This window comes from Paenibacillus sp. FSL P4-0127, assembly GCF_038007325.1.
Classification (GTDB): domain Bacteria; phylum Bacillota; class Bacilli; order Paenibacillales; family Paenibacillaceae; genus Fontibacillus; species Fontibacillus macerans.
Genome location: NZ_JBBOWY010000001.1, coordinates 749,730 through 806,792 on the forward strand (window position 1 = coordinate 749,730; position 57,063 = coordinate 806,792).

A 57,063-nucleotide genomic window follows, 5' to 3' on the forward strand; every position below is an offset into this window, starting at 1 on the left:
CTTTTGCGAGATCATATCGGTATACGGCACGGAAGACTGGTCTTCTTTCTCCATCCGCACGCGCAGCTCCAGCGATTTGCGGAAATTCGGGTCATCCAGATTGGAAGAGCCGTCCGCTTTCAGAAAATCGGCATTTTTCGGCTGATTCATCATTAGCAGCTTGACGTATTCCATCCATCCGCCGGCTTGCGGCCCGTGGAAATACGTTCCATAGCGTTTGTTTGCACCTTCCCCTTGGGTCAGCTTTTTCGCATAGTCGGCATATTCGTCCCAGGTCCAGTCGGCAGGCACCGGAAGTCCCGCCGCTTCAAGATGATCTTTGTTCAACAGCACGTACCATGGATTAAACTTCCCTGGAAGCGCATACACTTTACCGTCCAAATGAGTGTCCACTTTGTAATCCTCTTCCACGGTGTACCCGTCTTTGGTGATGTAATCGTCGAGCGGCTCGGCCATGCCCAACGCCACACGCTGTGCGTATCCGGCGGCATCGCTGAACATCAGGATGTCCATTTGCGCCGATGAGGCCGCTTCCAGGTCCAGCTTTTTGAACGCCTCCTGGGTGTCTCCTTTTTCGCTTAGCTGCACCAGTTCGACCGTCACGCCCGGATTAGCCTGCTCATAGGCCTCCAGCGTGTGCTTCCAGTTGTACGCTTCCTCGGTCCCGTAGGTGTACAAGCGAAGATTCACCTTGCCGCCGCCATCACCGGATTTCCCTCCTTCTGCAGCTTGAGAGCCCCCAACGTTGCCTCCGTCTCCCTGATTGGCACTGCCGCCCCCACAGCCCGCCAGCAGCCCGATCAGCAGCATCATGGCCAGCACGGCCGACCATAACTTTACCTGCTTTGCCCCCGTTTTCCGTTTGTTCATGTGTTACCCCTCCTTGGTCAGGATATATATGGATTCCCCCGGACGGTTCGTATGTCTTTTCTTATGCCTTTAACCTTTCACCCCGCCGAGAGCAATTCCTTCAATCACGCTTTTTTGCCCGATGATGAAAATAATCAGGAGCGGAAAGATCGCGGACACCGCCCCGGCCATAATCAGCGAATAAAACTCCCCGCTCATGGACGTGAACTTCTGCATCGCCAGCGGCAGCGTAAACCATTTATCGGTCCGTAGAAAAATCAACGGATTCTGATAATCGTTCCATGTCCAGATAAAACGCAAGATCGCATAAGTCGCCACGGCCGGCTTCACCAGCGGCAGACCGATCGAACGGAAAATCCGGAAATGCCCGGCCCCGTCGATTTTCGCCGACTCGATGAAATCCTGGTGTACGCCCATAAAAAACTGCCGCAGCATAAACGTCCCCAGCACGCTGAAGCTGCTGATGATGATCAGGCCGAGATGGCTGTCGAACAGCCCGATGTTGCGGTACAAAATAAACTGCGGCACCAAAATCGCCTGGCTCGGAATCATATAGGTGGCCAGCACGATCAAGAACAGCCCCTGGCTGGCGGCGAACTTGATCTTGGAGAAGCCGTAGGCCGCCAGGCTGGAGACAAGGCTGGAAATAAACGTCGTCGCCACAGCGACCTTAATCGAATTCCAGTAATACACGTAAAACGGATAGTCGCCGAACCACACCTCTTTGTAATTTTCCACCGCGTTCCAGGTCCGGGGAATCCATTCAATCGGGTAAACGAAAACCTCCGTTTCGATTTTGAACGACGTCATCAGCATCCAGAAGAAAGGGAGCAGAAACAGGATGCTTGCGGCAAACATCAGCAGGGTCAGAACGGCCCTCGGCCACTCGATACGGCGGCTCGTCATCATCTAAGCCCACTCCTTTCCTCAGTAGTTGACCCATTTTTTCTGGGCGATCCATTGGATGAACGTAATCAGCATAACCAGCCCGAACAGCACCGTGGCGATGGAGGAGGCGTAGCCCACTTTCAAATTCACGAAGGCCGTATCGTACAGATACCACACCATCATCGTCGTCGAACCGATCGGTCCTCCCTGGGTTAATACAGCGATGATATCAAACACTTTAAACGTGGAAATGATCCCGGTGACCATCAGGAAAAAAGACGTCGGCGACAGCAGCGGAAACGTAATGCGGCGGAATTTCACCCACCCGTTGGCGCCGTCGATATCGGCGGCTTCGTACAGGTCCTTGGGGATCGATTGAAGCCCGGCGATGTAAATGATCATGTTGAAGCCGATGGAGATCCAGACCGTGATCATCATGATCGAGATGAGCGCATAATTCGGATCGGCGATCCATTTTGGCGGATTGGCGAAGCCGACCGTTTTCAGCAGCTCGTTGATCGGACCGTAGGAAGGCTGAAACAGCACCTGCCAGACGACAGCCACGGCGACGATGTTGGAGATGTAAGGCATGAAGTAAGCCACCTTGAAATAGCCCTTCATGTACACGTAGCGGTCGATCAAAATGGCCAGCACCATCGAAATCAGCATATAGGCCGGGACGGTCAGCAGAAAAATCAAATTGTTGCGGAGCGAACGAATAAACATCGAATCTTCCATCAGGTTGCGGAAATTTTCCAAGCCGACAAAGCGGATGCCGTCCCAGCCCTGCACGAAATTCCAGTCCGCAAACCCGAGCACCAGCGTGGCGAGAATCGGCATCAGTACCAGCACGGACACGCCCAACAGCATCGGGCTGACGAACAATAATCCGGCGATCGTTTCGCCGCGCTGCAACGATTTCATCATAGAAATCACCTCGGAAAGGAGTAGTAAGCTCTTGCGTACCTCCATATTAAAAAAAATACCGCCACCACAGTGACGGTATTTTGATCAATTTCACGCTGATTTTTACTTTTTCGCCCACCCGCCCCCGTGAAGTCCCCCCTGATACTTTATATCCGCCGCCGCCGAATTTCCCCCTGGCATGCAGCACGGTCATAACGACTTCGAGCGTCGATTTCTGCAGCTTCTCATTCAGCGGATCACCGTGCAACACATGCTGTATAAATTCGGTGTCCACCCACACCGATTGAGACATACGTTCTGCCGTGAACTCGTCAGCACCCCCGGTATAGATATCGCCACGGCCGCGGAGCTGGCCGGACACGCCGACATTAACGTAACCCGGCGATACGCGAAACCGACAGAGACAGAAATCATAAAGGCAGTTGATCAAGCTTTTACGTAAGCCCTGCCTACAGTGAAAAGACGAGTAAAGGTGGTATCCTTTACTCGTCTTTTTCTATTTATCCCAAAACCATAACTTGAATATTCAATTCTACCTATTAGTTGTTTGGACCCCAATCATAGGCCGAAATATCTCCATTCGCCTTGCCAACAACTTTAAAATGCAAATCTTTACCAACCGGCAAATTTGTAAAGTAGTCGGTTTTTGAACTGCTGCCTAAATTCATCGTGGCAATAACATAATCGTCACCAAGCCAATTTGTTTGCACTACTTGCAATTTAAAGTTGTTACTTCCACTATTCGGTGACCAAACCACTTTAACAGAGTTATTATTCAATGTGAAATACCCAAAATCATAACTACTAGAAACTTTGAGACTCCCATTTACAATAAGTCTCTCATTACCCATGTAAGGCACAATCACACTTTGCCCACTAAGAGAATTATTGTCACGTGGGATGAAGGAGTCATTGGCAGATGCAGATATAGGTCCAGCCAATGAAGATACCACTAAAGCAGATGCAATTGTAGCTACTACTCTTCTTTTAAATCCTTTCATGAGCAACTCCCCCAATACAGGAATATTATGGTACAATATTAATTATAAAATATATTTACCAGGATAGCAATAAGAAAGGATAAATTTTCAAAATGGTGAAGATTTTAAGAAAAAGAAACCTAATGATTTTAGGTTTCATAATTCTTCTATTTGGAGTGTACACGATTGATTGGAGCGGGACGCCACAACCTGTAAAAGTAGTTAATCACTATCTAATGTTAGTTCAAAAGAAAGATGCTCAGGACGCCTATCAAATGTTGTATCTCCAAAATAAGAACAGTAAATTATATTTTGAGACGTACAAAAAGAGTATATACAGTGATCCATTGATCGAATACAAAATTAAAGGCTCTTCAAAAATAAACAAAAAGACTTATTACGTATCGACATATATAAATATGGATGGTTGGAAAACAGATTATACCTTCGAAGTAAGGAAAATCGATGGTAAATGGAAGATTGTATACTAAAGCAGCTGTTGTGGGCTAAGAAAATAGTAAGACCGCCGGCGTGGATTGCCACATCACGGATTGGGCCGGACACGCCGACATTAACATAACCAGGCGATACGCCAAGCCAACGGGGGCTGATCAAGCATTTATGTAACCTCTTCTTGCGGTATAATGTGCTTGTTAATTCCGGTCAGAATCCCGACCAGCTTCGGCACCCCGTCCAACAGCTTCAAGCACAATTCAAGAATGGACACGGCCTCACCCCCTTTAGGGCTGGCTTCGCCGCGTCCACCCACCGGTGCACCTCGTCCATTGTATTATACCAATTCCTTGAAAATGATCGAAGCTAATTCAAAGGGCTGATACTCTCCGCACTCCCGGGCCACGTCGCTGCATGTGTCTGTATACATAATCTGATTAAGCCGGCGAACTGCAGCTTGAAAAATGTATACAGAATTAGACCCCAGGCGCAACTCGCTGAAGATCCGGATTCGTTTCTGTATACAAAAAAATCTCTGGCCAGCCACTCCGAAGCGATCCGGCCAACAAAAAAGCACTCGAATGGGGAAACCCATTCGAGTGCTTCAGCCAATTACGACCCCAGAAAGTATTTGATAAGCTCCTTATTTTTTTCTGAAAAAATACTCTATTAACAACAAAACAAATGCAAACAACGAAACTACCAATGAAAAATAGAACGGAAGTAGTAAATGATTATCACTAATGAGTGTCCATAGTTTCCCATAGCTTTCACGCCATACTGTTAAGTTTTGGGAGTATTTAAATCCATACCCTAATATAGTCAAACATACAATAACCCCGCAATACAATAAAGCGATGCTAATAATTGTTCTCTTCATTTTTTAGCGCCCTTCCGTTGATGAATATTCGCTTCCATTCCAGCCGGTTACATAGCATACGTTCGTATTCAAACATACATTTTCTATTAGCTCTCTACTGATTTCATAGCACGAAGTAGTTGACTGACTCTCGACGGCGAAACGCCGATCCTGTTCGCCCACTTGGATTGATTTTCAGACGGGTAGGTAGCCATCACTTCATTGAGCTTTCGGATTAATTCACTCGTCTTTTGCCGGTGTCGCCGTGCAGCTCCTGCGTCGGGATCGTTTCGATTTTCCAACGCCACCGCAATTTCCATGTTGGCCGATTGTTGACTCCCAACTTGCTGTGTAGGGGACAGTTCCTGTAAGCATGCCGTGCAAATGAAGCGTTCCCGGAAGTATATAAGCTGCTCCATCGATTGGCAGAACAGGCACTCTTGCGTCCGGTACGGGCGCATCATGATTCTTTGGGATTCATTGTCAACAAAAAACTCTATGGTATCGCCATGGCCTATCCCAATAAAACGGCGCAATTCAATAGGAATAACGATTCTCCCAAGCTCATCAAGTGCCCTGACAATCCCGATGCTTCTTATCATTCCTGATTCCCCCGCTCCTAGTAGAAAAACCACCGGGACCTTATGTGGAATCCGGTGGTTTTAGCTGATATGTAAATTATAGCGACTTGCCTGATAGAGACTCGAATTAACCTCCATAATGGAAGCCGAACGTCCCCATAAGCGGTCCTGTACTTACTCCTACACTTACCACCAATACGGATAGAAAATTAATGGCGTACAACAGAGTATTTTTTTTCATGGCCATCCCCCATTTCCACTAATTGATGATACTCTACTTTCGATTCAGCCGACGCAACGTTTCTAAAACGTTCAAACAATCTCATACACCGAAGCATAGAGCTTTCGTCATTTATCATAGTAGATTTTTTTAGGCCATCTATCAAGAATTTAAATCCTTGTTTGTGATCCCCTTTAATTAAATAATAATCAGCTAATTCATACAGCAAACCAACGAGCTGATCGTCGGTATTTTGTTGGTTGTATATTTCGTTTTCTTCATACTCCAGGACGTTAGACAATACGGTTTCAAACTTCATGAGAATATGATCGACGTTAATCTTGTATCGGTTAGCTACTATCATGATATTCCATAAACCCGTGAGTACTTCATTTTCCTTCTTTTCAAAGTAATTCACGTATTCCGGAAGTAACTCTATATTGCCAGCCATTAACTTGGTTAGCAAAATATTCGCTTGAGTCCATTCCTGGAACAAGTTCTTCCAGTGTAGTGTTTCTTTATCCGTCTCCTTGACCCATTCTAAATCAGTAGCTTCACTGAGAATTTGCAGAGCCAATTCATAATCCTCTTGTTCATAATACGCATGGCTTATTAGCATATTACTAAAGGCAATATAAAAAAATACTGGCCTGGGCAGTTTCTTAACAAGGCCTTGATCACTCTTTTTCCGGGAGTGGGACAAAGAGTACTGAATTTTAGCCAACTGCTTTAACTTTTCACCAATTTTATAGAGCTTATCCCAGCGACGCAAGGAACGATAAGCATCAGCCAAATCCTTCAACGCATTCAGTTGATCGATTTCATCAAGCCGCTCTGCGAAAGGCTCAAACTGGATCGCCGCCCGGTAATTTTGTTCCTGATCGGGGCCAAGTCTAGTTAGGAACAACTTGTACTGGCAATAAGCTAACCGTTCTGAATGCTGACTTTTTTCGCTTAGAGCTACACTCTCGTAAAGAATCGCTGCTGCCATCCGTTTTCCTTGCGCAATTAAATCTTCTGCTACCTCAAACAGGGGAGATGAATATAAAGGGTTATCCAGCAATAGATTTACGATTTGCTTAATGCAATCCAACTTTTCCAGCTCTGCGCACCGGTAAAAAAAAGGTTTGATTCTGCGCCAATTCGGCGCCACTTCATTCAAGTACTCCTGGATGTACTGCTCATAAAAATGCCCATCGGGTAAATTCATCATTGCAGTAATCTGGTCCAGTTGATGAACGGAAAGCACTCTCTGACTGTTTAAAATAGCACTCATCGTTCCCGTATTCAATCCAGTCAGCCTGGATAGTTGACTAATATTTAACCCATGCTGTTTTGAAAATTGCTCCAGCGCTCCGAGAATCGTGGTTGTATTATTCAAACTAACCACCTCTGATAAATTTTGGGAATATATTATAAATATAACCATATTTTGAACAATGGTCAATACAATTTACGCAGATTGTACGAATGCTTACGCTTTTGCCTCACCAGTTACAAAGCTTTCATTATCTGTTAAAATAAAAGGGCGAGCAACCCAGCAAAGTTTCTCGCCCCTAAGTCGATTGTTCACGCAATCGGCTTTTTTATGTTACGTCTATGAAGCTGGTAATACTGATTAATGAGTTCATCAAGGATCATAGATTGATGAATCACGCGCGGATGTCCAAACTGTCCATTGTATTTTTCCGTCAATACATGCAATTTGTTTCGCTCTCGCTCAATCCTTGCCTGAATACCATTTTCATTCATTGGCGTGTACCTCCCTAGTGTAATATCCTAGGGAAATATGCCTTTTTTTGAAATTTTTTATAGGAGACAAACCTCCCCCTCTTTACTATCCGGCAAAAGGTGCTTTCAAGCCAGAGGTGATCTGGCTTTTTTTATTATACAACTAAAAATAGTTGACGCAATATTTTTCATGAAAAATTTACCGTGATTAAAAAATTTCAACTCCTCTATCATAAAAAGAAGAGACGGAATAAAAATGAGGAGCTGTAGCATTTGAGGATCAAGGAAGCAAGGGAAGCCGCAGGGTTTACCCAAGAATCACTCGTACAACACATCAACAACACCATGAAATGCACATTGCGAAACTATCAGAATATTGAGTACGGTATTGTGATTCCGAACGCCACCTTAGCGCTGTTGATCGCCCATGTGCTGCATGTGGACCCGCGAGATATCGACGAATGGAAGTTTAAAACCCCAAACACTGATTTGTAGATATGTAACGCTGGATGTGTTATACTAAGGACAAATTATGAAGGAACAACCCCTATGTCATATCTTCATCTGCACATGGGTAAAATCGAGTAGGAGAGGGTGACTAACCCCCGTCCTCTCACACCACCGTACATGCGGGTCCGCATACGGCGGTTCCAAAAGGTTAACAAAGCTCCAGGTAACGAGAAAGCAAACTCTTCAGCCCTTTCACTTCCCAGTAGGAAGTCGGAAGGGCGTTATTTGTGTTTCGAGACATTTCCCATGCACCCCGGCGGGAGTTTGCCATAACATAGCAGGCCCATTCTGGGACTCCGAGTGCCCGAAGTTCACGAATTCGGGTGCGTACCCGCTTCCATTGTTTCCATAGGCACATTCGAAGTCTTCTTCGAATCCACTGGTCGAATCTTTCACAGTGGCTCTTCGCCGATGCGATTCGGAAATATCCAATCCATCCCATGAGGTAACGGTTCAGTCTAGATATACGTTCCTCCATGGAGACTGATTGGGTACGGTTTGTCAACTCCCGGATCTTCTCTTTAAATCGAGAGATTGTCTTGGGAGCCAATCGAATCGTCGCCTGTTTATTCGACAGGAAACTAAAGCCAAGAAACTTCCGGTTCCATGGCCTGTCCACTGCACTTTTGTCCCGATTCACTTTCAGTTTCAACTTTCCTTCCACAAATCGTGTGACCGATTCCATGACTCGTTCACCTGCTCGCCTGCTCGCTACAAAGATGTTGCAGTCGTCCGCGTAACGAACAAACCGCAGCCCCCTCTTTGTCAGTTCTTTATCCAAATCATCGAGTAAGATGTTTGCCAGAAGCGGACTTAGCGGACCGCCTTGCGGAGTTCCCTCGTCCGTCTTCTGGCAGATGCCACCTTCCATCATTCCGGCTTCCAAGTAGGCCCGAATCAGCTTCAAGACTCGCTTGTCTGTCACTCTCCTTGCCACTCTTGCCATGAGAATGTCGTGGTTCACCCGGTCAAAGAACTTTTCCAAATCCATATCTACGACCCATCGCAGACCGCTTTGGATATATCGCTGGGCTTGCTTCACGGCATCGTGTGCTCTCTTCCCCGGTCTAAAGCCGTAGCTGTACCAAGAGAAGGGGGCATCGAAAATCGGGTTCATCACTTGCAGAAGTGCTTGTTGGAGGAAGCGGTCCATCACGGTCGGGATACCGAGCAGCCTTACACCGCCTCCGGGTTTGGGGATTTTCACCCGTCTGACAGGTATCGGTCTGTACGTTCCCGTTAGGAGTTCATCTTTCACCGTTTCCCAGCGTGTGTTCAGGTAAGCCTGTAGCCCCGCTACCGTTACTCGGTCTACACCGGGGGCACCTCCGTTTTGTACCACTCGCTTATAGGCGAGCCTGAGGTTCTCCCCTTCGAGCATTCGCTCCAACAAGTCGTTACTTGCCTCGTGAGAGGAAGGATCGATTTGTGCCGATGAAGAACTCGGCGCTCCAACATACCCTGACGGCTTCACCGCTTCTCTTTGTTGGCAGCTCCCTTTTGGGATATTCGGCTGTCTTTGCTCTTCACGCGAACGCATCGGTTTCCTCTCTCCTTTCGGTTCGGCCCTTCCGCTTTCCGGCGTCCCGTACTTGCGTACTATGGCCTCTGCTGACTCCTGCGGGTTCAGCGCAGCCTCTCGGTTGCGGTTACGAAGTGACTTCGCATTTTTTTTTTTTCTCCCGCAGGCCTCCCCAGATAAGAACGTCATCTTTCCGCCCACGACCACTGGAGTTTACAGGAGTGATCCTTGGCGGCTTTGGATTTCGCTGTGTTATGGCAGCTCATCCGGTTCATCCTGCCTCAAATCCAGTTTGTGTACCTTGGCCCGTGCTTTTGCCTCCGGCTTCCTTCAGATTCCACCTCGCGATGGACACCCTTGCCCTTGGCTAGCGGCAGGCGCTCGCCAGCCCCCGCTCGGGACTTTCACCCTATAGATGACGCCCATGCTGGGCGTACATAAAAATAGTCGTGATGTTGGTAGCATCACGACTATTCCGACAAAGCTCCAGTGGGCAACCACGGCGAGATTTTCATTCAAAGAGAAGAAAAACCACCGGTCAAGGGCCCAACCTATCGCCGGTGGTTTTTCTTGTCTCTACGTGCTTTCTTCTGTTTTTTGCCGCAAAACAAAGTCTGAAGGCCAGCAAAAATGCCAACCACTTTAAGCAGCAAGTCCAGAATCTTCACGAACAAGTCAAGTGATACAGCGTCACCCCCTTTCGGGTAGTCACCATGTCATTCCCACCGGTTTACTCCGTCTATGACTGATTATAGCAAGTTTCAGACAAGCCGAATTTAAGTAACCTTCCTCGTCGTCTTCCCTCTTGCGTACCTCCATATTAAAAAAATACCGCCACCACAGTGACGGTATTTTGATCAATTTCACGCTGATTTTTACTTTTTCATCTGATTAGATATCGAGGTTCTTGACGTATCTGGCATGCTCGTGAATGAAATCGCGGCGCGGCTCGACGTTGTCGCCCATCAGCGTATCAAAAATCGCATCCGCCTGAATGGCGTCGGCAATCGATACCTGCTGCATCGTCCGGCTTTCCGGATCCATCGTCGTCTCCCACAGCTGCTCCGGGTTCATCTCGCCCAAACCTTTGTAGCGCTGAACGTTGACTTTTACCCCTTCGCCGAATTCGGCGATGATTTCATCGCGTTCTTTCTCGGACTGGGCGTAGCGCACCGTTTTGTTGCGTTCGATTTTGAACAGCGGCGGCATCGCGATATAAACGTAACCGGCTTCGATGATCTTCCGCATGTAGCGGAAGAAAAACGTCAGCAGCAGCGTCCGGATATGGGCGCCGTCAACGTCGGCGTCGGTCATGATGATGACCTTGTGATACCGCGCCTTCGCAATATCGAACTCCTCGCCGATCCCGGTGCCCAGCGCCGTGATGATCGCGCGGATTTCGGCGTTGCCGAGGATGCGGTCCAGACGCGCTTTCTCCACGTTCAAAATTTTACCGCGCAGCGGCAAAATCGCCTGGAAGTGGCGGTCCCGCCCTTGCTTCGCCGAGCCGCCGGCCGAGTCGCCTTCGACGATGTACAGTTCGCTGATCGAGGCGTCCTTGGAGGAGCAATCCGCCAGCTTGCCCGGCAGGGCGCTGACCTCCAGGGCGCTCTTGCGGCGCGTCAGCTCGCGCGCTTTACGGGCCGCTTCCCGCGCCCGCGAAGCCTGCAGCGATTTCTCCAGGACGCGCCGGGATACGGCCGGGTTTTCCTCCAAAAATTCCTGCAGCTTCTCCGCAAACAGCGATTCCACGATTCCCCGCACTTCGCTGTTGCCGAGCTTCGTTTTCGTTTGCCCTTCGAATTGGGGTTCGGGAATTTTCACGGAAATAATCGCCGTCAATCCTTCGCGCACGTCGTCCCCGGTCAAATTGTTGTCATTGTCCTTGATCATCCCGGCCTTGCGGGCATAATCGTTGATGATGCGCGTCAGCGCGCTCTTAAAGCCGGATTCGTGGGTGCCGCCCTCGTGCGTATGAATGTTGTTGGCAAACGAATAAATATTTTCGGTATACCCTTCGTTGTATTGCAGGGCAATTTCCACCTGAATCATTTCGCGTTGGCCTTCCACATAAATCGGCTCTTCATGCAGCACTTCTTTGTTATGATTCAGGAAAATCACATATTCCTTGATGCCGCCTTCGTAATGGAACGAATCGCTGGCTCCGGTGCGTTCATCGGTCAGGGAAAGATTGATGCCTTTATTCAAAAAGGCCAGCTCCCGAATCCGCGTCAGCAGCGTGTTGTAATCGAAAACGGTCGTTTCCGTAAAAATTTCCGGATCGGGGTAAAATCTCGTCTTCGTCCCGGTTTCCTCCGTGTCGCCAATGACCCGCACATCGTATTGAGGCACGCCGCGGTGATACTCTTGCTGATAAGCATGCCCGTCGCGTCTTACCTCAACGACGACTTTCGTGGACAGCGCGTTGACGACGGAAACGCCGACCCCGTGAAGTCCCCCTGACACTTTGTACCCGCCGCCGCCGAATTTCCCCCCGGCATGCAGCACGGTCATGACGACTTCGAGCGTTGATTTCTGCAGCTTCTCATTCAGGCCGACCGGAATGCCCCGGCCGTTGTCTATGACAGTCACACTGTTATCTTCATGAACGATGACGTCGATTTTGTTGGCATAGCCGGCAAGCGCCTCGTCTATACTATTGTCTACGACTTCCCATACCAAGTGGTGCAAACCGCGGACGCTGGTGGATCCGATATACATCCCCGGCCGTTTCCGGACCGCTTCCAGGCCTTCGAGCACCTGTATGTTACTCTCGTCATACGTTTGTTCGTTCATCGACAATGCCTTCACCTACTTCTATAGATTCAACCACAACTTGTAAACCCCTGAACTTATATTATAACGCTAAACCGCCAATATAACGTTAGCCTTTTTTTTCAAAGTCGCCGAGGAAATAGGCGAATAGTATACTTCATTTTGGGTCACGACGATCGACTTGGCCTCTTCTTCGCCGATACGCACGACGTTTTTTTGCTCAAGCGCGTGGCTGATAAACTGCTTGGATATTTTCGAAGACTGCTCGATGGAAATATCAAAAATCGCAACCAACTCCGAAGAGAGAATGACTTTTTCTCCGCCCAAATGAATATACATTTTACTCCTTCGCCCCTCCTTGGACTTGTCCGTCCTGAACATGAAAAATGCTGGCGTCCCGCAGCCGGCTTGCATTGATGCTTTCGATGCCAGTTGCCGTAATGAACGTCTGCACTTTGCTCTGAAACGTTTCGATCAATTGGGTTTGGCGGTAAGGGTCGAGCTCGGACAATACGTCGTCGAGCAGCAGGATGGGATATTCCCCGATCTCCTCATGAATGAGCTCGATTTCCGCCAGTTTCAAAGATAACGCCGTGGTCCGCTGCTGCCCCTGCGACCCGTATACTTGGGCTTCGTTCCCGTTAATATAAAAAGAGACATCGTCGCGATGGGGGCCGCAAAGCGTCATGCCGCGGCGGATTTCCTGATCCTTCACTTGTGATAACTTTATCATAAATTGGCGCAATAAGACAGCTTCATCTTCTTCTTCCGTCTCGCCGAACGAGGGAAGATAGGATAATTTCAGCTTTTCACCGCCGCCGGTGATGCCTTCGTGGATCTGCTCCGCCCATTTTTGCAGTTTTCTTATAAATTGTTTCCTTTTTTTGATGATTTTAACACCATGCTCCGCAAGCTGCTCGTTCCAGATTTCCAGCATCGTGGAAAGCTCGGGTCCGGCGCCCCAGGCTTGTTTCAGCAGGTTGTTCCGCTGCACCAAAACCTTCTGATATTGCTGAAGATGATATAAATATCCGGGCTGCACCTGGCCGATTTCCATATCTAGAAAACGCCGCCGCACTCCCGGCGTGCCCTTGACGATTTCCAAATCCTCCGGGGCGAACATGACGACGTTCAGCGCGCCGATGAAATCGCTGAGCTTGCGCTGCTCCAGACCGTTCAGCTTCGCTTTTTTGCCCTGCGAGGTCAGGCGAAGCTCCAGGCGGACGGCTCCGTACTTCTTCTCCACTTCCGCCTCGACCACGGCGTGATCGCTGCCGAACGAAATCAGCTCCTTGTCTTTGCCGGTCCGGTGCGATTTCGACAAAGCCAGCACAAACAAAGCTTCGAGCAGATTGGTTTTGCCTTGAGCGTTGCGTCCGATGATCAAATTGACGGCGCCAAACGAGTTTAACGAGAGCGTATCATAGTTCCGGTAATGCTGCAGCGTTATTTGATTAACATACACGATAGCTTAAGCCCCCTCGTTTTCCGCTTCCTTCCGCGGATTTAAGGCTGTGAAGCAGCCGGTCAGGGAGCCTTCGGTCCGGCCACCTGGAAGGTTCCGCTTCCTTCCACTTCGATTTTATCTCCAGGATAAAGCTTCCGGCCCCGGCGCTCTTCCGCCTCCCCGTTGACTTTGACCGCCCCGTCCGCCAGCAGCGCTTTGGCCATGCCGCCCGTCGGCACGCAATCGGCCAATTTTAAAAATTGATCCAATTTAATATATTCACTGGAAATGGAGATTATTTTCATGGCGCCAATTTCCTTTCAGATCAGTGGGTAGTCCGGTAAGGCAAAATCAGATACAGGCTCTGCGTGTCGTCTACCGGCTTGATAATGATCGGGCTCATCGCGCCCGTAAATCCGATATGCAGCTGCTCGCTCTCCACGACTTTGAGCACGTCCAGCATATATTTCGAGTTGAAGGAGATGCGCAGCGGTTCCCCGGTGAACTGGGCGACTTCCATTTGCTCGGTAACTTTCCCCAGTTCCGAAGAGCTGGAGGAGATTTCAATGGAGCCGTCCTCCAGCGTCTGCAGGCGCACGATGTTCGTTTTCTCCTCGCGGGACAGCAAATAAGCGCGGTCGATCGAATCGCTTAATTTTTTCGTGTCCAAAATCAGTTCTGTTTTATAGTTTGTCGGAATAATCTTGGAAGTATCCGGATAAGTCCCGTCGAGAATGCGCGTATAGAACAGGACGCGGTCGATTTTGAACAGCACCTGGTTGTCGGCGACGACGATCTCGATGCGCGTATTTTGATCGGGAATGATTTTGCTCAGCTCGTTTAGGGTTTTGCCGGCAATGACGATGTTGCTGAAGCGCGCCCCTTCGGCGTCATCGAGCCCGGCCACACGGCTGGCCAGCCGGTGCCGGTCCGTCGCCACGAACTTGAACTGATTGTCGCTTAAATTCCACAATACCCCGGTCAGAATCGGCGAAGTTTCGTTGGTGGAAATCGAGAATACGGTCTGCCGGATCATATTTTTCAGCAAATCGCCGGGAATGGAAATGACCTGGTTCTCCTCGACGCTCGGCAGTACCGGGAATTCCTCGGGGTCAAGGCCGACCATTTGGATGTCCGTCGCACCGGAGCGAATGAACGTTTGAAAGCCGTCCTGAACCTCCATTTCGATTTCTTCCGAAGGCAGCTTTTTGATAATTTCAACGAAAAATTTAGCGGGCAGCACTACGCTGCCGGGACGTTCGACTTGAACGATCTGCTTCTCCTTGTCCTCGGCCGGGATAAAGGCCTGAATGGAGATGTCGGTGTCGCTGGCGGTTAAGGTCATCCCTTGAAAATTCACTTCCAGCTTGATCCCCGTCAAAATCGGAATTGTCGTACGGCTGGAAATCGCCTTGGATACGTGCTGAATCGACTCGTTAAGATCATGTTTTAAAATGCGGATTTTCATAAATTCAACTCCTAAAAGTTTTATGGAGCGTGTGCTCCTTTAGAAATAACATCGCAATAAAACTACTTCGGAAGCATAAGCCTCTTTGAAATAACTTCGCAATAAAATTTACTTCGGTAACTTTAAATCTATTAGTAATAAAACTTGCTTTATACGCATAAGCTTGTTTTATGTAACGGGATTACTCCCTCGGTTCTTCGGGTTATACGAGAGCGCGCGAATTGTGCTGATTGCCGTTTGCGTTGGTCCCCGAAGTCAGGTTGTGCGCTACCACTTATTAAGATGTGTATATTTAAATATATTTAGAAGAAGTAGTAGGGGCCCTGAATATGTGGATAACAACCCGAAAAATATGAAATGAAGCCTATCCACATGTGAATATCATGTGCATAGGCTTATCCCTTATTCAGGTGGCGTTTTTTATTTTCTCGGTAATGTTGTTTACGATCTTGTACAGTTCCTGGTCGTTCTTGAGCTGCTGGGTGATTTTCTCGTGTGCGTGAATGACCGTCGTGTGGTCCCGTCCGCCAAAGGCGTCGCCGATCTTCGGCAGCGAGAAATCGGTTAGTTCGCGGGCCAGATACATGGCGATTTGCCGCGGAAAAGCGATCGCTTTGGTCCGTTTGCGAGCTTTGAAATCGTCCAGCTTCAAATTGTAGTAATCGCCGACCTTTTGCTGAATGTCCTGGATCGTTATCATCTTCGGACGGCTGGAAGGAATGATATCCTTGAGCGCTTCCGCCGCCAGATGAGTGGTGATGTCTTGATTGATCAGGGAGGAATAAGCGACAACCCGGATCAAAGCGCCTTCCAGCTCGCGGATGTTCGTATCGATTTGATTGGCGATATAGATCATCGCTTCGTTCGGAATATCGAGATTTTCGGCCTTGGCCTTTTTGCGCAAAATCGCGATCCGCGTCTCCAAATCCGGCGGCTGGATATCGGTGATCAGTCCCCATTCGAACCTCGAGCGCAGCCTCTCCTCCAGCGTCGGAATCTCTTTTGGCGGGCGGTCGCTGGAGATGATGATCTGCTTCCTCTCTTCGTGCAGCGCGTTAAACGTATGGAAAAATTCCTCTTGGGTCGATTCCTTGCCGGCCAGGAACTGAATATCGTCGATCAGCAAGATGTCGATGTTGCGGTATTTGTTGCGGAAGCTTTCCGCACGGTTATCCCGGATGGAATTGATGAATTCGTTCGTAAATTTCTCGGAGGAAATGTATACGACTTTGCTGCTGGGGCTATGCTCCAAAATATAGTGGCCGATCGCGTGCATCAGATGGGTTTTGCCGAGTCCTACGCCGCCGTAGAGGAAAAGCGGGTTGTACGCGCGGGCCGGCGCTTCCGCGACAGCCAGGGAAGCCGCATGGGCGAAGCGGTTGCCGGACCCGATGACGAACGTGTCGAACGTATACTTCGGATTAAGCATGTTGGAAACGCTTTCCTCGCTTGGGACGGGAGCGGGAGGTTCCTTGTACACCTGGGTTTGTTCGGCCGGAGCGGATTCTTCAATGACGAAGGAGACGTCGAGCTGTTTGCCGGTAAATTCGAAAATCGTCGTTGCGACCAGCTTCGTGTAGCGGCTTTCCAGCCATTCCACCGCAAACGTCGTCGGCGCGGAGATGACGATCGCTTTGTCGGTCATAGTGACGATCTTCGTTGCTTTGAACCAGGTGTCAAAGCTGGGTTTGCTCAGTTTGGTATTAATGATCGCTAAAATTTGCTGCCATATTTCCGAAGTATGGCTGTCCACAGACTGTCACTCCTTTTAAAACTTCCAAGTGTGGCTTAAGCCATGCGAAAGAAGTCAAAAAAACATAAATAATGGGGAAATTTATCCCCATAGTCCAGTTCCATATGATTATTATAAACGTGAATAAATTCGAATTGTTCACAATTTTATCCACAGGTTGTGAATAAACGATACTCAAAACTTAGATATTCACAACAAAAGCAATATAATCATAGCAAACCAAGGCTTATATTTCAATGTATTGTCTGCTTTTATCCACAAATTCAATAACTTGTGCATAATTCTCATGCACACCACTACATATTGTTTATAATTTGTTTAAATTTCGACATGATGAACGAAAAACTCAAAAAAATTATGCACAGGTTATTAATGGCAAGACCTGACCGGCTTCTCTTCACCTGTGCATATATTTTTTTAATGGGATAATAGGCTTAACCCAGAAGATCAGAAATCGGTGCTTGACTGAACTTGACTGCTGGTTGCTGGACCGGGGAACCGATGGCTGGGACTTTAAAATAGCGGCACTTTATGTACTTATTATCCGTTGCCAAGCACGTTCAACCTCATTAGCGGCATTTTATGTACCTATATTCCTATGGATGCCCCGAAAGCCGGCATCACCCTACGTTTCGTAAATATAGCGACATAAATTGCCTCTATTTCTCTCCAATGGACGGATATTGCCGGAATAACGCCCTTTTTTGCCCTTATGTTTTTCGTTGCAGTTAGGCAGCAGAAACTATCAAGATTTTTATTTTTGCCTCTGGCAGAATATATGTTGAACAAAAGAATAAAGGGTTTGGCAAGCGATGTGAAATGATTCTGAAGAAAAGGCAGTGGTCGAAGCAGGAGAACCGGAATAATAAAAAACTCATTGGACATAGGAGGAACCGGATGATTAAAAAACAAGCTTATACGGTAGAATTGCGAGGAACGAATTACGAAATCGGCTGGGGCTTTGGCGAATTTACGAAGGAGAACCCTGCGCTGAGAGCTTTTCACACCGCTGGATTTGATCATTTTGATGAAGCGGAGGCGAAGAAAGCCGCCGAATTGTTCAACCGCTGGTGTCCGGGCCTTGCCGAGGAACTGCGGGGATTCGCCGACGCGCTGGAAGCCAAGCCTTCGCAAATCATCTATTACGCCATGACTTACTTGCGCCCGCGGTGCAGCCAGATCGCCGTCTTGCCGGGGATTTCCGCAAGCGGAAACCCGCTGCTTGCCCGGAACTATGAATTCAGCTCGGATGCGGAGGATTTTACGCTGGTGAAAACCTCCGTGACCGGAAAGTATGCCCATCTTGGCACCAGTGTGCTGCATTTCGGCCGCGATGACGGTTTTAACGAATGCGGGCTTGCCGTGACGATGAGCTCCTGCGGCTTTCCGGTTGGGGCGCTGCCGTATATGCGCAGTCCGAAGCTGACCGGTTTGCAGTTTTGGGCGGTGATCCGCGCATTGCTGGAAAACTGCAAGGATGTCCCCGAGGCCTTGGCGTATATGAAAGACATGCCTATAGCGTATAACATGAACCTAATGCTTGTGGATAAAAGCGGCCGAGCCGCGCTCGCGGAAACGCTCGATGGCCGGATGGCCGTGAAGCAAATCGACCATTCCAGCACCACCCAGCTTCTTTACGCCACCAATCATCCGCATATGCCGGAACTGGTGCCTTACGAGCCGCAGGCGATGCGCAATTCCCTGCAGCGTTACGAATTGATGGGGCATACTCTTGAAGGGAAGGGTCAGGTTTCGGAGGATGATTTGAAGCAGCTGCTATTGGGAAAATTCCCGGCCGGCCTCAGCTGCCCGTATTATGAAGACTTTTTCGGTACCACTAAAAGCATGATCATGAACCCGGCCAAAGGGACCATGGAACTGTGCTGGGGCGGACGAAGCGCCAACGGCTGGCGCAGTTATGATATTCGCGAACCGCTTGGCGAGACCGTGCTGGACATCGAATTGCATGCGGACAAAGCACATCCTGAATTTTTCGGGTTCGTGCCTATTCCAGCGAATTGATATGAAGTGAGGGTGTGCCGTGGACTGTTTGCAGGCGTTCGAAAAAGCGATTATATATATAGAAAACCATCTGGGTGAGGAGATCGGCGTAGAGGACGTGGCAAGGAAAGTTGGTTATTCCTACTATCATCTTACCAGGCAGTTTTCGGCGCTGCTGGGTGAAAGCATCGGAAGCTATATCAAAAAGCGGCGTTTGGCGGACGGAGCGAAAAAGCTGCTATACACCGACAAGCGGATTATCGATATAGCGCTGGAAAACGGGTTTCACTCCAACGAGGCGTTCAGCCGGGCCTTCAAAACGGTATATAAGATGAGTCCCCATGCCTATCGCAAAAAACGGCTGAATTTGCTGATCGCGGCAAAAGATAGGCTGGAGCCGGAAGCGATCCGCCATCGGCTTAACAACATAACCGTTCACCCGCGAATCGTAGATGTGCCGGGGATCTTGATAGCCGGAATACGCGGCCGGACGACGCTGCGGGACAATGTTTTGCCCGAATTGTGGAGGAAGTTTCATGCCAAATCGCATTTGATTCCCGGCGTCAAACCGAACGGACGGGCTTTCGGCATTTGTGAAGCCTGTCAGGGGGATAACGCGCTGTACACAATGGGCGATGACATGCTTTTTTCCGAGGTGGTTGGCCTGGAGGTGGATGACGTTGAAGGTCTGCCCGAAGCTTTTGTCGTCAAGAGGCTGAAGGGAGGACGTTACGCCGTTTTCACCCATACGGGCACGCTGGAGCTGCTGCCGCAAACGTTTCGTTATATCTGGGGGACCTGGTTTTTTTCAACCAAAGAGGAGGTGGACGACCGGGAGGACTTTGAGCTGTATGATGAACGCTTTAAGGGCTACGATCATCCCCATTCGCAAATAGATATATATATTCCGTTAAAGTAGGCTAAAACAGTAGTGAAAAAATTAGACCCGCTTGTGAGTACGCATCATGCCAAAGGTTCGTTAAAGATCCTAAAGTACGAGCGCAACTCGGATAGGCGGGTCATTTTTATGTTTGAAGCTACCGTCCGCTCACCCCTCGGTCAGATGGCGCTGGAGCTTGGCGATCGCTTCGTATTCTTCTTCCAGCTTGCGCGAAATGCGGATGTAGATCGGCAGTATCTGTTTATAAACCGCGGTATGCTTGGCGTTTGGCGAATGCATGTACGTTCCCCCGACCATACTTTTGACAATATCGAAGGAATCGATTTCGCCCAGCGCATACAAGCCGAGGACGGCCGCGCCGAGACAAGAGCTTTCGATGCTTTCCGGGATTACGACCTGCTGGTCGAAAATATCGGCCAGCATCTGCCGCCACAGCGGGGAGCGGGCGAAGCCGCCGGTCGCCTGGATTTTGCGGGGCCGTCCGATCTGCTCTTCCATCGCCAGCAGCACCGTGTACAGGTTGTAAATAACACCCTCCAACACGGCGCGGATCATATGCTCTTTCTGATGATGCAGCGTCAGCCCGAAAAAAGAACCGCGCGCGTTCGGATTCCACAGAGGCGCCCGTTCGCCGGCCAGATAAGGGTGGAAAATAAGGCCGTCGGAGCCGGGGTTTACACGCTCGCCGATTTTGGTCAGTACATCGTAAGGGCTGATCCCGAGCCGTTTCGCGGTTTCGACCTCGGAAGCGGCGAATTCGTCGCGGACCCAGCGGAAAATCACCCCGCCGTTGTTGACCGGCCCGCCGATCACCCAGTGTTTGTCCGTAAGCGCGTAGCAGAAAATCCGCCCCTTCGGATCGGTTTTCGGCCGGTCGACCACCGTACGGATCGCGCCGCTGGTGCCGATCGTGACGGCGACGACCCCGGGATCGATCGCGTCCACCCCGAGATTGGACAGCACGCCGTCGCTCGCTCCGATCACAAATGGGGTCGAGGTCGACAAGCCCATATCGTCGGCGTATTTTTGCGAAAGCCCCTGCATAATATGCGTCGTCGGCACGAGCTTCGACAAATGCTCCGGCGTAATGCCGGCCACGCGCAGCGCTTCCTCGTCCCAATCCAGCTTCTCCAAATTCAGCAGCCCCGTGCAGGAGGCGATCGAATAATCGATCACGTATTCCCCGAACAGCTGGAGAAAAACGTATTCTTTAATAGAAATAAACTTCCGCGTTTTCTGAAAAATGTCCGGTTGCTCTTGGCGCAGCCACATCAGCTTGGTCAGCGGCGACATCGGATGGATCGGCGTTCCGGTGCGCAGATAGATCTCATGGCCGCCCAGCTCGTTTTTGAGCCGCTCCGCATAGTCCACGCTCCGGTTATCGGCCCAGGTAATGCAGCGCATCAGCGGTTTGCCGTCTTTATCGACCGGGATGACGCTGTGCATCGCCGTGCTGAACGACACGAAGCCGATTTGCTCCGGAGCCAGCCCGCTTTTTTTCATAATTTGGCGAACCACCGCCACGACGGCGGAGAAAATTTCATCCGGATCCTGCTCGGCGATGGAAGCGGAAGGGGTGTATAGCGGATATTCTTCGTTGGCGGAGGCGACCACCTTGCCGCTCCGTTCGAACAGGACCGCTTTGGTGCTGGTCGTTCCAATATCCAGGCCGATCATATAGGTCAGGGAATTCATTTCAAAACCTTCTCTCTACGTTTATATCTGTATAAGTTGAACAAATGATTGAACGAATTGAGGCTACCCTCTTGCCTTTATCATTCCTAATAGTTCAGCATATCCGGTTAACTCATTGTAAACATGACGTTTTTAAAAAATAAAGCTCAGAATCAAGATCAATACCAGTCCGACGACGGAAAGAATCGTTTCCATGGCCGTCCAGGACTTCAAGGTCTGCGGGACGGACATATTGAAAAACTCCTTCACCATCCAGAAGCCGGCGTCGTTGACGTGGGACAGCACGATCGAACCGGCACCGGTGGCCAGTACGGCCAGTTCCACATTCGCTCCCGGCGTCAGGGCGAGCACGGGCGCGACGATGCCCGCGGCCGTCGTCATGGCGACGGTGGCCGAGCCGGTGGCTACACGGATCAACGCGGCCACCAACCAGGAGAAGAAAATAATGTTGATATTCGCTCCGGTGGCCATTTCGGCAATTGCCTGGCCAACGCCGCTATTGATCAGCACCTGCTTAAACGCGCCGCCGGCGCCGATGATCAGCACGATCGATGCGATCGGCGCCAGACATTCGCTCGTAAATTTGGAAATGTCGTGCTTCGAAAATCCGCGGCTGTATCCCAGCGAAAAGAAGGAAAACACGACGGCGATCAAGAGCGCCATGATTTCATGGCCGATAAATTCGCAAAACAGCGTGATTGGGCTCGTTGCCTTGGGATCAATGATGCTTGCGAGCGAACCGATCAGCATCAGGATCACGGGCAGCAAAATCGTAAACAGCGTCATGCCGAAGCTCGGCGGCTTGCGGCCCTCTTTGACGGCAAATTGTTCGGCCAGCTCGGCCGGCGGCTGCAGGGCGATGCGTTTGCCGATATATTTGCCGAACAAGGGGCCGGCGATGATCGCGACCGGCAGCCCGACGAGGAGCGAATAAAGAATCGTCCGGCCCAGATCGGCCCCGTAGGCGTCGATTGCAATCATGGGGGCCGGATGCGGCGGGACAAGTCCATGCACGGTGGACAAGCCGGCCAAAATCGGTATGCCGATCTGCAGCAGCGACATGTTCGTCTTTTTGGCTACGGTAAATACGATCGGAATCAGCAAAATGACGCCGACTTCAAAAAAGACGGGGATGCCGACAATAAATCCGACGAGCATCATCGCCCAGTGCACTCTTTGTTCGCCGAAACGGTCGATCAAGGTCGTGGCGATCCGTTCGGCGCCGCCGGATTCGGCCATCATTTTGCCCAGCATCGTGCCGAGCCCGATGACAATGGCGATCGTCCCCAGCGTGCCGCCGAGGCCGCCCGTGATCGAACTAACGACGTCGAGCGGCTTCATGCCGGCCAGCAGCCCGAGCAGCAGGGCGGAGATCAACAGCGTAACAAACGGATTCCATTTATATTTGGAAATCAGCAAGACAAGAAAAACGATCACAATTAAGGTCCATAACAGCAGCGTGGCGTTATGGCTCATTCCGAACAGCGTACCCAAATTGAAGTTCCTCCTTTATAGTTAATGCCCATATTGCAACGCTTTCATTTCAATAGATTGATTGGATTTTAGTATGAGCTAAAATCCAATTCCCATTAATGTATACTTGTCGACAAGATGAACGGCCAAAGGCCGCACAAGGCCAGCCTTAAATCATTTAGGGATACTCTTATGCAGCGTACGGCGGGAATCGGCAAAATACTCTTCAATATTGCGCTGAATGGTCTCGCTGTCCCGCGATTTAAAACTTTCCAACAGCTTGCGGTGCTTGCCTACGACATATTCAATTTTTTCCTCGCCTTGCGATAGGACCTCGCGGGTCGTAATCAGCATGACCGTCATCACTACTTGCCGGATGCTGGTCCATAGCTGCTCGATTCGCGAATGGCGGGCCCCGGTAATGATCGTTTCATGAAAACAGAGGTCCTGATAAGCAAAATCCACCGTATCCCGGTGTTTGCCGGCCAGCTCCATTTTGTCGACGATTTTGTCCAATTGGGACAGCAGCTTCTCCGGATCGGCGGCGAGGCGCTGCCAGGCAAAGCTTTCAATCAAATAGCGGACATCGTAAAGCTCTTCGATATCCTGTAAATTCAGGCCGCGAACGACGGCCCCCATGCGCTGCAAAGTGATCAGGCCTTCGCCGGACAGCGTTTTCAACGCTTCTCGGACCGGAGAGCGGCTTGTTCCGAAATCCGCGGCAATGCGGTTTTCGGACAAGATCTCGCCCGGTTTGATCGCGCCGCTTACCATTTGCAGCCGAAGTTCGGCGGCGATCGACTCGCCTAAAGAGCCGCTTTTTAGCCATGAAGCAGGAAACTGCATGTATCATATCTCCTATTCAGATGAAATTTCCCGTGTGATCCTTTTTACTTGATCACTTCGATCATAGCATGAAAGCGTCCTGGCGGTCAGCCGATATCCGTACGTTTTAAACCGTTTATTTCGCTGATTCTACCGCGTGACCGCCGAATTCGTTGCGCAGCGCGGCGACGACTTTGCCGTGAAATGCGTCGCTATCCAGCGAGCGGTACCGCATAAACAGCGACATGGCGATAACCGGCGCGCTGGCTTGAAGATCGAGCGCCGTTTCGACCGTCCATTTGCCTTCCCCGGACGAATGCATGACCCCGCGGATGCTTTCCAGCTTCGGATCCTTGGAAAAAGCGTTTTGCGCCAGCTCCATCAGCCAGCTGCGGATGACCGAACCGTTGGACCATACGCGCGCCACCTGCTCGAAATCGAATTCAAACGGGCTTTTGTCCAGCACTTCAAAACCTTCGGCAATCGCTTGCATCATGCCGTATTCGATTCCGTTGTGCACCATTTTAAGAAAGTGGCCGCTGCCGGATTTCCCCGCGTACAAGTAGCCGTTTTCAACCGCTAGATCGCGGAAAAGCGGTTCGATATGGCGGAAGGCCGTTTCGTCCCCGCCGATCATGAAGCAGGCGCCATGCTCCGCGCCTTCAACGCCGCCGGAAGTGCCGACATCAAAGAAGTGGATGCCTTTCTCCGACAGCTGTTCGGCCAGGGCCAGCGAATCTTTATAATGCGAATTGCCTCCGTCGATGACGATGTCTCCTTGTTCAAGCAGCGGGGTAAGCGTTGTTACGACCGAATGCAAAGGTCCGCCGGCGGGGACCATCGCCCAGATGACCCGCGGAGGCTCCAAGGAAGCGACCAGCTGTTCCAAGCTGTTGGCGGGAACGGCTCCTTTACCGGCGGCATGGCTGACGGAATCCGGATTCATGTCGAAAGCTACGACCTCATGCTTGTGCTCAAGCAAATTGGAAACCAGGTTCATGCCCATCTTGCCAAGGCCGATCATGCCAATTTTCATGATAATAAAGCACCTCTTTCTTGTATCAGTATACTTGTATACAACTTCTCTTGTTCAATATACTCCTTAGCCCGAAACCTGTAAACCGGGGATGCCGGAAATTTGTGAATTCAACGGCGCAAGTCCCGCAAGCATACTTTTCCACATGTGCATAACTTATATGCTTGGCCGAATATTTTATTTATTTGTGGACAACTTTTTTTGAAACGAAGGATTGTGGATTGTGTATAATTTTTAAGAAAAAGAATGCGCCCGGGAAAAAGGAACGGTCTGTTGACTTTTTACAGGCGGTATGATTAAATGGAAAAAGGCATTTTCTGTGGATATGAAAATGATGAAATCGATAGTGAATCCTGTAAGGGGGTGCGATAGATGAAACCGACTTTCAAACCGAATGTGAGCAAGCGTAAAAAGGTTCATGGTTTCCGTAAAAGAATGAGCACGAAAAACGGCCGCAAGGTTCTCGCTGCTCGTCGTCTCAAAGGCAGAAAAGTATTGAGTGCGTAAAGCGTGCGTTAAAGACCACTGCGGTGGTCTTTTTTTTGTATGCGGCTTTAATTGCGGAAATGTTGGTCTATAATACTTTAGAAGTTACGCCCTTTGAAATGGATCGGGAAGTTTGAACCAAGGAGATAACTCGTGCATAAAAAACTTCGTTTAAGGAACCGGGCCGACTTTAATCGCATTTACCGGTTCGGAAAGTCCTTCGCCAACCGCCAGCTTGTCGTTTATTGGTCCAATAAGCCGGATATCGAACGGTTCCGGTTAGGGGTATCCGCCAGCAAAAAGATCGGCAACGCCGTGGTCCGCAACCGGATGCGCAGGCTGCTCAAAGAAATCGTCCGCCTGCACGAAGCCGAGATCCGCGACCATGTCGATCTCATCTTAATCGTCCGCAGCGGCGCCGTCGGGATGGAATACAAGGAACTGGAGAAAAGCGTGCTCCATGTGCTTCGGAAAGCCTCGTTGCTGCGGGCTTCCGGACGTTAGGCAGGCTTGTTTCTTTGTCCTTTTAAATATGTTATGATTTACGTTGAATGGATAGGTTAAGAGAGGGGTTTTGAAGTGTCGCGATTGATGACGAACAGAAGAAGATGGCTTCTTCTCCTTCTTGCGGTCGGGCTGGTGGCGGTTCTTGCCGGCTGCGCTCCGCAAAATGCTCATTTGGCTACCACGACGGAAAGCATGAAAACAAGCGGATCGTGGTGGACCGCAAACGTCGTTTACTATTTTTCGTTGGCCCTGGATACGTTTGCAAAATGGTTTAACGGTGAATACGGGATCGCGATTTTGATTATGGTGTTAATCGTGCGGACGCTGATTTTGCCGCTTACCCTTAAGCAGGTGAAGAGCTCCAAGGCGATGCAAGCGATCCAGCCGGAACTGCAAAAGATCCGCGAGAAATACAAGGATAACCCCGAGAAGCAGCAGCAGGAGACAATGAAGCTGTTCCAGGAGAACAAGGTGAACCCGATGGCGGGTTGTTTCCCACTGATCATTCAAATGCCGGTGTTTATCGCGTTGTATAACTCCATTTATTACAATTCGGCGATCCGTGAGCATTCCTTCCTGTGGCTGCAGCTCGGAGAACCGGATAAGCTGTTTATATTGCCGGCGATTGCGGCGATCACGACATTTATTCAGACCAAGATGATGTCGAATGTCAATCCGTCGGGCATGCAAGGGCCCATGGCGTTTATGATGTGGGTGTATCCGATTCTGATCTTTGTCATGGCGTACAATTTTGCCGCGGCGCTTCCGCTGTACTGGATTTTCAGCAACCTGTACACGATCGCGCAAAACTTCTTCATCTACCGTAAGAAGGACCCGGTTCCGGCCGTGGCAACCGCCGGCGGCGGCGGGGGAAGTTCTTCCGGCAAGAAGCGGGGCGGCTCGAATTTGAAAGCCGGTCATCCCGGCAAAGGCGCCAAGGAGGCCAAAAAATCGAAATGAATAAAATCGTGACGTCGGGAAAAACCATTGAAGATGCTGTAAGACAAGGACTGGCCAAGCTCGGCACCACCGAGGACAAAGTCGCCGTAAACGTGTTGGAGCAGCCGTCAAAAGGATTCCTGGGATTGATCGGGGTCAAGGAGGCAAAGGTGGAGCTTACTTTGCTTGAAGCCCCTGTTTCAGTACCATCCCCGCAAGGGAGCGCTCCGGAACCCCCGATGCCTGCTTCCGCGGAAGCGGAGGAATTGCATCAGGGGAATGAGGATCCCTATGAGGAGGCGGCGTCATTCGTACGGGACGTCGGCAAAAGCATGGGATTGGATCTCAATGTCGAGACCATCCATGGCAAAGACAGCACCGTGCTAAACATTTCGGGCCATGATTTGGGTCTCTTGATCGGGCGTAGAGGGCAAACCCTCGATGCTCTGCAATATTTGGTGAATATTATCGCCAACCGTTACTCGGATAGTTTTATTCGGATTGTATTGGATGCGGAAAATTTCCGCGAGCGCCGCAAAAAAACGCTGGAGGACCTAGCCGTAAGGCTGGCCGGAAAAGTCGTTCGTACGCGAAAGGAAGTCACGCTTGAACCGATGTCGCCGCAGGAGCGCAAAGTGATTCATTCCAAACTTCAGGATCATCCGGAGGTCAAAACGTACAGTAAAGGCGAGGAGCCGAACCGGCGGGTCGTTATTACACTGAAGCAAAGCAAATGAATGGGACGCAATGACGTTTGCTACGGCGTGAAGCCTGTAGAACGCCATTGCGTTTTTCTGTGTCTCAACCCTCCCAAACCAGGGACTCAACCCTCCCAAACCCTCCCTTACCGTAAGGGAGGGCTCCCAAGGGCTCGCTGCCCTTGGGGATCCCGCAAATTGGAGTAACGTGGGAGGAAAAGAGGTGCTCCTGCTCGCTGTTCCCTGCGGGAATGCGCTTTAGCTGCGTGCTTGGAACGCTTTTCCCCCTTCGGGTACGTCTTACTTTGAGTGCTCCCGGGTAACCTGAAAACATGCTGGATTACATTGCTGCTTTCGAAGCACCCGGGGTTACAGTGGCGAGTGGCTCGCTTGTCGCCCCTTCGGGGCACGCTCTACTTTCGGTGCTCCTGCCTCTATGCGGGAAATCGCAGGGAAGCGGGAGTTTAGAGTTACTGATGCGCGTGGTGGAGCGACTACCTGCAAGAAGGCCGCTGTCCCTCCGGGATGCGCTTAGGATGGAGCAAGGCGTCGCGAGTAATGCTTCGAAGATGTTGGCCGGATCGAGCTTTGCGATGATCCGGGAATATGCCTGGCGAAACATTTTTGTGAGCCGGCGTTTGTGTAGAAAAAATTGAGTGAATGGGGAATAGCGGAGAGGGTCGTTTGAATCTGGAGAAGCGGCAGCGTTCGCCTTTGCAATCGGATTGTCACTGCTTTAGAATTTATCAAATTAATACAATCTGATTGCAGCAGCGATCGGAAGATCAAACGAGCAGCGCAGCGTCACATTCACGAACCTGATTTTATTTACAATAATGCGAGGTGAACAAAAATGCTGAGCGATACGATTGCAGCCATATCCACCGCCGTAGGCGAAAGCGGGATCGCCGTCATCCGCGTCAGCGGACCGGAGTCGATCGCCGAAGTAGGGCGCGTGTTCCGCGCCAAAGTCCCGCTGCCGGAAGCGGAGACCCATACGGTCCATTACGGGTTCATCGTCGACCCGCAGACGGGCGAGAAGCTCGAAGAAGTGCTGGTCAGCGTGTTTCGGGCGCCCCGTTCGTTCACGACGGAGGACGTGGTCGAGATCAGCACGCACGGCGGGATCATCTCCGTCAAACGCGTGATGGACCTGCTGCTGCAGCAGCCCGGCATTCGCCTTGCGGAGCCGGGGGAATTTACGAAGCGCGCGTTCTTGAACGGGCGGATCGACCTGTCGCAGGCGGAAGCGGTGATCGACCTGATCCGCTCCAAGTCGGACCGGGCTTTTTCGGTGGCGCTGAAGCAGGTGGAAGGCGATTTGTCGCGGAAAATCAAAACGTTGCGTCAAACGCTAGTGGAGACGCTGGCGCATATCGAGGTCAACATCGATTACCCGGAGCATGATGTGGAGTCGATGACGATGGCGTTTATCAAGCAAAAATGCGCGGAAGTGTCGGAAGGCATTGACACGCTGCTGAAAACGGCCAGTCAGGGGAAGATTTTGCGCGAAGGCATCACGACAGCGATCGTGGGACGGCCCAATGTGGGCAAGTCCTCGCTGATGAACGCCCTGGCCCGGGAAAACAAAGCGATCGTGACGGACATTCCCGGAACGACGCGGGATGTGATTGAAGAGTATGTGACGATCAACAACATCCCGCTGAAATTGCTCGATACGGCGGGGATCCGCGAAACGATGGACGTCGTCGAGCAAATCGGCGTGGAGCGCTCGAAAGCGGCGGTGAACGAGGCCGATTTAATCCTGCTCGTGCTTAATAGCGCGGAAGCGCTGCATGAGGACGAAGTTGCTTTGATGGAGCAGTTGGCCAGCCGTTCCGCCATCGTGCTGCTCAACAAAATCGATTTGCCGCAGCAGCTCAATCGGGAGGTCGTGCGGCGTTATTTTAAAGAGGAATCGATTGTGGAGTTGTCGGTGAAAACGGAGGAAGGGCTGGATCATCTGGAAGAGGCGATCGCTCGCCTGTTCTTTGGAGGTCAGCTGGAGTCCAACGATTTGACCTATGTCAGCAACGTCCGGCATATCGCTTTGCTGAAGAAAGCGAAGCAGTCGCTGACCGATGCGTACGAAGCGGCGGACAGCGGGATACCGATCGACATTTTGCAGATCGACGTTCGGCTCGCCTGGGAGCAGCTTGGCGAAGTGATCGGCGACTCGGCGCCGGATGCGCTGATCGATCAGATTTTCTCGCAATTTTGCCTGGGGAAATAAAGATTTCGAACGTATCAGCCGAGTCCGTTCATGGTATGATGATACAGAAGATTTTAATGATTTATTTTTTAAAAATAAGCGGATAGAGGGTTCTCTTTCTGTGGGATATAAGGAGGTTGTTTGTGATGGGGTATGCTGCCGGAAGCTATGACGTCGTCGTCGTCGGCGCGGGACATGCGGGCTGTGAGGCGGCTTTGGCCGCGGCGCGGATGGGTTGCCGTACGCTGATGGTGACGATCAATTTGGATATGATCGCTTTTATGCCGTGCAATCCTTCGATCGGAGGTCCGGCGAAAGGCCATGTGGTCCGTGAGGTGGACGCGCTGGGCGGTGAAATGGGCCGCAATATCGATAAGACGTTCATTCAAATGCGGATGCTGAACACAGGGAAGGGGCCGGCCGTGCACGCGCTGCGGGCGCAGGCGGACAAGTTCCTGTACCAGCACACGATGAAAGAGACGATGGAGAAGGAACCGAACCTGACGATGCTGCAGGGGATGGTGGAGGAGCTGATCGTGGAAGACGGCCAATGTGTCGGCGTCATCACGAAAACCGGCGCGGAATACCGGGCCAAAGCGGTTGTGCTGACCACCGGCACCTATTTGCGCGGCAAAATCATCATGGGCGAGCTGATGTACGAGAGCGGGCCCAACAATCAGCAGCCGTCCGTCAAGCTGTCGGAAAATTTGCGGGACCTGGGCTTTGAACTAATCCGCTTCAAAACCGGCACGCCGCCGCGGGTGCACAAGGATACGATCGATTTTTCGCAAACGGAAATTCAGCCGGGCGACGCAAAACCGAAGTTTTTCTCTTACGAGACGAAAAGCTCCGGCAACGAGCAGCTGCCTTGCTGGCTGACCTATACTTCGGAAGAAACGCACAAAATTATTCAGGATAACCTGCACCGCGCCCCGATGTTTTCCGGTGTCATTGAAGGAACCGGACCCAGATACTGCCCGTCCATCGAGGATAAAATTGTGCGCTTCAGCGACAAGCCGAAGCATCAGATTTTTTTGGAGCCGGAAGGCAAAAATACGTCCGAGTATTACGTGCAAGGCTTCTCCACGAGCATGCCGGAGGAGGTGCAGCTGAAAATGCTGCGGACGCTGCCGGGCCTGCAAAACGTGCAGATGATGCGGACCGGCTATGCGATCGAATACGACGCCATCGTGCCGACGCAGCTGTGGCCGTCGCTGGAGACGAAGCGGCTGCCGGGATTGTTTACGGCGGGGCAAATCAACGGCACATCCGGTTATGAGGAAGCGGCCGGTCAAGGGATCATGGCCGGGATCAACGCGGCGCGCAAGGTGCAGGGTAAAGAACCGGTCATTTTGGACCGTTCGCAAGGGTATATCGGCGTGTTGATCGACGATTTGGTCACCAAAGGGACGAACGAGCCTTACCGTTTGTTGACGTCCCGGGCGGAATACCGTTTGCTGCTCCGCCATGACAATGCCGACCTGCGGTTGACGCCGATCGGTTATGAGATCGGTTTGATCACCCAGGAGCGGTACGACCGTTTTCTCGATAAAAAACAGAAAGTCGAGCAGGAAATCGAACGCCTCAAAGCAACGAAGGTCCGTCCTTCGGAAATCAATCCGCTGCTCGAGTCGGTCGGTTCGGCCCCGATCCAGGACGGCAGCAATTTGCTGACCATTTTGCGCCGGCCGGAAGTGACGTATGCCCATATCGGCTCGCTTTCTCCTTCCGATTTGGACTTGGATGAAGAAATGCAGGAGCAGGTGGAAATTCAGATCAAATACGCGGGATACATTGAAAAGCAGCTGATTCACGTTGAGAAGTTACAGAAAATGGAAAAGAAAAAAATCCCGGAAAATATCAACTATGAAGATGTTCAAGGGCTTGCGACGGAAGCGCGCCAGAAGCTGGCCAAAATCCGCCCGATTTCGATCGGCCAAGCGTCGCGGATATCCGGAGTAACGCCTGCGGATATTTCCATTTTGCTGGTGTATCTGGAACACTATAATCGTGTGACCGCAGCGGGAGGTTGAGGTTACTCTTGGATTCGATACAATCGGAATTCCTTACACTGCTCAAAGATCATGACATCGAGCTATCGGAAAACCAGCTAAGCCAGTTTGAGACTTATTTTAAGGAACTTGTTTCCTGGAATGAAAAAATGAACTTAACCGGGATTACAGAGCGGCACCAAGTGTACATCAAGCACTTTTACGACTCCGTCACTCTAGCTTTCCACATACCTATGGGGGAGATTGTTACGATGGCGGATATCGGGTCCGGCGCCGGTTTTCCCGGAATCCCTTTAAAAATTTGTTTTCCTCATTTGCAGCTGACGATCATCGATTCGTTGAATAAGCGCATCCAATTTTTGCAGCATGTTGTTGATCAGCTCGGGCTGCAGGACGTTCAGCTGCTGCATGGCAGGGCGGAGGATTTGGGCCGCCGGGAAGGGTTAAGGGACTCCTTTGATTTGGTGACCGCGAGAGCGGTCGCACGAATGGCTGTTTTGAATGAATTTTGTTTGCCTTTTGCCAAAGCGGGTGGTGTTTTTGTAGCGATGAAGGGCAGCGATCCGGAGGAAGAGGTCAAAGAGGCGGCGTACAGTCTGTCACAGCTTAAGGGCCAATGGGTAAACACCGTACCGTTTACGTTGCCGATGGAAAACTCCGATCGTCATCTTGTTATTATTCGCAAAACAGGCCCAACGCCTAAAAAATACCCACGCAAAGCAGGAACTCCGGTCAAGTCTCCGCTTGTATAAATTGTTTCACCCTCTTAGCAAAATGTTCCACGTGAAACATCTCGTTAAGAGGGGTTCTTTTCTGTAATATTCTTTAAGTTCTAAAAAGAAGAGAATAGGATTATAGAGGAAAAAGTGGTAGAATAGATATATCGGGTTTGCGTTGAGATCATTCTACATAGATTAGCGCCTATTTCGCCGTTCAGGCTTTATTTGGGCGTTTTGTGATTCGTGGTGATCTTAACCTTTAAGTATATGTTCAAAAAGTCAGAATTTCAGCACGAAGATTATGCTTATGATGTTTGTTTCTTCAGAACGTTCTTTCTTACATCTTCAAAAGAAGGCTTTTTGAACAACCTCTTAAAAAGCGATTGATTGTAGATTGTACTGCTTTTCCATCCCCATAACGGGATGCTACCCGTAAGGCTTGGCCTTATGTCACTATGAAACTAGGTGGTAATTGACGGAATGAAAGAACAATTTTCTAAATTGTTTGGTTTAACCGAACGGAGCAGCGGTGATGAAGTAAAGCAAATCCCGGTGGGGGAAATTGTCGGCAGTCCTTATCAGCCCCGGACCATTTTTGACGATGAGAAGATCGATGAATTATGCCAAACGATTAAGACTCACGGCGTCATTCAGCCGATTGTCGTTCGCCAGCGGAATGACAAGTATGAAATCATTGCCGGGGAACGGCGCTGGCGCGCGGTCAAAAAATTAGGGTTGGAGACGATTCCGGCCATTTTGCGCGATTTCAACGATTCCCAGGCCGCTTCGATTGCGTTGATCGAGAATCTGCAGCGGGAAGGTCTAACTTCGATTGAAGAAGCTATGGCATACCAAAATTTGATCGATCTTCATCAATTGACACAGGAAAGCCTGGCACAAAGATTAGGGAAAAGCCAGTCGACCATCGCCAATAAAATTCGTTTGCTTCAGCTTCCGGAAGAAGTGAAAACGGCGCTCATGGAACGAAAAATTACGGAACGTCATGCGCGTGCTTTACTGTCCTTGGACTCCCAGGAACTGCAACTGAAAGTCCTGGCTGAAATAATCAGCAAGGAATTGAATGTAAAACAAACCGAAGCCAGAATTGCCTTTTATAAGGAAGTTTCGAAAAACAAAAAATCGGCTTCCAGGCGGATTTCGTTTACGAAGGACGTTAGACTGGCGCTGAATACGATTCGCCAATCGATCGATATGGTTACCGGTTCAGGATTGCAAATTAAAACGGAAGAAAAAGATCACGAAGATCATTATGAAATTGTCATTCAAATCCCTAAGCGTTCCTAGAATGCTTGCTGACCCTTACCGCGAGGTTTGATGGTCAGCTTCTTTTTCGCAAATTCAGCCACATGCTCATGGAATGGAACGCACTTCCTCGCCAATTCATTCGATTGGATCAATCTGTTTCTGTTCCATAAACCAGCTCACGGTTTTAGGAAATCAACACTCGGGTTGGAAATACTTCCGAGGGGCTTTTTGGTCTTTTTGTAGCTGCAACTTGGCGAATTCAAACATCTATATGAACTACAAGAAGATTCTTCTATTATATTGAGGTGAACTGGATTGTCTAAAATCATTGCCATAGCGAACCAAAAGGGAGGCGTCGGAAAAACGACGACTTCCGTTAATTTGGGAGCTGGACTTGCTGCGATTGGAAAAAAGGTGCTGCTGATCGATATTGATCCGCAGGGGAATACGACCAGCGGCGTTGGCATCAATAAAGCGGACGTAGCCAACTGTATCTACGACGTCCTTATTAATGAAGTACATCCTAAAGAAGCGATTGCGCATACCGAAATCGAAAATTTGGATATTATCCCTGCGACGATTCAGTTGGCCGGCGCAGAGATTGAGCTTGTGCCTACGATTTCCCGTGAAGTCCGTTTGAAGAAATCGCTTCAGCCGGTTCGTAAATTGTATGATTATATTCTCATCGATTGCCCGCCGTCTCTCGGCATTTTAACGATTAATTCGTTAACGGCCGCCGACTCCGTGCTGATCCCGATTCAGTGCGAATATTATGCTTTGGAAGGGCTAAGCCAGCTTTTGAACACGGTTCGTCTGGTACAAAAACATTTGAATACATCACTGCAAATCGAAGGCGTGTTGTTGACCATGTTCGATGCGCGCACCAACCTTGGCATTCAGGTGATTGAAGAGGTTAAGAAATATTTTCAGCAAAAGGTATACAAAACGGTTATTCCGCGTAATGTCCGGTTGAGTGAGGCGCCTTCTCATGGACAATCGATTATTACGTATGATCCACGCTCTAAGGGTGCGGAAGTATATTTAGAGTTGGCAAAGGAAGTGGTCTCTTATGAGTAGCAAACGATTGGGGAAAGGATTGGACGCTCTCATACCGTCGCTTTCTATTCAAGACGATGACAAAGTCATTGAGATTCCTCTCAACCAGCTTCGTGCCAATCCGTATCAACCACGCAAATCTTTCGACGAAGAAGCGATTCGGGAACTGGCTGAATCCATTCGCCAGCACGGTGTGATTCAGCCGATTATCGTGCGCAGTGTGCTGAAAGGTTATGAAATTATTGCCGGCGAACGGCGGTTCCGGGCTTCGCAATTCTGCGGGAACACGACGATTCCGGCGGTAGTAAGAACTTTTTCCGACCAGCAGGTTATGGAAATCGCGCTCATTGAAAACTTGCAGCGGGAAAACCTGAATGCGATGGAAATCGCGGTAGCTTATCAGGGGTTAATGGATCAGTTCCAGTTGACCCAAGAGGAGTTGTCCCTGAAGGTAGGAAAATCCCGCTCCCATATCGCCAACTTTTTACGGCTGCTGACCTTGCCGGATGAAGTCAAAGATTATGTTTCACGTGGAACATTGTCGATGGGACATGCGCGTGCATTAGTTGGATTAAAGGACCCGGCAACGATCAAACAGTTGGCCAAACAATGTATTGATCATGAGTGGAGCGTTCGCGACCTGGAGGAAGCTGTTCAGCAGCTTGATCGCAAAAAGCAGGAAAAACCAAAAAGCACCAACAAAAAGCGGGATCCTTATATCGAAGAAGTAGAGGAAACTTTGCGTGAACGGTATAAGACGACCGTTAAAATTAAAGCGAACAAGGAAAAAGGGAAAATCGAGATCAATTATTATAGCTTGCAGGACTTGCAAAGAATCCTTGATATGTTGAGTTAACCGGGCGATGACATATTCATCTTTTCTGTGAAGCGGCTTGCTTTGAAGGGAAGAGGGGTATGTCATTCTTGGTCTGGCGGAAAAGACTTGGGGAGGATGTGGGAGACGGATGAGAGACAAGCCGGTGGTATACCTGGATCATGCAGCCACATCTTGGCCAAAACCTCCTGGGGTAGGAGAAGCCGTGTTGGAAATACTAACTGGACCAGCTGCCAATGCGGGGCGCGGAAACCATAGTATGGCGCTGCAAGCGGGGCGGGCAATGTACAAAACACGAGCTCAGCTTGCAACTTTGTTTCATATCTCAAATCCCAATGATATTGCATTCACCTCCAACGCAACCTCGGCCTTGAACATGGCGATCAAAGGATGGGTCAAACCGGGGGATCATGTTATCGCCACGATGGTCGAGCATAACTCGGTGAGAAGGCCGCTTGAATATTTACGGCGAACTCAAGGCGTGGCTGTAGACTATGCGAAAGTAAATTCCCGGGGCGAAATTGACCTTGATCAAGTCCGGTCGATGTTTCGTCCCAATACAAGACTGGTCGTGTGTACGCATAGTTCAAACCTGCTAGGATGCATTTTGCCCGTAAAGGAGTTAAGCGCCATAGCTCATGAACAAGGGGCGATACTGCTGCTTGACGCTTCGCAAACGGCCGGATCCTATCCGATCGACGTCCAGGATTTGGGGATCGATATGCTGGCGTTTCCCGGACATAAGGGGCTTTTGGGACCGCAAGGGACCGGGGGACTATACATCGATCCGGGTGTTGACTTGGAACCTCTGCTGCACGGCGGCACAGGGAGTCAATCGGAGGAGCCCGAGCAGCCGGCGGTCCGGCCGGACCGGTATGAGGCCGGAACGGGCAACGCGCCGGGGATTGCCGGTCTTGGAGCTGGAGTTGGTTATGTGCTTAAAGAAGGAGTCCAAAATCTATTCCGCAGGGAATGGACTTTAACGCAAAAATTAATGGAGCAACTGCTCGCCGTAAAAGGCATATCCATATTGGGCCCGGAGCTGGGGAAGCCGCGTACGGGGATCGTGGCGTTTACGATTGCCGGACATGACGCCTCCGGGCTGGCTTTTACACTGGACCGGGAATTCGGTATCGCCGTGCGGGCCGGTTATCATTGTACGCCGCTTGGACATGAGACGGCTGGAACATTGGAAGGCGGAGCGGTTCGGGTCAGCGTGGGGTACAATACGACAAACGCCGATGTCGAGGCGCTCATTGCGGCGTTGACATCGATCACAAAGTCATCATAGGCATAGGGGAGTCGACATTAGCATGCGGGATTGGAATGATCTCATCTTCGACCAGTTATTTTTGGTCGTTGGCGTATTTATCATTTTGTTGGTTTGGTTGTTCGTTTGGAATTTGATACAAGGCAGTAAGCTGCGGAAAATGAGAAGAAAATACGATTTGATGATGAAGGGAACCGGCGTTGAAGATCTGGAGAGCCTGCTAATTGATCTGAAAATGCAGCAGGACAAAATCGAAGATGTTCAGGAAACTCAAGCTCGGCAGCTTGACGAATTACAGCGCCTGATGCCGAAGCAAAAAGCGAAAATCGGAATTAAACGCTACAATGCATTCGGTGAACGCGGAAACGACCTGAGCTTCTCGATTGCGTTTATCAACGAGGAACAGGACGGGGTTGTTCTTACCGGGCTTTACAACCGCGACGGCTCCTATGTATATGCCAAATCTTTGTCGAAGGGCGAATCAACGCATGCGTTATCCACGGAAGAACGGGAAGCTATTGCTCTCGCCGCGATAAAGGAGTAAGGTTCCGGTTCCATTCTTTGATTGCGGTGTAAACGCAATTGGCAATGATGTCCGATAGCCGCATCACAAGACTAAGCCGCGTGTTTTGCAATACAAAATACTCCATGAAGCCGCCGACATTGACGATGCCCGTAAGATGGATATCGCCGACCGGCGGCAGTTCTTTATTTACCCCCGCGCCGGGGCGGAGCGGCCCTTGCACGACCTGGATCGATCCGACGCTCGACGTTTGGCCAAGGCAGGCGTCAATGCCGATAATAAACGGGTCGGCGAAAGTCCGGTCGATGAGTTCGAGCGTGTCTTTGAGATTCATGGCATGAACGGGTTCATCGAGCGTCCCGAACAGATGAAATTCCGGGCTATTATATTTTGCGAGAGAAGTGCCTACCAGGGGGCCAAGGCAGTCTCCGGTCGAACGGTCTGTCCCAATGCAGATGATGACGATCTCCTGTCCGGGAGTGATTTCGGCAAAATGCAGAAGCAGACGATGAATGATGGCGGAATGAATCCCTGGTTCGGTATGGGCGATTTTTAAATACGGCATTGGTTGGCCTGAGATTGACGGTTGTAGCTGTGACATGGAATCTCCCTTTCCTCGAGTAAAATAACGTCAAAGACAGCTCGTAGATTTAGTAGATAGTATATGGAAGAAACGGGGATTATATACTCGGACTAAAGTCATGATTCAAAAAAGGGGGGACGACGGTGGGGGAAGCGTGGCTGGTGATGGCTTTTGATTCGACCCAGCAGGCGTTGCGAGCCGAAATGCTGTTGGAATATGCCGAGGTAGACATTGACCTGTGTCCGACGCCGAAGGAGATAACCGCAGGCTGCGCCTTGTCGATTCGATTTCCGTCAGAGGCTTTGGAAAAAGTGAAGGGGATCATTCGCAGCGAAACGGTGGGAATTCGGGGCATTTACTCGCCGCGGCCGATGGGCTATGATAGCATAGAGCTATAATCCGTCAGGGATTGTGCGAAAGGATGATAGATGCAATGTGGTTGGAGATGCCAACGGGTGAAATGCTGAATGCCGCCGTTACCTGGAAGGATAAGGTTTGGAACTGGTTTACGGATATGGATATGTGGCAAGGCGTGCTGATTTCCGCATTAAAAATACTGCTTATTTTTATCTTAACCCGCTTATTTGTAAAAGTGATCTACCGATTGATCGACCGCTCCTTGGAGCGGAGGGAAAAGAACCGGCTGCAAATGAACCCCCGCAGACTGGTGACCGTAGGGGAGTTAATGAAAAATGTAACGTCCATTACGGCGAATTTTATTTTGTTGATGCTGGTGCTGGGGGAAATCGGTTTTGAATTGGGACCGTTATTGGCCGGCGCCGGTGTATTGGGGTTGGCGATCGGGTTTGGCGCACAGGCTTTGGTTAAAGATGTGATCTCCGGCTTTTTCATTATATTGGAGGATCAATTCGCGGTGGGAGACGTCATTCAGACCGGCAGCTATAAAGGAACGGTGGAGATGATCGGCCTGCGTTCAACGCGGCTGGTCAGTTGGACCGGCGAGGTGCACATTATTCCAAACGGCTCGATCACCAATGTGACGAACTATTCGATCGGAAACGCGTTGGCCGTTGTCGATTTGACGTTTAGCCAAACCCGCCGGCTGGAGGAGAGCATGGAGCTGCTGAAAGCCGCGATGGAGAAGCTGAAGCAGAGCCATCCGGAGTTTTCCCAGGCGCCAAACGTGCTTGGCATCCAATCCATGTCCTCCAGTGAATACGTCATTCGGATCGCCGCGGAATGTTCGCCGTCGAAACGTACGGAGGTGGAACGGTTGATTCAAACCTTCGCCAAGGAAGCTATGGAGGATGCGGAGATGGGGAGAGGGACTGCAGTAAGCCGATAAGTTGGCAGAGTTAAGGCAAGGAACTAATGCATGCAGAAAGGAGCAGGGCCATGGAGCGAAAATCTTTTCAATTGGGCGATATTGTACAAATGAAAAAAAATCATCCGTGCGGGAGCAACGAAATGGAAATCATCCGCATGGGGATGGATATCCGCATTAAATGTGTAGGCTGCAAGCACAGCGTGCTGGTGCCTCGCGCCAAGTTCGAGAAAAACATGCGCAAGGTGCTGCGTTCTGCGGCGGCAGAGCAGGAGACGGGGCAGCAGCCTCCTGAGCAGACAGATTAAGGGCTTTAGAGCATAATCGTGATATTAGTTCCCGGCAGAGGTGGTTCGACGCTTCATAGCGCCGAATGCGCCTCTTTTTTTACATAATTTGAACAAAAGGCCCGCATTTCCTTAATATATCGGCAGTATGCTAAGTTCAGAACAGCGGAAGAGGTGAGGAGCATGAGCAGCTATCCGATTATCGCTTCCATTACTCAAGACATCATGATCTCTGCTGCTGTCGACGGCAAAGTCGAGCGCGTTATCTTGATGGCGGGCAATATTATGTCGCTGGATGAGATCGTCAAGCAATTACGCAAAAAGAACAAGCAGATTTACGTCCATGTCGAAATGGTCGGCGGGATCGGCCGGGACGCCTCGGTAATTGAGTATTTGGCGGAAATGTTCGACATCGACGGCATTGTCACGACGAAAAGCAATATGGTCGTCGCGGCCAAGCAGGTTGGCATCAAGTCGATACAACGGGTATTCGCGATCGATTCGGCGGCGGTGGAAACGGCGATTCGCATGATCCAGCATTGCGAGCCGGATGAGGTGGAACTCATGCCCGGACTTATGCCGCGTATTATCCGCGAGTTCAAGCAGAGGATCGGCCAGCCGTTGATAGCGGGAGGGCTAATCCGCAATCAGGAGGAGATCGACACGGCCTTCCGAAGCGGAGCCAGTTATGTGTCGATCGGAAACCCCGATTTCTGGAACGACTTCGTCACCGTCAGCATGCCTAAGCAGCCTTCGTCCCAAAAGTGAATGATGCCTAGGGTGGAGACGCCTCGGAAAACCCAAAAGCAGCTTTCCTTGCTTAGTGCACGGTGCAGGTTGTTTTTTTCTTTTTCGGCATATTTGCTTGCAGTCTGGGGGGAGGATGGAGTTTACATAATTTGAATGTTATTTGTTCTGCATTATTCTATTGCATTGGTACATGATCCATGGTATAATAAAATTCGCTGTGGAGAGGTACCCAAGAGGCCCAAGGGGGTTGACTCGAAATCAACTAGGCGTCGCAAGGCGTGCGTGGGTTCGAATCCCACCCTCTCCGCCATCACTCGTAAACCGCGTCATTATCACGTTTTCAGTACGTTATGTGTACGGAAACTGAACGCAAACGAGCGCTAGATGATTCGTACATACCTGAATGATTCCGACCTTCTACGTTAGAAACGCGTAGGAGGTCTTTTGTTTATGGATAAACGCACCGGAAAGAAAACGTTAACCCAGCGGACGCCCATTACGGAGGTCGGCTTACCGTCGTTTACGCTGGAGGAGGCGGTCGACTTCGTTGTAAAGGTGAAGCGCGCAAACAACCTCAAGGAGCGTACGATCGAGGGCTACGTGAAGAATATGCGCTACTTCAACGAATGGGTCGCGAATCATTACGGAGAAATTACGATCCAGGACGTAACGGCGGAAATGCTGCGTGACTATGTGATTTGGTGCGCGAATGAAAAGGAGTATTACGCCGGGCACCCGTTCAAGTCCGAATACAAGAAGGACCAGCGTGGCCTCTCACCGGCTTCTGTAAACGTACGTATTCGCGTTTTAAGGACGTTCTTTAACGTTCTTCACGCGGAGGAAGTAATTGACCGGAATCCGGCCGCAAACCTTTCTCTGATGCGCCAGGACGTCGATACAGTTACGCCATTGACTGAGGAGGAGTTGCGGCGGTTCTTAAAGGCACCGGACCGGAAACAATGGGCGCAGTGGAGGGATTACGTAATTATGACGTTGATCCTAGACACGGGTCTACGTCTGAATGAAATCTGCGCGCTGGAAAAGTCGGAGGTTGATTTCGTACGGAAGTTAATCGTGCTTCCGGCCGCGAAGAATAAGAATAGGAAATCCCGCGTATTGCCACTATCGACAGAGACGGTACGGCTGGTGAAACAGCTTATTACGGAAACAGAACGCCATTTCAATACAACGCACGTTTTTACGACGAACTACGGGGAGCCGCTGAACGAGAAGACGATCCAAAAGGCGTTTGATAAGTACGCGGAAAAGGCGAAGCTCGGGCGGAGTGTGTCGCCGCACGTCCTGCGCCATAATTTTGCAACGATGGCCGCGGAGAATGGGATGAGCATATTCCACCTGCAGAAGATTATGGGTCATGCGGATATCTCAACTACGCGTAAGTACGTACAGATCAGCGAGGAGAGTATTGCGGACGAACACCGGAAGCACTCGCCACTTGCGCGGATTATGAAGCGGGAGGGCGTGCGCTAATGGCAGCGGTAAATAAAGGCGGCATTGTCCGCGTATCCAAACGCGACTCCTCATATGCGATCATTGACCCGTATTTTCTGTCGGACGAGCGCCTATCCTGGAAGGCGAAGGGACTACTCGGCTATTTATTGTCTAAGCCGTCCAACTGGCGCGTTTATGTCTCAGACCTCGTCAAACGCTCAAAAGACGGCAAAGACGCGGTTTATTCGGCACTGAAAGAATTAGAGGCCGCTGGATATATTGAGCGCCGCCAACTACGCGATCCCGACGGTATTATGTCCGCACTCCACCGACGCCTATCCGCCATACCGCTCAATGACACGCACGCCGTCGGCGACTTTTATTTCGCGGACATCTACGCGGCCCTTCTGCGCCATTTTCCAGGCCGCCTCGATCCGGAGGTCATCGACCTGGCCGCGGAGCAATACGTCATGACGGCGATTGACTTACGCACTAACCTGCCGCGGATCGACGTAATGAATCCGGTCGGCCTGTTTGTTAACGCTTATAAAACGGCGCTGGCGCAGTATAAGGCGCTCCGGTACAAGCGCAGGCGGGCGGCGGCTCAGTGAATACATATACCGCACTCTTTCCGCTCATTTACCGCGAAATTAGCCGCTCTAATCGCGTCCGAGTACCATCGGTAGGGTAGGCGTATTTAGGCGCTAATTTCACGTAAAAGGCGCGGGAATGGTACGACGTCGGAACATTCGCGAAGTTTCCGTAGAGTGCGCGGAGTCTAGTATGTTTCGACGCCGAAACGTCCCTGCTTAAAGTGTCTGTTAAACGGAGGGTATTCCTAATTTAGAAACCCCCTTGCTGGGATTCGCATATTCAAGCGCCCTGGCAACATCGACACCGACAAAGTGCGGCATCCGATTAATAGGGAACGAAACTCGGGTTTCTCTCCGGGGGACATCGCGACGTCGCGAGGTTGCCAAACTGTCCGTAAGTGCGCGGAGTCCAAATGTTTGGACGTACAAACGTTCCGACGTCGGGAACTTTCTATTCGAACAAATGCGACGACGTCGTCGTTTTTCCAAATCGTTGTCTCAAATGCCACCCTGTTTAATTGACAGGTTGGTTTTTTATCTCGTGTACGTTTTGCATATTAATAGGTTTATTTATCCCCTTTAGGGGAACGGAGAATCAAGAAGCTTGAATAATTGCTTGGTACTGCCCGCATCATGCGCTCGTGTACGAAATTGCACTTAATAGGTTTATTTATCCCCATAGGGGACCGCGCAGGAATCTTTAATAGTCCGAAGGGAGCGAAATAAACGATGAAAATCGACTGGGCACGCAAATTGAGTTCGCGTAAATTTTGGGCGCTGCTCGCCGCACTCGCTACGTCGGTCCTTGCGGCGGCCGGCGCGGGTGAAAATGTAACGCTGCAGGTGACGGGCGTTATTGGTGCGGTCGGCGCGTGCGTTGCGTATATGCTGGCGGAAGGATACAGCGACGGCACGGGCGGAAGTGAAGGCGAGGATAAAACGGAATAAAGCGAAATAACGGAACCCCTTGGCGGGTCTTTGCGTAGTTAGCGTAGAGACTGCGTTGAGGGGTTCATTTTTCGTTTAACGATAGTAAGCGCGCCGCCTTTATAGTAAAATATAACCAATTAACCGAAAGGTGGTACACAAGTTGGAGGAGAACGTAACGACTGGTAGTGGCCGGCCGACCCCGCAGGTGAGTCCGAAAGGTAAAACGGTCCGATTTGGCGCGCTTATTGTTCTTTTGTTGGTTGCTGTAGTGTTCGCGGTGACCAATCCGTCTGTTAATGATTTTGCTGATCATATGTTGAAGAAGTTCCCAGGCGAGGAGGAGAGTGCCTTGGCAAGAGGGGTAATCAACACTATAGGAAAGGGATACATTGAAGCGGCAACCGAACGCGATAACTACGTATTATTCTCGACGTTTACCATGACAGACGGCCCGCTCTCCGCGAAGTTTATCGGATTTCTAAACGGGTTCTTCATACAAGTGTCACCGTAATAAATAAACGCCAGCACGTGCGGAAACTCTCCGTAAGCTGGCGTTTTTATTTTCGTCAAGATAGCGCCTCTACTCCGCTCCCCTTTCCTTTATACTCCCCGCGCCCAGGATCGCTATTTTCACGTAAAATCTGCGGTAAACGCACGGTAAATGCTTGCCTGCCGCGGCATAAGCAAGAAGCGGCGATCAAGCTCCGGCAGGCCGGCAAGAGTTACCGTTTAATAGGCGCGTGGCTCGGAATAAGCTACGGAACAGCGGTAAATTGGACGAAGGAAGCGGAAGAAATTCCAACTGATCAAAAATTAACAGTTGGAAACGTAGAGTCCGCAGACGGAAAGTTCCGGCCAGCCACCGCTCCTTCCGCCGAAACGCTAACCGAGCGTGAGGAAACGGCGCTCAAACTTCGCGAAGAAGGGCGCACGCTCAAAGAGATTGCGGAAGCCATCGGAGTGTCCTCGCCGCAGACCGCAAGCAATACGCTGGCCCGCGCGGAGGCTAAGCGTAGTATCGAACCGGACGAGCCGGATGAGTTCGAGGAACTTACGCAACCGCCTGCGATTGATATGCGCGTGTTTGAGCTAATCGAATATGCCGCTTTTACTTCGCGCAACTCGCGTACGGTCATTTCGTCCGGGGGTTTCGTCTCCCCGGATTTAAGCGTGTGGCCGCGCGTTCGTTCTTCGGGCGGAAGCGTTGCTATCAGATACAGAGCATCCAATCCCATTTGCGAGGACGTCCTCGTTTTTAGACCGGGAGTATCCGCAACTTTCATGTGCATTTGTGCAACCCTAGGGTGTATCTCTACCTCCTCCCGCAACCACCGTTCCCACTGCCCGTGCGCCAAATCGTTCTCCTTGACGTGTTTGAGGCGGCGCCCAATCTCGAAAATAGCTTCGCGGCTAAACGAGTGGGTCTGTACTGAATGCAGGCCCTTATCCGCGTCAATCAATACGAAAAAGACCGCGGACTCAACGGTCGGCGGCCGGGATGTACGTTTTGCATATTAATAGGTTTATTTATTCACAGTATGTGAAATGGTGTTAATCCTCGATGTATTCAATCAGTTCCCCCGGTGTTACCTTCAGTCCTTTACATAGAGCATCCAAAGTAGGAAAGTCGATTCGTGCATTAGCGTTTGTTGCGAGTGCTTTAACAGTATTTCGACTTATCTTTGTAATTTCGACCACATCTTTCTGCGTTAATCCTTTGGCCTCCATAATTTTATCCAACGAAAAGCGTATCATAAAAATTCCTCCAAAATAAACAAGTAAACTAGTTGACAAGCAGACTAGTTGTGTTTAAACTAGTAAACAAGATAACAAGTCAACTAGCTGACATGTTACCAAGTCTACTTTTAATACGGTTATCATACCAAAAAGTTTCATTCTTATCAAATTAGGAGGTTATTACGCTATGACCAAAGCAATTATTACCCCAACCGCCACAAGCGGAACCATTGACGCAAACCCGGCGCAACTCTACGCGCTTGGCCTCGGACCTAAGCCGCGCAAAGAGATCGACATGCCGTATCAAGTGCGCTATGTCTACGTGCCACAAATCGACCGCTATATTGCGCGCCTGCTTGGGACGCGCCAGGAATTATCGTCTAATCCGCGGCACTTCCGACGTGTGACCGGTGTATCTAATCGCGCGGTTCTGGGCTCTGTATCGTTGGCGGCGGACCAGGCGCGGGCCCTCGGCTTTATTATCGCGGAGGAGGAGCTTGAGTACCACTATATATGCGTTCTCGACCGCGCCGGCTACCGCTTAACCGTCAACGTATTTACTCCGCGACCGGTCACGGAAGAGGAACTGCGTGGCCTTGCGATTGATCGCGCAATTGACCGCTTAGCGATAACTGGTATTGCCGCGCAGCCGGACGAGTTCGAGTCGATCGGATTTAGGGAGGTGACGCCGCGATGAAAACGACCGTTGATCGAATCGCATTCTTCACGCGCAAAGCTAATCAATACGGAGCGCGCCGATTCGACTACTCGCGCGGCCGGTCCGCTAAGAGGTCGCCAGCCGGGCGCTTCAAGCGCTTGATGGCGTACAAGGCGGCTGTGACGCGCCAGATAAAGGCGGAGAGGGGTGCGCGGCCTTGACGTTTGATGAGTTATATGCGTCACTGTCCGATATCAAGCGCTGGCACCGGCGGCGCGTTGTATCCTCCGGGGCCGGTGACGTTTACGACGCGGACGCATCGTTTGATGACGCGGTGCTTGGGCTCGCGGCCCGGGATGACATAACGGACTTCCGGCGGCTGCTCTACGTACACCTAAGATACAAGCGGATTGAGCTATGGCGCAAAAATGCCCGCTGGCGCGACCGTACATACTATCCGCAAGAGTACGAGGAGTTCGGCGCGACGGTTGACCGCATCGAACCGGATCGGGCCGGGTTCATCCGCGAACTTGTCGAGCGTAGCGGCGACAAAACGGCGGCCCTTATCGTAGATTTAGCGCGCCAAACGGACGGCAAAGAGTCAATCAGCGCGCTTGCTAGTCGGGCCGGTACTCATCATCACGCCGCGTTCCGGGCCCTCCGGCGACTTCGGCGGTATTATGACGCGGAAAAGGACGGGGACCTAGCGGAGTATCTCGCATAAGACGGGCCGCGCCCTCCGATGATGCCGACCGCGCCAACGGTCGATAAGCGGAGGAGACGCGCGTTATATCCCGTACCTGCCGGCCGCCAACCGGTGGGATCGCCATGCGGGAGTTTTATCCGGTCTAAATTGAGGGCCATTGGCGGGGATTATTCGGACTATTACTACAAAAAAATCCGCTAAAATGTGCGGAGCCTATCGCGGACTTTCTATAAATTATTGTGTGCGAAGCCGCTCGGTTACTTCGTATATTACTTTGAGTATGTGCGAAATGGCGATCACCGGCAACATAGTTAGTGAAGGCGGAGTTTCCGCTCACTATAAATTATTCAAAAGGAGACGATGAAAATGTTCAAACAATTTATCGCTAAGGTCCTTGCTAAGAAGGGTTATATGGTACTGCACGAAAATACGAAGGCGATTGAAAATGCGAGTATTTTGATCGATTTCAGTACAGAGGATACAGCAGTTATTCTTACGAGAAGAGACGGAACCGAAGTTGCTAAGTTTGATACCGGCGATTATGAACGTAATTGTTCTCTCGCAGAAGAATTGTGCCAGAAGATGGGCGAGCCTTACGCGTGGGTACTTTAAACGAAAATAAAACGAGCGCGGTGGCCCCGTCGGCTGCCGCGTATCTCATATTAAAGGAGGCGCGAAAAATGAAATACCACAGCATTGAGGAGGCGGTTGCGGAAATTCAACGGCTCCGTAAAGAAATCACCCGAAAGAATAGCGCATTAAGGCGGATTCAAGCGCTGGCAGGTCACAACAAGGCGATTCATGCAACCGCAGGGATCGCGCTGAGGGAGAAACGTCAATAAAAGGAGGAAGAACAATTATGAATACATTACAAATGCCAGGAGAACGGTTTTTCAGAGAAATGGAGGAGGTGGTGAAGAATCTATACTTGAACTGGCTAAAGGGCGGCTATGTTTATTACATCGATTACGCTGAAGAATTAGGACGTACAATTATTTTAAATTGTAAGGATAAAGTGAGCTGGAGATATTTATACCAAAAATACATCACACTTGATGAATGGGTAGAAAAAGAGAAGATAGAAGACGAAACTGGTAAAGTAACTCCTGTCATTTGTATTATCACAGAAATTGTCAACGACCATGCGTATCAAGAGATCGTAAGGATTAACAACATTGATGATGAACTAATCGAGTTAGCTAACTTTGATGTTGAAGATGCGATTATAATGGGATGTCTTTGGTGCGAAGAGCAATTATTAAAGAGAGTAGAGAGAATGGAATTATGTTCTTTTGTCTATGAAGAAGAGGTGCGGCCATGAGCGAAATGAAACGTTTGGCGCAAATTGCGATCCAGCAGAAGGAAAACGTATTAGAGAGTGGTGGGTACTCTCCGTCCCTTCACGATTTATTCCGCGTTCAGTTGCCTGAATTGAGCGCGAAATACGATAAGCGGACGGCACGCGACGCAATAATTCTCCTTTTATATCTTCACGCGTATGTGAACGGAACCGAGGCGAACGAATACTATATGTGGGCGTTTCCGACTGTTGAGCAGATACAAGAAGAAACCGGTATTCACAAAGACAGGATTAAGCCGCTATGCCGGATTCTCGAAACCGAGGGACTGCTGATTACAAAAATGACTAAGTGGCACGGGAATCAAAAGAAGATGTATCTGCCGCTATATTACCCGATAAGCGATGTGATTCCCATTAATGGGGTGGCATAATTCCTGTTTTCAGGAACCGACTAATTCCTGTTATTGGGATAGTAATAAGAACGAACTTAACAACAACGAATTAACAAGAATAAATATACCGCTTCGGTTAAATTCGCTTACGCTCATTGAACCTCGCGGACCGGATTGAGGATATATAAATAGATTTCTATGCGCGTAAGAGATTGTATTCGAAGAATAAAAACGATAGATACGGCCGGTTCCTGTTTGCGGGAATTGCTGACCAGTTAAGGGGGCGTCTTATGATGACAAGAAAAGAGACGTACGAAGCTGTGCAAAAATTTCTGATAGAAAATAAGGATACTCCAACCGCCTGGCGCGCCGAACTTGTCCGCCAATTTACGGACGAGCTATTCGAAAAAGGTTGCCCGCGGCTGGCCTTCTGGACATGGCGAATGGCTAATCCGGCATTGCTCCGAAAAGGCGCGCCACATCAAACGATAGGCGATATTCTCGCGGATTATATTATGAACATACGCGAGATCCCCGAACGGAAAGCGGAGTATCCGGTACATGGTCCGGAGTTTGAATATCGCGGAGCGCTGCGTCGACAGGCGCTAGAATCGCAGCTATTGACGGAGCGGCCGGATGAGGGCGACCCGGAGGAACGCGGCATATACGAGGATACGTTCATCACAGACCGGCCCGTCGAATCCGCGCTGTTTGATGAAACGGTGACGATGGCGGCCGAACACCTAATCGGAATGTTATCGCAGATTAAGCGTAATCCGGAGTCGTTCATCCGGAAATATGCGAACGGCGGCGCATGGAACCGGGATAACACCGTAAAGCGGCGGACGCCGGAAAACGTGCGGGCGGCAATCGAAGCGCTAGACATGCGCCGCGTGCGTACGTGTGTCGTATGCGGGAACGCGTTCTATTCACACTCTCCACAACCGGGGCGGGTCAAGCTGTGTGAAATAATGGTGCATCCGCAGTTTAAGGCGAAATTCTTCTGTCAGGTCGAACGGGATCGGGCGTTGGCGGTTCTCCGTAAGCATAAGAAGGTTGCCGCGTAATCGAACCATTTTCCAATACTATATAGACGGGCAAAACCCGTCGGTACTTGTGATTTTTTATTTGGGGTCAAAGCGAAGATTGTATAAGAAAGGAGAGTAAAACAGAATGAACGGGTTTGCGATCAGAGCGATTAGAATCAGTAAAGGGATGACACAGCCGGAATTTGCGAAGACGTTGGGCATTAGTCCTACGTGGTTGTGCGAAATAGAGAAAGAACGTCGGCCGGTGTCTGATAGAGTACGCATCCGCGTCAGTCAACTTTACGGCGACGATAACGCAGTTGAGATGATCCGTCGCGCAAAAATGTCCGAACATCTTACGGTTTAAGTTGAACGCCGTACGGAGCGGGTAACTACGGGAAATATGCAGGTAAAAATTTAAAGGCAAAACTGCTAAGCCGCAAAAAGGATGATCAGTATGGCCGTAGTAATTACAGAGGACGAACACATTACCATTATTCATTACGCGGAGGGTAAGCGCCCAATAAAGATCGAGCCTTTCGTTGTAACATCCGCAGAGGATGCAGATATCTTACAAGACATCATTAGATTTATCCACGTCGAGGCAAACTCTCCTCATCATATCGCTAAGATGGAGGATGCGAAATTTTTTGCACTGGTTGAATTACTGGCGACGAAGATTTGCTACGCGTTCTCCCCTAAAACCGAATACGGCATTAATAAGTCAGAGATTAGGGGCATTGTTTTATTTGTGCTACAAGCCGCAACCGAAGCCGGGGAGTGGTTGGACTCCTATCACTGTACTGACCGCACTTTCGTGCAATTCTTGAGGGGTTACCTAGATGAATAACCGAATAAAGACACTCGCCCGTAATCAGTGCGCTAACTTCTGCGGCACTAACGGTTGCCAGCTCGAACCAAACGGACAACCGCGCTGCAACTTTTATCGCGAGGACGAGCAGGCCCGACCGTATATTAAATCGGGTTCTTTGCGCTGCCTTTATTTTGAGCGCGCCGTATTGCCGACCGATCCCGCGCTATCGGACGCTTACTTTGCCGCGGATGCAGAGCCGGGCGACAAGTGCGCTGCGTGCGGATTACCTTACGCGCGTCGATCTAACAGGCAACGTTATTGTCCGACATGCGCGGAGGTACGGCGTAGGGAGTCGGATCGGGCGCGGAAGGGACGCAAGACCGCCCTATAATTCCGCATTTAGACGATTAAAAGCCGCGCCAGACGTGGGTTTGCGGGGGCTTAATTTAGAGATAGGATGAATTACCCTAGCCGCAATCCTAAACGCGGAAATTGCAAAAAAGGGTACCAATTATGAGGGGAGGAGCACGATTGTATGACCGACGGGAGGACGCGAAACGTCACTGTCCTTATTTTCGCGGCGCTGACGGATATACTTGCGCTTTGCTGGCGGCGTTAAATAAAACAGACGTCCGATGCAAGGTTTGGCGCGGTGCCGAGTCGATCCGCTGCCGTTATCTTGAGACGCAAATATGCAAAAGGGGATGACGCGGAATGACCGTAACAGTGTATCAATACGTGTTTGCGGACAGAGACAAAACGTGCGTACACACGACGCTAGTAAACGATGCCGGCGCGGTGCTGGATCGTAATATCGCGACGTATGCGGCTTACCCGCTCAAGCAAATTGCGGACGAGCACGCGAAGTATATGCTCCGGGTGCTTAAGCGCAGCCTATCGCCGGATCACGTGATTTACGATTGCAATATCCGGGGGCGCGTGGAGTATACGGCAACGGATAGCGGGTTTAGCGGTAAATTGACGTATCATCCACGCAGGGACAAGGCGGAGGACGTGCGCCTGCAATGGGCGGACCCGGAAGAAGACAGAGAGGAGATGGATGAGTAAGTATGTCATATCCAGCAGCTATTACGTGGGACGGACTCAACGGTGAGGAGATGGAGGAGGTATTTTCGCGGATCGGCCCGAGCCTCGGTAAATCGCCGGTTGCACCGCCAGAAGAGAAGCGCAAGAAAGCGGACACCAGCCGCAAGCGTGGCCGAATTAAATTTATCAACGCAGAAAAAGGCTACGGCTTTATTTCGGTTTTTGGCGCGGACGACTTGCACTTTAGCGTACCGGGCGGCGTTAAATTAATGCGCGGCGATCACGTAACGTTTGGGGTCGGCAAGGATAAGCGCGGAAGGTTGACCGCTAAAGGCGTGAGGTTAGTACGATGAGATATACGCTATACATCGCAGCCGCGTCCGACGACCACCGGATGGCCTATGCGTACGTTCTGGCCGACTATAGCTCGGTAGTCGCGGAAGGCACGTTTTTAACGGCCGGCGAGCGTAAATTCGACGAATCCTTTTGCGGTCACGTCGCGTTACAGCGGGCGTTACGTGCGGCGGCCAAGAGTGCGGAGGGCGTCGTTGACTTAACCGTTATGCTCGACGACAATATCGCCAATGGCGTTGGGCTAGAGCTATTGGAGGTTAATCCGCCGTTATATCCGTCTCTGTGCCGCGCCACCAAGCGCGTTATGAAACGGTTTAATCAATGCAATCTGGCCGCCATGAAAAAAGAGGACGAGGATTTGACGCCGGAGGAGGCCGCAGCCTTCGACGATTGTCTTGACGCGCTTGAGGAGGCGCGCACTGTCCGCGGAAAGTGGCGGTTGCTTTTTGACATCATTACCGGCGCGGGCCGGATTATCAAGTGAAGGAGAGGAGCTAAGTAAATGGTTAAAATCCCCAAAAGAGTACAAGAGGCAATCGACGCGTATAAAGAGCTGGCCGCCAGAGGTGCCAAGCTAAAAGAGGCGCACCAACAGCGCGCAGACGAACTCGCCGCCGAAATCGCGAAGGTTCAGGCGGAACTTGCCGCCGCATCAGACGCCGCACTCGAAGAGCCTACGTCGGCGAATATCGCTCGCGAAACGGAGCTGCAACGCAGACTGGCGGAGCTTAGTATGGACAAAAGAGCCGCAGAAGACCGGAAAAGCCGCGCTTTTAGCGGTGAGAGTCGGCGGTTAGCGGAACTAGCAGACGCGGCGATTCAGGCCGGCCGGGAGGAGGCCGTCAGCTACCATAAGGAGCATTACGACGCGAGGCTCAAAGCGGTTGAGGACTCTAAATACGCGTACCTTAGTGCGTTGGTCGGTCTACACGCGTTGGAGCGCGAGGCATACGACATTTACCGTACTGCGGCAGACGAAACAAACCCGGTACGCGCCGAGCAAATAGGACGGCCCTATTTTGCAGAGCTTGCAGTTCATTGGCGTGGAGGGGCTCGACAGGTTCACGGCGTGTCCGAAACCGAGGTCAACCGCGCATTACGCCACGGTAAAATATTGCACACCAGCGTCGCCGAGGGTCGCGAAATCGAATAACAAGGAGAGGTCCAATTAATGTCATATCAACAGCACATCCAAAACGCAAAAGCCTTGATTTACGGTGATTCATCGTTGCAGGCCGCCGGGGTAATCTTCCAACGGGTTAAAAAAGAAGCCGGGGAGGTCTATAAAGACAAGTCGCTGTCAAATACCGGGATTATCCAAAAGCAAAATGAAATCCGGAAACAGGGTGCGGTCGAGGTCGCGAAGATTATCCAGGCAGCTAAAAGCGAGGTTGGTAAAGAACTGGACGCCGCCGAAAAAAGCGCCCGGGCCGCCATCGACCAAACCGCCGCCAAACCGGCCGACGAGGTCATTCGCGATTTTACAGAGCGGTACGACACACTTAAAACGGAGTTGCTCGTATTCAGCGACCGCAGTACCGCCGGCAAAATGCTCGATCTTATGCGAGAGACGGACGACCCGTATCTGGCGCGGTTAATCCTCGACGACCTTGCTGCCATTGGACCGGCACTTAACGGCCACGTTACCGATGGGATGCTCGTGCGTGCAGCATACGACGGCTTGAAGAGGATCGCCGAAACGGACAGCCGCGCCCAGGCCCGCGAAGCTTTGGAAACTGTCGAGAGGTTGCGCAACATGCCGCCGGTTAACTCGATGATTACGCTTGGGCTGACGTCTGCGCTTGGGGACCAGTACCAAAACATCCTTTACGACTATGAGACGCTTTTAGATGAGGCTGGTGCGTAATTGCGCCGGCTTCTTTCATTATAAGGGGGTCATGAATATCAAGATCACAGACGCAGAAATTACAGCAGCCGAGCGCGCCGTTCCGATCCTGCGGTTACTTGAGCAGACCGTAACGTACTGCCGACCTGGAAATTATCGTTTTAAGGCCGCTTTCCCGAAGGAATACGCAACCTGGACGGAGATTGCCACTACTTTGCGGCAGTCACCGGTTAAGGAAGTTAACGACTTCGGTCGGTCGATGGCGGACGTTGTGCGCTGCTTAAACGAGGTAGACGAGGCGGTTGCGGGCGGTAACGCGCGGCAGGCACGGCGCAAAATAGCGGCTCATATCCGGGCGTGGAAGGCGCTGACAAGCCGCTGGGAGGCGTTCGGGGCGCGGATGATCGCGGAGGAGTTGGCGAAAGATGGCAATTGATATTGTCGCGAACCTACGCCTTATAGACCAGGCGTCCCGGCCGCTTCGCCGCGCAATGAGCTCCTTCGCAAAGTTCGGCGTCGCTGCAACCGGAATGAGCGTTGCGGTTGGCGGCGTTGCCCTGGCGGCCGATTCCGTTAAGAAGGCGATGGACTTCGAGTCGCAAATGTCTTCGATTAAAGCGTTGACGGGTGCCACGGACAAGCAGATGCAGCAAATGCAAGCGCTCGCGTTGGAGCAAGGCGCGGCTACGAAATACTCTGCGATGGAAGCCGCGCAAGCTATCGAAGAACTCCTCAAAGCGGGTATGACGACGGCTCAAGTACAGGGCGGCGGCCTTAACGCGTCGCTTAACCTCGCAACGGCCGGCGGACTGGAACTCGCGGAAGCGGCTGAAACGATGGCAACGTCCATGAACGCGTTTAAGAAAGACGGGCTATCTGCGTCCCAAACTGCGGATATACTTGCGGGCACGGCGAATGCAGCCGCTACCGATATACGAAATATCGGTTACGCAATCGCCTCGGCGGGCGGTGTTGCAGACATGGCCGGCGTATCCTTCCGAGACTTAAACGCGGCTATTGGTCTGATGTCGAACGATGGCCTCAAAAGCGGGTCGGATGCGGGGACCAGCTTCAAGTCTTTCCTAATGTTTTTGCAACCACAGACCAAAAAAGCGACGGAGTTATTTAAGAAGCTCGGAATTGGCGTGGGAAAAGCGAATAAGTTTTTTGAAAACGGCAAAATCCGGAGTTTGGATGAGATCGCGGAAGTTCTGCGAGAAGCCACTAAGGGCATGACCGATCAAGATCGTACCGCGACATTTCTTGACGCCTTTGGGACAGATGCAGTAAAGGCGGCGACCACACTCTACAAGGCTGGCGCAAAGGGTGTTAAAAAGTTCTATAGCGAGATGAGCACGACAACCGCGTTAAAAGTCGCAGAGGAAAAAATGAACAATGCGGCCGGAGCGGTCGAACAATTCCAAGGCGCTATAGAGACGTTGCAAATCTCCGCGCTACTCCCTACGATGCCGATCCTTAAGGACTTCGCGAATGCTGCGGCTGAATTTGTTGGCAAGTACACTCCGCAAATCACGGCGGCCATGGAGCGCTTAGTTGGTAAGGTGAAAAATTATATAAGTACCCATTTCACCAACAATCCCGAGTTTCAGAAGCTTACGACATTGGAGAGTCAGGTGAGGTTTGTCCTCGACGATCTGACTCCCGTTATGGGCGACGCCTTAAAGCTTGGCGGCCAACTCGCGACAAATATAATCGCAGGCCTGGCGTCCGAAATGACTAAGGGAATCCTGAACAATCCCGTTCTAGCCACAACGCTAGGGGTCGCGGCATTGATCGCAAGCCCAACGCCAATCGGCTTAACGGTTGCGCTTTCCGTGACCGCGCCGGCCTGGTTTAAAGCGCTGGTCGAGGGAACTTCGCCGGTTATTCGCCAAAAAGAAGAGTTTAATCGTCAGTTCAGCGCGTGGGAAAAGGGGATTGAGGACGCAACTAAGCGCGAGGCCGAAGGGAAGCCTGCACCCGGCGCGGCGGAAGGGTGGTACTTTTCTGCTCCCGAGCCTAAAGGTTGGGGAGAAAAGGCTTGGGAAGGGTTTAAGGATGGACTAAGCGACTTTACCAGTTGGGTAAAACATCCGACCATTTCAAGCTTTAAGGATTACAGCAATAATACGGGCGTAAGCAGCAGCAAAGGAAGTTTCGGGAAGGGCCACTCCAGCGGACTCGATCGCGTGCCGTATAGTGGCTATAACGCACGTCTGCATAAAGACGAAATGGTTCTCACGCGTGGAGAAGCCGCAGAGTACCGCGAGCAGCAACGTGGCGGTGGGGGTAAGAGCGTCACTATCCAGGTCAACGGGCCAATCAACATCAGTAACGGTATGGACTATCAGACATTCGTCGGACGGCTCGCGCGAGACCTGGCGAACGCATAAAAGGAGGCGAACTAAAACGACATGGCGTTTGAATTAATCGAAGGAAGCGGGATAAGTCAGTTCCGCGATATCGTCAAGCAAATCGGCTACAACAAGGACGTGGACTGCGAACTTGGCACGGTAATAGCCGTGCCACCCGCTCTCCAAGTCCAGATCGACAACATGAAAATACCGCTTGATGCGGACGACTTGATCGTAGCGCAGCACTTAACGAGGTGGACGGAAAAGGTTGCGCTTAAGGGGTTGCCGACTACGCAGCTATTAATGAAGGAATACACGCGGACAACGAGGAAAACGGAATCTTCGCCGCCAGTTACGGACGAAACCTACGAGGATGAGTTCGATTTCAGCGCTGGTTCTATCGCAATTAACGAAATTGAAATCGAACATCTCGACGAACTCAAAGTCGGAGATCGCGTAATCGTTGCGTCGGCCAACGCCGGCCAGCGCTATTTCGTGCTCGATCGGGTCGGTAACGTAGGAGGTGCAGCATAATGGCGCTTAGTCCGCTTATTTTAATACGAAAGGAATTTGCGAATGAGAAATATGACCAACGATGAAATACGCCTCGACATCGCGGGATTAACGGAGCGCTTGCGTCAAATCCGGATCGAGAAAGGGCTCCCGCCGGACCCGCCAGAGCGAGAGGATTTCGTAGAGATACCGCTATCGCTCGCGTTGGTTGAGCGCCTGCAGCCGTTTCGGGCGATTGCGGTCAGATACGCGTCGATCCTTGCGGCCGGCCAAGTTGCGAGGATTGATATGGACAAACTCGCCGAATACGCGGAAATGGCGCGCGTACTGAATCGCTCGGTCGGTTTCTTCTGCAGTCTTCATGCGCTCGGGGCTAACGGAGTCCTTGCGGCTATGAAGCGCATAAACGCGCTGATTGACGCGGGAAGATCAGACGAAATTAATACGAATAAGGAAATGCGCGGAGTTCATTATTGTATCGAGTGGATGACGAAGGACGAGGGGCTCCGCCACGACCTTTTTGACCAACACGGCAAATACGATATGGACGCGCGGAAAGAAGCCGAGCACCTATTATCCAATCCGGACGCGCTGCGGGCTGCGGTTGATGCAGCGAAGAGGAAACTAGAGGAGGACGATATTGATGAGCAAACAACGGAAAGCGCTTGAAGCGCAATTAACGCCGCAACAACGGAAGGCTGCGGAGCTTTTGGTCGCGAACGAATGGGGCGAGTTGCTCGGCGATGACGGCAAGAAAAAGACCATGCAGGAACTAGCGGACGAAATCGGAATCGCGCGCAGTACGCTTTTTGAGTGGAAATCGCAGGAGCATTTTGCGGCATACGTGAACTATCTGGCCGAGCGCAACCTTGACGCTATGCGATCGGAGGTTTACGTTCAACTCATGCGCGCGATCCGTGGCGGAGCGAACGGGATTCCTTCCGTTAAAGCGCTCGACTTGTTCATGCGCCGTTACGGGCTGCTTACCGACCGAAC

At 50.8% G+C, this 57,063-nt stretch carries 64 protein-coding genes and 1 tRNA gene (2 of these 65 running past the window's edge); 44 read left to right on the top strand and 21 right to left on the bottom strand.

Annotated features, from left to right (window positions below; genetic code table 11):
• The 3 genes from NYE74_RS03185 to NYE74_RS03195 all read right to left on the bottom strand — a co-directional run.
• Positions 1-870 carry the 5' portion of an ABC transporter substrate-binding protein gene (locus tag NYE74_RS03185; protein ID WP_316561413.1) on the bottom strand. 558 nt of this gene lie to the left of the window's left edge, so only the first 870 of its 1,428 coding nucleotides appear in the window; the start codon lies at positions 868-870; its stop codon lies off the left edge, out of view.
• Positions 871-939: 69 nt separating this feature from the next.
• A complete protein-coding gene (locus tag NYE74_RS03190; RefSeq protein ID WP_316561414.1) occupies positions 940-1,779 on the bottom strand; it encodes a carbohydrate ABC transporter permease in 840 nt (279 codons plus the stop codon).
• A gap of 18 nt (positions 1,780-1,797) precedes the next feature.
• Positions 1,798-2,682, bottom strand: coding sequence for a carbohydrate ABC transporter permease (locus NYE74_RS03195; protein ID WP_316561415.1), 885 nt, complete (start codon positions 2,680-2,682; stop codon positions 1,798-1,800).
• 253 nt (positions 2,683-2,935) lie between these two features.
• Here NYE74_RS03195 and NYE74_RS03205 point away from each other — a divergent pair, with 253 nt between their 5' ends.
• Positions 2,936-3,127 carry a site-specific integrase gene (locus tag NYE74_RS03205; RefSeq protein ID WP_316561419.1) on the top strand — a complete coding sequence of 64 codons (192 nt, stop codon included), beginning with the start codon at positions 2,936-2,938 and terminating at the stop codon, positions 3,125-3,127.
• Between the two features lie 97 nt (positions 3,128-3,224).
• Here the strand turns inward: NYE74_RS03205 and NYE74_RS03210 are convergent, their stop codons facing one another.
• The 4 genes from NYE74_RS03210 to NYE74_RS03225 all read right to left on the bottom strand — a co-directional run bounded on the left by NYE74_RS03210 (position 3,225) and on the right by NYE74_RS03225 (position 7,530).
• Positions 3,225-3,686 carry a hypothetical protein gene (locus NYE74_RS03210; RefSeq protein ID WP_316561416.1) on the bottom strand — a complete coding sequence of 154 codons (462 nt, stop codon included), beginning with the start codon at positions 3,684-3,686 and terminating at the stop codon, positions 3,225-3,227.
• A gap of 1,398 nt (positions 3,687-5,084) precedes the next feature.
• Complete coding sequence (locus tag NYE74_RS03215; protein WP_316561417.1) at positions 5,085-5,579, bottom strand: AbrB/MazE/SpoVT family DNA-binding domain-containing protein; 495 nt, start codon at positions 5,577-5,579, stop codon at positions 5,085-5,087.
• Positions 5,580-5,767: 188 nt separating this feature from the next.
• Positions 5,768-7,168 (bottom strand): transcriptional regulator, encoded by a 1,401-nt coding sequence (locus NYE74_RS03220; RefSeq protein WP_341005298.1) that lies wholly within the window; start codon positions 7,166-7,168, stop codon positions 5,768-5,770.
• A gap of 179 nt (positions 7,169-7,347) precedes the next feature.
• The gene (locus tag NYE74_RS03225; RefSeq protein WP_341004582.1) at positions 7,348-7,530 is read right to left on the bottom strand and encodes an aspartyl-phosphate phosphatase Spo0E family protein; all 183 of its coding nucleotides are present in this window, start codon (positions 7,528-7,530) and stop codon (positions 7,348-7,350) included.
• Positions 7,531-7,782: 252 nt separating this feature from the next.
• Between NYE74_RS03225 and NYE74_RS03230 the strand changes: the two genes are divergently transcribed.
• Positions 7,783-8,004: a helix-turn-helix transcriptional regulator gene (locus tag NYE74_RS03230; RefSeq protein WP_036618197.1), complete on the top strand. Its 222-nt coding sequence runs from the start codon at positions 7,783-7,785 to the stop codon at positions 8,002-8,004.
• Between the two features lie 163 nt (positions 8,005-8,167).
• Here the strand turns inward: NYE74_RS03230 and ltrA are convergent, their stop codons facing one another.
• The 7 genes from ltrA to dnaA form a co-directional block, all read right to left on the bottom strand.
• Complete coding sequence (gene ltrA, locus NYE74_RS03235) at positions 8,168-9,559, bottom strand: group II intron reverse transcriptase/maturase (RefSeq protein WP_036621729.1); 1,392 nt, start codon at positions 9,557-9,559, stop codon at positions 8,168-8,170.
• Positions 9,560-10,432: 873 nt separating this feature from the next.
• Positions 10,433-12,337, bottom strand: coding sequence for a DNA topoisomerase (ATP-hydrolyzing) subunit B (gyrB, locus tag NYE74_RS03240; RefSeq protein ID WP_036618199.1), 1,905 nt, complete (start codon positions 12,335-12,337; stop codon positions 10,433-10,435).
• 69 nt (positions 12,338-12,406) lie between these two features.
• Complete coding sequence (remB, locus tag NYE74_RS03245; RefSeq protein WP_036618201.1) at positions 12,407-12,655, bottom strand: extracellular matrix regulator RemB; 249 nt, start codon at positions 12,653-12,655, stop codon at positions 12,407-12,409.
• Between the two features lies 1 nt (position 12,656).
• The gene (gene recF / locus NYE74_RS03250) at positions 12,657-13,781 is read right to left on the bottom strand and encodes a DNA replication/repair protein RecF (protein WP_036618203.1); all 1,125 of its coding nucleotides are present in this window, start codon (positions 13,779-13,781) and stop codon (positions 12,657-12,659) included.
• Positions 13,782-13,843: 62 nt separating this feature from the next.
• Positions 13,844-14,068 (bottom strand): S4 domain-containing protein YaaA, encoded by a 225-nt coding sequence (yaaA, locus tag NYE74_RS03255; protein ID WP_036618205.1) that lies wholly within the window; start codon positions 14,066-14,068, stop codon positions 13,844-13,846.
• 20 nt (positions 14,069-14,088) lie between these two features.
• A complete protein-coding gene (gene dnaN, locus NYE74_RS03260; protein WP_036618206.1) occupies positions 14,089-15,231 on the bottom strand; it encodes a DNA polymerase III subunit beta in 1,143 nt (380 codons plus the stop codon).
• Positions 15,232-15,637: 406 nt separating this feature from the next.
• Positions 15,638-16,984 (bottom strand): chromosomal replication initiator protein DnaA, encoded by a 1,347-nt coding sequence (dnaA, locus tag NYE74_RS03265; RefSeq protein WP_036618207.1) that lies wholly within the window; start codon positions 16,982-16,984, stop codon positions 15,638-15,640.
• Positions 16,985-17,881: 897 nt separating this feature from the next.
• On the opposite strand from dnaA, the gene NYE74_RS03270 reads away from it, so the two are divergent.
• Both NYE74_RS03270 and NYE74_RS03275 read left to right on the top strand, forming a co-directional pair.
• Entirely contained in the window at positions 17,882-19,006 is a 1,125-nt protein-coding gene (locus NYE74_RS03270; RefSeq protein ID WP_036618209.1) for a C45 family autoproteolytic acyltransferase/hydolase, read from the top strand.
• A 19-nt stretch (positions 19,007-19,025) separates the two neighbouring features.
• The gene (locus tag NYE74_RS03275; protein WP_036618211.1) at positions 19,026-19,904 is read left to right on the top strand and encodes an AraC family transcriptional regulator; all 879 of its coding nucleotides are present in this window, start codon (positions 19,026-19,028) and stop codon (positions 19,902-19,904) included.
• A 129-nt stretch (positions 19,905-20,033) separates the two neighbouring features.
• Here the strand turns inward: NYE74_RS03275 and gntK are convergent, their stop codons facing one another.
• The 4 genes from gntK to gnd all read right to left on the bottom strand — a co-directional run bounded on the left by gntK (position 20,034) and on the right by gnd (position 24,915).
• Entirely contained in the window at positions 20,034-21,581 is a 1,548-nt protein-coding gene (gene gntK / locus NYE74_RS03280; RefSeq protein WP_036618213.1) for a gluconokinase, read from the bottom strand.
• Positions 21,582-21,713: 132 nt separating this feature from the next.
• Positions 21,714-23,075, bottom strand: a complete 1,362-nt coding sequence (locus tag NYE74_RS03285) for a GntP family permease (protein ID WP_316560451.1) — start codon at positions 23,073-23,075, stop codon at positions 21,714-21,716.
• Between the two features lie 153 nt (positions 23,076-23,228).
• Positions 23,229-23,900 carry a GntR family transcriptional regulator gene (locus NYE74_RS03290; protein ID WP_036618216.1) on the bottom strand — a complete coding sequence of 224 codons (672 nt, stop codon included), beginning with the start codon at positions 23,898-23,900 and terminating at the stop codon, positions 23,229-23,231.
• Positions 23,901-24,015: 115 nt separating this feature from the next.
• Entirely contained in the window at positions 24,016-24,915 is a 900-nt protein-coding gene (gene gnd / locus NYE74_RS03295; RefSeq protein WP_036618218.1) for a phosphogluconate dehydrogenase (NAD(+)-dependent, decarboxylating), read from the bottom strand.
• A gap of 372 nt (positions 24,916-25,287) precedes the next feature.
• Here gnd and rpmH point away from each other — a divergent pair, with 372 nt between their 5' ends.
• The 12 genes from rpmH to NYE74_RS03355 all read left to right on the top strand — a co-directional run bounded on the left by rpmH (position 25,288) and on the right by NYE74_RS03355 (position 37,459).
• Positions 25,288-25,422, top strand: a complete 135-nt coding sequence (gene rpmH / locus NYE74_RS03300; RefSeq protein ID WP_009223341.1) for a 50S ribosomal protein L34 — start codon at positions 25,288-25,290, stop codon at positions 25,420-25,422.
• A 132-nt stretch (positions 25,423-25,554) separates the two neighbouring features.
• Complete coding sequence (gene rnpA / locus NYE74_RS03305; protein WP_036618220.1) at positions 25,555-25,905, top strand: ribonuclease P protein component; 351 nt, start codon at positions 25,555-25,557, stop codon at positions 25,903-25,905.
• A gap of 75 nt (positions 25,906-25,980) precedes the next feature.
• A complete protein-coding gene (locus NYE74_RS03310) occupies positions 25,981-26,868 on the top strand; it encodes a YidC/Oxa1 family membrane protein insertase (protein ID WP_036618221.1) in 888 nt (295 codons plus the stop codon).
• Positions 26,865-27,584, top strand: coding sequence for an RNA-binding cell elongation regulator Jag/EloR (gene jag, locus NYE74_RS03315; protein WP_036618223.1), 720 nt, complete (start codon positions 26,865-26,867; stop codon positions 27,582-27,584). Before NYE74_RS03310 ends, jag begins: the two co-directional genes overlap by 4 nt.
• 814 nt (positions 27,585-28,398) lie before the next feature.
• Positions 28,399-29,778: a tRNA uridine-5-carboxymethylaminomethyl(34) synthesis GTPase MnmE gene (gene mnmE, locus NYE74_RS03320; protein ID WP_036618225.1), complete on the top strand. Its 1,380-nt coding sequence runs from the start codon at positions 28,399-28,401 to the stop codon at positions 29,776-29,778.
• A gap of 125 nt (positions 29,779-29,903) precedes the next feature.
• Positions 29,904-31,790 (top strand): tRNA uridine-5-carboxymethylaminomethyl(34) synthesis enzyme MnmG, encoded by a 1,887-nt coding sequence (mnmG, locus tag NYE74_RS03325; RefSeq protein ID WP_316560453.1) that lies wholly within the window; start codon positions 29,904-29,906, stop codon positions 31,788-31,790.
• 8 nt (positions 31,791-31,798) lie between these two features.
• Positions 31,799-32,521 carry a 16S rRNA (guanine(527)-N(7))-methyltransferase RsmG gene (rsmG, locus tag NYE74_RS03330; RefSeq protein ID WP_036618229.1) on the top strand — a complete coding sequence of 241 codons (723 nt, stop codon included), beginning with the start codon at positions 31,799-31,801 and terminating at the stop codon, positions 32,519-32,521.
• A 447-nt stretch (positions 32,522-32,968) separates the two neighbouring features.
• Positions 32,969-33,793 (top strand): nucleoid occlusion protein, encoded by an 825-nt coding sequence (gene noc / locus NYE74_RS03335; RefSeq protein ID WP_316560450.1) that lies wholly within the window; start codon positions 32,969-32,971, stop codon positions 33,791-33,793.
• A gap of 276 nt (positions 33,794-34,069) precedes the next feature.
• Positions 34,070-34,831 carry a ParA family protein gene (locus NYE74_RS03340; protein WP_316560449.1) on the top strand — a complete coding sequence of 254 codons (762 nt, stop codon included), beginning with the start codon at positions 34,070-34,072 and terminating at the stop codon, positions 34,829-34,831.
• On the top strand, positions 34,824-35,666 hold the full coding sequence (locus NYE74_RS03345; RefSeq protein WP_036618233.1) for a ParB/RepB/Spo0J family partition protein: 843 nt from the start codon (positions 34,824-34,826) through the stop codon (positions 35,664-35,666). The genes NYE74_RS03340 and NYE74_RS03345 overlap by 8 nt, the downstream gene beginning before the upstream one ends.
• 109 nt (positions 35,667-35,775) lie before the next feature.
• A complete protein-coding gene (locus tag NYE74_RS03350; protein WP_316560448.1) occupies positions 35,776-36,936 on the top strand; it encodes an aminotransferase class V-fold PLP-dependent enzyme in 1,161 nt (386 codons plus the stop codon).
• 22 nt (positions 36,937-36,958) lie between these two features.
• Positions 36,959-37,459, top strand: coding sequence for a DUF4446 family protein (locus tag NYE74_RS03355; RefSeq protein ID WP_316560447.1), 501 nt, complete (start codon positions 36,959-36,961; stop codon positions 37,457-37,459).
• On the opposite strand, the gene yyaC is transcribed toward NYE74_RS03355, so the two are convergent.
• Positions 37,431-38,039 (bottom strand): spore protease YyaC, encoded by a 609-nt coding sequence (yyaC, locus tag NYE74_RS03360; RefSeq protein WP_316560446.1) that lies wholly within the window; start codon positions 38,037-38,039, stop codon positions 37,431-37,433. The genes NYE74_RS03355 and yyaC overlap by 29 nt on opposite strands.
• Positions 38,040-38,185: 146 nt before the next feature.
• Here yyaC and NYE74_RS03365 point away from each other — a divergent pair, with 146 nt between their 5' ends.
• From NYE74_RS03365 to NYE74_RS03405, 9 genes are all read left to right on the top strand, one after another.
• Entirely contained in the window at positions 38,186-38,419 is a 234-nt protein-coding gene (locus NYE74_RS03365; protein WP_316560452.1) for a DUF3343 domain-containing protein, read from the top strand.
• A gap of 35 nt (positions 38,420-38,454) precedes the next feature.
• On the top strand, positions 38,455-39,327 hold the full coding sequence (locus NYE74_RS03370) for a mechanosensitive ion channel family protein (RefSeq protein ID WP_316560445.1): 873 nt from the start codon (positions 38,455-38,457) through the stop codon (positions 39,325-39,327).
• Between the two features lie 50 nt (positions 39,328-39,377).
• Positions 39,378-39,614, top strand: a complete 237-nt coding sequence (locus NYE74_RS03375; protein ID WP_316560444.1) for a DUF951 domain-containing protein — start codon at positions 39,378-39,380, stop codon at positions 39,612-39,614.
• A gap of 162 nt (positions 39,615-39,776) precedes the next feature.
• Positions 39,777-40,361, top strand: coding sequence for a glycerol-3-phosphate responsive antiterminator (locus NYE74_RS03380; protein WP_051985148.1), 585 nt, complete (start codon positions 39,777-39,779; stop codon positions 40,359-40,361).
• Between the two features lie 201 nt (positions 40,362-40,562).
• Positions 40,563-40,653 (top strand) — tRNA-Ser (locus tag NYE74_RS03385).
• 140 nt (positions 40,654-40,793) lie between these two features.
• Positions 40,794-41,834, top strand: coding sequence for a tyrosine-type recombinase/integrase (locus tag NYE74_RS03390; protein WP_316560443.1), 1,041 nt, complete (start codon positions 40,794-40,796; stop codon positions 41,832-41,834).
• Positions 41,834-42,406 (top strand): helix-turn-helix domain-containing protein, encoded by a 573-nt coding sequence (locus tag NYE74_RS03395; protein ID WP_316560442.1) that lies wholly within the window; start codon positions 41,834-41,836, stop codon positions 42,404-42,406. Before NYE74_RS03390 ends, NYE74_RS03395 begins: the two co-directional genes overlap by 1 nt.
• A gap of 711 nt (positions 42,407-43,117) precedes the next feature.
• Positions 43,118-43,336 (top strand): hypothetical protein, encoded by a 219-nt coding sequence (locus NYE74_RS03400; protein ID WP_316560441.1) that lies wholly within the window; start codon positions 43,118-43,120, stop codon positions 43,334-43,336.
• Between the two features lie 142 nt (positions 43,337-43,478).
• A complete protein-coding gene (locus NYE74_RS03405) occupies positions 43,479-43,829 on the top strand; it encodes a hypothetical protein (protein ID WP_316560440.1) in 351 nt (116 codons plus the stop codon).
• 295 nt (positions 43,830-44,124) lie between these two features.
• On the opposite strand, the gene NYE74_RS03410 is transcribed toward NYE74_RS03405, so the two are convergent.
• Complete coding sequence (locus NYE74_RS03410; protein ID WP_316560439.1) at positions 44,125-44,778, bottom strand: DUF3102 domain-containing protein; 654 nt, start codon at positions 44,776-44,778, stop codon at positions 44,125-44,127.
• A 91-nt stretch (positions 44,779-44,869) separates the two neighbouring features.
• Positions 44,870-45,073 (bottom strand): helix-turn-helix domain-containing protein, encoded by a 204-nt coding sequence (locus NYE74_RS03415; protein WP_316560438.1) that lies wholly within the window; start codon positions 45,071-45,073, stop codon positions 44,870-44,872.
• 169 nt (positions 45,074-45,242) lie between these two features.
• On the opposite strand from NYE74_RS03415, the gene NYE74_RS03420 reads away from it, so the two are divergent.
• From NYE74_RS03420 to NYE74_RS03505, 19 genes are all read left to right on the top strand, one after another.
• Positions 45,243-45,752: a hypothetical protein gene (locus NYE74_RS03420; RefSeq protein WP_316560437.1), complete on the top strand. Its 510-nt coding sequence runs from the start codon at positions 45,243-45,245 to the stop codon at positions 45,750-45,752.
• Between the two features lie 178 nt (positions 45,753-45,930).
• Positions 45,931-46,437 (top strand): hypothetical protein, encoded by a 507-nt coding sequence (locus NYE74_RS03425; RefSeq protein ID WP_316560436.1) that lies wholly within the window; start codon positions 45,931-45,933, stop codon positions 46,435-46,437.
• A 348-nt stretch (positions 46,438-46,785) separates the two neighbouring features.
• On the top strand, positions 46,786-47,031 hold the full coding sequence (locus NYE74_RS03430; RefSeq protein ID WP_316560435.1) for a hypothetical protein: 246 nt from the start codon (positions 46,786-46,788) through the stop codon (positions 47,029-47,031).
• Between the two features lie 68 nt (positions 47,032-47,099).
• Positions 47,100-47,261 (top strand): hypothetical protein, encoded by a 162-nt coding sequence (locus NYE74_RS03435; RefSeq protein ID WP_316560434.1) that lies wholly within the window; start codon positions 47,100-47,102, stop codon positions 47,259-47,261.
• A 17-nt stretch (positions 47,262-47,278) separates the two neighbouring features.
• Complete coding sequence (locus NYE74_RS03440; RefSeq protein WP_316560433.1) at positions 47,279-47,740, top strand: hypothetical protein; 462 nt, start codon at positions 47,279-47,281, stop codon at positions 47,738-47,740.
• On the top strand, positions 47,737-48,150 hold the full coding sequence (locus NYE74_RS03445; protein ID WP_316560432.1) for a hypothetical protein: 414 nt from the start codon (positions 47,737-47,739) through the stop codon (positions 48,148-48,150). The genes NYE74_RS03440 and NYE74_RS03445 overlap by 4 nt, the downstream gene beginning before the upstream one ends.
• Before the next feature lie 251 nt (positions 48,151-48,401).
• Positions 48,402-49,178 carry a hypothetical protein gene (locus tag NYE74_RS03450; protein ID WP_316560431.1) on the top strand — a complete coding sequence of 259 codons (777 nt, stop codon included), beginning with the start codon at positions 48,402-48,404 and terminating at the stop codon, positions 49,176-49,178.
• Between the two features lie 106 nt (positions 49,179-49,284).
• Positions 49,285-49,506, top strand: a complete 222-nt coding sequence (locus NYE74_RS33250; protein ID WP_009224790.1) for a helix-turn-helix domain-containing protein — start codon at positions 49,285-49,287, stop codon at positions 49,504-49,506.
• Positions 49,507-49,596: 90 nt separating this feature from the next.
• The gene (locus NYE74_RS03455) at positions 49,597-49,989 is read left to right on the top strand and encodes a hypothetical protein (RefSeq protein ID WP_316560430.1); all 393 of its coding nucleotides are present in this window, start codon (positions 49,597-49,599) and stop codon (positions 49,987-49,989) included.
• 678 nt (positions 49,990-50,667) lie between these two features.
• Complete coding sequence (locus tag NYE74_RS03460) at positions 50,668-51,021, top strand: hypothetical protein (protein ID WP_316560429.1); 354 nt, start codon at positions 50,668-50,670, stop codon at positions 51,019-51,021.
• Between the two features lie 2 nt (positions 51,022-51,023).
• Positions 51,024-51,353, top strand: coding sequence for a cold-shock protein (locus NYE74_RS03465; protein WP_316560428.1), 330 nt, complete (start codon positions 51,024-51,026; stop codon positions 51,351-51,353).
• Positions 51,350-51,838, top strand: a complete 489-nt coding sequence (locus NYE74_RS03470; protein ID WP_316560427.1) for a hypothetical protein — start codon at positions 51,350-51,352, stop codon at positions 51,836-51,838. The genes NYE74_RS03465 and NYE74_RS03470 overlap by 4 nt, the downstream gene beginning before the upstream one ends.
• Before the next feature lie 18 nt (positions 51,839-51,856).
• Positions 51,857-52,507 (top strand): hypothetical protein, encoded by a 651-nt coding sequence (locus tag NYE74_RS03475; protein ID WP_316560426.1) that lies wholly within the window; start codon positions 51,857-51,859, stop codon positions 52,505-52,507.
• A gap of 18 nt (positions 52,508-52,525) precedes the next feature.
• On the top strand, positions 52,526-53,221 hold the full coding sequence (locus tag NYE74_RS03480; protein ID WP_316560425.1) for a hypothetical protein: 696 nt from the start codon (positions 52,526-52,528) through the stop codon (positions 53,219-53,221).
• A gap of 31 nt (positions 53,222-53,252) precedes the next feature.
• Complete coding sequence (locus tag NYE74_RS03485; protein WP_341004583.1) at positions 53,253-53,636, top strand: hypothetical protein; 384 nt, start codon at positions 53,253-53,255, stop codon at positions 53,634-53,636.
• Entirely contained in the window at positions 53,626-55,593 is a 1,968-nt protein-coding gene (locus NYE74_RS03490) for a phage tail tape measure protein (RefSeq protein WP_316560423.1), read from the top strand. Before NYE74_RS03485 ends, NYE74_RS03490 begins: the two co-directional genes overlap by 11 nt.
• Before the next feature lie 21 nt (positions 55,594-55,614).
• Positions 55,615-56,088 carry a DUF2577 domain-containing protein gene (locus tag NYE74_RS03495; RefSeq protein ID WP_316560422.1) on the top strand — a complete coding sequence of 158 codons (474 nt, stop codon included), beginning with the start codon at positions 55,615-55,617 and terminating at the stop codon, positions 56,086-56,088.
• Positions 56,089-56,130: 42 nt separating this feature from the next.
• Positions 56,131-56,736 carry a hypothetical protein gene (locus NYE74_RS03500; RefSeq protein ID WP_316560421.1) on the top strand — a complete coding sequence of 202 codons (606 nt, stop codon included), beginning with the start codon at positions 56,131-56,133 and terminating at the stop codon, positions 56,734-56,736.
• Positions 56,711-57,063: the 5' portion of a phBC6A51 family helix-turn-helix protein gene (locus NYE74_RS03505; RefSeq protein WP_316560420.1), read on the top strand. Its footprint extends 103 nt past the window's final position; the window shows 353 of its 456 coding nt (coding positions 1-353); the start codon lies at positions 56,711-56,713; the stop codon falls past the right edge of the window. The genes NYE74_RS03500 and NYE74_RS03505 overlap by 26 nt, the downstream gene beginning before the upstream one ends.

Coding starts and splice junctions, on each gene's coding strand:
- NYE74_RS03450 (WP_316560431.1), top strand. CDS start 48,402: ATGATGACAAGAAAAGAGACGTACGAAGCTGTGCAAAAATTTCTGATA.
- NYE74_RS03270 (WP_036618209.1), top strand. CDS start 17,882: ATGATTAAAAAACAAGCTTATACGGTAGAATTGCGAGGAACGAATTAC.
- NYE74_RS03470 (WP_316560427.1), top strand. CDS start 51,350: ATGAGATATACGCTATACATCGCAGCCGCGTCCGACGACCACCGGATG.
- NYE74_RS03225 (WP_341004582.1), bottom strand. CDS start 7,530: ATGAATGAAAATGGTATTCAGGCAAGGATTGAGCGAGAGCGAAACAAA.
- gntK (WP_036618213.1), bottom strand. CDS start 21,581: ATGAATTCCCTGACCTATATGATCGGCCTGGATATTGGAACGACCAGC.
- NYE74_RS03205 (WP_316561419.1), top strand. CDS start 2,936: ATGCTGTATAAATTCGGTGTCCACCCACACCGATTGAGACATACGTTC.
- NYE74_RS03390 (WP_316560443.1), top strand. CDS start 40,794: ATGGATAAACGCACCGGAAAGAAAACGTTAACCCAGCGGACGCCCATT.
- NYE74_RS03435 (WP_316560434.1), top strand. CDS start 47,100: ATGAAATACCACAGCATTGAGGAGGCGGTTGCGGAAATTCAACGGCTC.
- jag (WP_036618223.1), top strand. CDS start 26,865: ATGAATAAAATCGTGACGTCGGGAAAAACCATTGAAGATGCTGTAAGA.
- NYE74_RS03195 (WP_316561415.1), bottom strand. CDS start 2,682: ATGAAATCGTTGCAGCGCGGCGAAACGATCGCCGGATTATTGTTCGTC.
- NYE74_RS03345 (WP_036618233.1), top strand. CDS start 34,824: ATGAGTAGCAAACGATTGGGGAAAGGATTGGACGCTCTCATACCGTCG.
- NYE74_RS03455 (WP_316560430.1), top strand. CDS start 49,597: ATGGCCGTAGTAATTACAGAGGACGAACACATTACCATTATTCATTAC.
- NYE74_RS03490 (WP_316560423.1), top strand. CDS start 53,626: ATGGCAATTGATATTGTCGCGAACCTACGCCTTATAGACCAGGCGTCC.
- NYE74_RS03495 (WP_316560422.1), top strand. CDS start 55,615: ATGGCGTTTGAATTAATCGAAGGAAGCGGGATAAGTCAGTTCCGCGAT.
- gnd (WP_036618218.1), bottom strand. CDS start 24,915: ATGAAAATTGGCATGATCGGCCTTGGCAAGATGGGCATGAACCTGGTT.
- NYE74_RS03420 (WP_316560437.1), top strand. CDS start 45,243: ATGACCAAAGCAATTATTACCCCAACCGCCACAAGCGGAACCATTGAC.
- NYE74_RS03380 (WP_051985148.1), top strand. CDS start 39,777: ATGAGCAGCTATCCGATTATCGCTTCCATTACTCAAGACATCATGATC.
- NYE74_RS03480 (WP_316560425.1), top strand. CDS start 52,526: ATGTCATATCAACAGCACATCCAAAACGCAAAAGCCTTGATTTACGGT.
- NYE74_RS03210 (WP_316561416.1), bottom strand. CDS start 3,686: ATGAAAGGATTTAAAAGAAGAGTAGTAGCTACAATTGCATCTGCTTTA.
- NYE74_RS03215 (WP_316561417.1), bottom strand. CDS start 5,579: ATGATAAGAAGCATCGGGATTGTCAGGGCACTTGATGAGCTTGGGAGA.
- NYE74_RS03485 (WP_341004583.1), top strand. CDS start 53,253: ATGAATATCAAGATCACAGACGCAGAAATTACAGCAGCCGAGCGCGCC.
- NYE74_RS03375 (WP_316560444.1), top strand. CDS start 39,378: ATGGAGCGAAAATCTTTTCAATTGGGCGATATTGTACAAATGAAAAAA.
- ltrA (WP_036621729.1), bottom strand. CDS start 9,559: ATGCGTTCGCGTGAAGAGCAAAGACAGCCGAATATCCCAAAAGGGAGC.
- NYE74_RS03365 (WP_316560452.1), top strand. CDS start 38,186: ATGGCTTTTGATTCGACCCAGCAGGCGTTGCGAGCCGAAATGCTGTTG.
- NYE74_RS03395 (WP_316560442.1), top strand. CDS start 41,834: ATGGCAGCGGTAAATAAAGGCGGCATTGTCCGCGTATCCAAACGCGAC.
- NYE74_RS03290 (WP_036618216.1), bottom strand. CDS start 23,900: ATGCAGTTTCCTGCTTCATGGCTAAAAAGCGGCTCTTTAGGCGAGTCG.
- NYE74_RS03465 (WP_316560428.1), top strand. CDS start 51,024: ATGTCATATCCAGCAGCTATTACGTGGGACGGACTCAACGGTGAGGAG.
- NYE74_RS03355 (WP_316560447.1), top strand. CDS start 36,959: ATGCGGGATTGGAATGATCTCATCTTCGACCAGTTATTTTTGGTCGTT.
- rpmH (WP_009223341.1), top strand. CDS start 25,288: ATGAAACCGACTTTCAAACCGAATGTGAGCAAGCGTAAAAAGGTTCAT.
- NYE74_RS03190 (WP_316561414.1), bottom strand. CDS start 1,779: ATGATGACGAGCCGCCGTATCGAGTGGCCGAGGGCCGTTCTGACCCTG.
- NYE74_RS33250 (WP_009224790.1), top strand. CDS start 49,285: ATGAACGGGTTTGCGATCAGAGCGATTAGAATCAGTAAAGGGATGACA.
- NYE74_RS03430 (WP_316560435.1), top strand. CDS start 46,786: ATGTTCAAACAATTTATCGCTAAGGTCCTTGCTAAGAAGGGTTATATG.
- NYE74_RS03500 (WP_316560421.1), top strand. CDS start 56,131: ATGAGAAATATGACCAACGATGAAATACGCCTCGACATCGCGGGATTA.
- dnaN (WP_036618206.1), bottom strand. CDS start 15,231: ATGAAAATCCGCATTTTAAAACATGATCTTAACGAGTCGATTCAGCAC.
- remB (WP_036618201.1), bottom strand. CDS start 12,655: ATGTATATTCATTTGGGCGGAGAAAAAGTCATTCTCTCTTCGGAGTTG.
- NYE74_RS03440 (WP_316560433.1), top strand. CDS start 47,279: ATGAATACATTACAAATGCCAGGAGAACGGTTTTTCAGAGAAATGGAG.
- NYE74_RS03370 (WP_316560445.1), top strand. CDS start 38,455: ATGTGGTTGGAGATGCCAACGGGTGAAATGCTGAATGCCGCCGTTACC.
- NYE74_RS03400 (WP_316560441.1), top strand. CDS start 43,118: ATGAAAATCGACTGGGCACGCAAATTGAGTTCGCGTAAATTTTGGGCG.
- mnmG (WP_316560453.1), top strand. CDS start 29,904: ATGGGGTATGCTGCCGGAAGCTATGACGTCGTCGTCGTCGGCGCGGGA.
- NYE74_RS03460 (WP_316560429.1), top strand. CDS start 50,668: ATGACCGTAACAGTGTATCAATACGTGTTTGCGGACAGAGACAAAACG.
- NYE74_RS03415 (WP_316560438.1), bottom strand. CDS start 45,073: ATGATACGCTTTTCGTTGGATAAAATTATGGAGGCCAAAGGATTAACG.
- yyaC (WP_316560446.1), bottom strand. CDS start 38,039: ATGTCACAGCTACAACCGTCAATCTCAGGCCAACCAATGCCGTATTTA.
- gyrB (WP_036618199.1), bottom strand. CDS start 12,337: ATGAACGAACAAACGTATGACGAGAGTAACATACAGGTGCTCGAAGGC.
- NYE74_RS03350 (WP_316560448.1), top strand. CDS start 35,776: ATGAGAGACAAGCCGGTGGTATACCTGGATCATGCAGCCACATCTTGG.
- yaaA (WP_036618205.1), bottom strand. CDS start 14,068: ATGAAAATAATCTCCATTTCCAGTGAATATATTAAATTGGATCAATTT.
- noc (WP_316560450.1), top strand. CDS start 32,969: ATGAAAGAACAATTTTCTAAATTGTTTGGTTTAACCGAACGGAGCAGC.
- NYE74_RS03445 (WP_316560432.1), top strand. CDS start 47,737: ATGAGCGAAATGAAACGTTTGGCGCAAATTGCGATCCAGCAGAAGGAA.
- mnmE (WP_036618225.1), top strand. CDS start 28,399: ATGCTGAGCGATACGATTGCAGCCATATCCACCGCCGTAGGCGAAAGC.
- NYE74_RS03475 (WP_316560426.1), top strand. CDS start 51,857: ATGGTTAAAATCCCCAAAAGAGTACAAGAGGCAATCGACGCGTATAAA.